Source organism: Collinsella sp. AM23-17 (assembly GCF_003470945.1).
Taxonomy (GTDB): Bacteria; Actinomycetota; Coriobacteriia; order Coriobacteriales; family Coriobacteriaceae; genus Collinsella; species Collinsella aerofaciens_O.
Window position 1 is genome coordinate 1 of record NZ_QRHU01000015.1, and the last position, 57,671, is coordinate 57,671.

General features: G+C 61.3%; 54 protein-coding genes and 2 tRNA genes (1 of these 56 running past the window's edge). 46 read left to right on the top strand and 10 right to left on the bottom strand.

Going from position 1 to position 57,671, the window contains the following annotated elements:
• Positions 1 to 768, top strand: a 768-nt coding sequence (locus DW645_RS06675) for a sugar nucleotide-binding protein (protein WP_118226970.1), incomplete at its 5' end; no start/stop codon positions are given.
• Positions 769 to 870: 102 nt separating this feature from the next.
• On the opposite strand, the gene DW645_RS06680 is transcribed toward DW645_RS06675, so the two are convergent.
• Complete coding sequence (locus DW645_RS06680; RefSeq protein ID WP_118226972.1) at positions 871 to 1,842, bottom strand: glycosyltransferase family 2 protein; 972 nt, start codon at positions 1,840 to 1,842, stop codon at positions 871 to 873.
• A gap of 160 nt (positions 1,843 to 2,002) precedes the next feature.
• Between DW645_RS06680 and DW645_RS06685 the strand changes: the two genes are divergently transcribed.
• The 3 genes from DW645_RS06685 to DW645_RS06695 all read left to right on the top strand — a co-directional run bounded on the left by DW645_RS06685 (position 2,003) and on the right by DW645_RS06695 (position 3,758).
• Complete coding sequence (locus tag DW645_RS06685) at positions 2,003 to 2,848, top strand: ABC transporter permease (protein ID WP_022094778.1); 846 nt, start codon at positions 2,003 to 2,005, stop codon at positions 2,846 to 2,848.
• Positions 2,849 to 2,859: 11 nt separating this feature from the next.
• On the top strand, positions 2,860 to 3,627 hold the full coding sequence (locus tag DW645_RS06690) for an ABC transporter ATP-binding protein (RefSeq protein WP_006236046.1): 768 nt from the start codon (positions 2,860 to 2,862) through the stop codon (positions 3,625 to 3,627).
• A 54-nt stretch (positions 3,628 to 3,681) separates the two neighbouring features.
• Positions 3,682 to 3,758, top strand: a tRNA-Arg gene (locus DW645_RS06695).
• 104 nt (positions 3,759 to 3,862) lie between these two features.
• On the opposite strand, the gene aroQ is transcribed toward DW645_RS06695, so the two are convergent.
• The 8 genes from aroQ to aroF form a co-directional block, all read right to left on the bottom strand.
• Entirely contained in the window at positions 3,863 to 4,300 is a 438-nt protein-coding gene (aroQ, locus tag DW645_RS06700) for a type II 3-dehydroquinate dehydratase (protein WP_099431841.1), read from the bottom strand.
• Between the two features lie 64 nt (positions 4,301 to 4,364).
• The gene (locus tag DW645_RS06705) at positions 4,365 to 5,615 is read right to left on the bottom strand and encodes a shikimate kinase (RefSeq protein ID WP_118226974.1); all 1,251 of its coding nucleotides are present in this window, start codon (positions 5,613 to 5,615) and stop codon (positions 4,365 to 4,367) included.
• A complete protein-coding gene (gene pheA / locus DW645_RS06710; RefSeq protein ID WP_118226976.1) occupies positions 5,616 to 6,761 on the bottom strand; it encodes a prephenate dehydratase in 1,146 nt (381 codons plus the stop codon). It abuts the gene before it with no gap.
• A 136-nt stretch (positions 6,762 to 6,897) separates the two neighbouring features.
• Entirely contained in the window at positions 6,898 to 7,995 is a 1,098-nt protein-coding gene (gene aroC / locus DW645_RS06715; RefSeq protein WP_118226978.1) for a chorismate synthase, read from the bottom strand.
• 1 nt (position 7,996) lies between these two features.
• Positions 7,997 to 9,316, bottom strand: a complete 1,320-nt coding sequence (gene aroA / locus DW645_RS06720) for a 3-phosphoshikimate 1-carboxyvinyltransferase (RefSeq protein ID WP_118226980.1) — start codon at positions 9,314 to 9,316, stop codon at positions 7,997 to 7,999.
• Positions 9,310 to 10,416, bottom strand: coding sequence for a 3-dehydroquinate synthase (gene aroB / locus DW645_RS06725; RefSeq protein ID WP_118226982.1), 1,107 nt, complete (start codon positions 10,414 to 10,416; stop codon positions 9,310 to 9,312). The genes aroA and aroB overlap by 7 nt, the downstream gene beginning before the upstream one ends.
• A 36-nt stretch (positions 10,417 to 10,452) precedes the next feature.
• Entirely contained in the window at positions 10,453 to 11,367 is a 915-nt protein-coding gene (locus tag DW645_RS06730; protein ID WP_117583253.1) for a prephenate dehydrogenase/arogenate dehydrogenase family protein, read from the bottom strand.
• 3 nt (positions 11,368 to 11,370) lie between these two features.
• Positions 11,371 to 12,393: a 3-deoxy-7-phosphoheptulonate synthase gene (aroF, locus tag DW645_RS06735; protein ID WP_118226984.1), complete on the bottom strand. Its 1,023-nt coding sequence runs from the start codon at positions 12,391 to 12,393 to the stop codon at positions 11,371 to 11,373.
• Between the two features lie 203 nt (positions 12,394 to 12,596).
• On the opposite strand from aroF, the gene DW645_RS06740 reads away from it, so the two are divergent.
• The 19 genes from DW645_RS06740 (at position 12,597) to rsfS (ending at position 32,484) form a co-directional block, all read left to right on the top strand.
• Positions 12,597 to 12,673 (top strand) — tRNA-Arg (locus tag DW645_RS06740).
• Positions 12,674 to 12,749: 76 nt separating this feature from the next.
• Positions 12,750 to 15,467, top strand: a complete 2,718-nt coding sequence (locus DW645_RS06745) for an HAD-IC family P-type ATPase (RefSeq protein ID WP_118226986.1) — start codon at positions 12,750 to 12,752, stop codon at positions 15,465 to 15,467.
• A gap of 106 nt (positions 15,468 to 15,573) precedes the next feature.
• Positions 15,574 to 16,728: a zinc ribbon domain-containing protein gene (locus DW645_RS06750; RefSeq protein ID WP_158568698.1), complete on the top strand. Its 1,155-nt coding sequence runs from the start codon at positions 15,574 to 15,576 to the stop codon at positions 16,726 to 16,728.
• Positions 16,729 to 16,833: 105 nt separating this feature from the next.
• Positions 16,834 to 17,376: a peptidylprolyl isomerase gene (locus DW645_RS06755; RefSeq protein WP_118226990.1), complete on the top strand. Its 543-nt coding sequence runs from the start codon at positions 16,834 to 16,836 to the stop codon at positions 17,374 to 17,376.
• Positions 17,377 to 17,387: 11 nt separating this feature from the next.
• The gene (locus DW645_RS06760) at positions 17,388 to 18,692 is read left to right on the top strand and encodes a tetratricopeptide repeat protein (RefSeq protein ID WP_233502548.1); all 1,305 of its coding nucleotides are present in this window, start codon (positions 17,388 to 17,390) and stop codon (positions 18,690 to 18,692) included.
• A 127-nt stretch (positions 18,693 to 18,819) separates the two neighbouring features.
• Positions 18,820 to 19,851: a rod shape-determining protein gene (locus DW645_RS06765; RefSeq protein WP_006236061.1), complete on the top strand. Its 1,032-nt coding sequence runs from the start codon at positions 18,820 to 18,822 to the stop codon at positions 19,849 to 19,851.
• Positions 19,852 to 19,929: 78 nt separating this feature from the next.
• Positions 19,930 to 20,871: a rod shape-determining protein MreC gene (mreC, locus tag DW645_RS06770; protein WP_117635285.1), complete on the top strand. Its 942-nt coding sequence runs from the start codon at positions 19,930 to 19,932 to the stop codon at positions 20,869 to 20,871.
• Between the two features lie 11 nt (positions 20,872 to 20,882).
• On the top strand, positions 20,883 to 21,449 hold the full coding sequence (locus DW645_RS06775; RefSeq protein WP_117635284.1) for a hypothetical protein: 567 nt from the start codon (positions 20,883 to 20,885) through the stop codon (positions 21,447 to 21,449).
• Positions 21,450 to 21,462: 13 nt separating this feature from the next.
• Positions 21,463 to 23,532 (top strand): penicillin-binding protein 2, encoded by a 2,070-nt coding sequence (gene mrdA / locus DW645_RS06780; protein WP_055249986.1) that lies wholly within the window; start codon positions 21,463 to 21,465, stop codon positions 23,530 to 23,532.
• Between the two features lie 9 nt (positions 23,533 to 23,541).
• Positions 23,542 to 24,768: an FtsW/RodA/SpoVE family cell cycle protein gene (locus tag DW645_RS06785; protein WP_055249988.1), complete on the top strand. Its 1,227-nt coding sequence runs from the start codon at positions 23,542 to 23,544 to the stop codon at positions 24,766 to 24,768.
• Positions 24,769 to 24,786: 18 nt separating this feature from the next.
• Complete coding sequence (locus DW645_RS06790) at positions 24,787 to 25,716, top strand: YcjF family protein (protein WP_118226992.1); 930 nt, start codon at positions 24,787 to 24,789, stop codon at positions 25,714 to 25,716.
• A gap of 10 nt (positions 25,717 to 25,726) precedes the next feature.
• Complete coding sequence (locus DW645_RS06795) at positions 25,727 to 27,604, top strand: TIGR03960 family B12-binding radical SAM protein (protein WP_118226994.1); 1,878 nt, start codon at positions 25,727 to 25,729, stop codon at positions 27,602 to 27,604.
• Positions 27,601 to 28,413, top strand: coding sequence for a TIGR03936 family radical SAM-associated protein (locus tag DW645_RS06800; RefSeq protein ID WP_117840312.1), 813 nt, complete (start codon positions 27,601 to 27,603; stop codon positions 28,411 to 28,413). The genes DW645_RS06795 and DW645_RS06800 overlap by 4 nt, the downstream gene beginning before the upstream one ends.
• A gap of 67 nt (positions 28,414 to 28,480) precedes the next feature.
• Positions 28,481 to 28,855: a 50S ribosomal protein L21 gene (gene rplU / locus DW645_RS06805; protein WP_035138585.1), complete on the top strand. Its 375-nt coding sequence runs from the start codon at positions 28,481 to 28,483 to the stop codon at positions 28,853 to 28,855.
• A 33-nt stretch (positions 28,856 to 28,888) separates the two neighbouring features.
• The gene (gene rpmA / locus DW645_RS06810; protein WP_006236075.1) at positions 28,889 to 29,146 is read left to right on the top strand and encodes a 50S ribosomal protein L27; all 258 of its coding nucleotides are present in this window, start codon (positions 28,889 to 28,891) and stop codon (positions 29,144 to 29,146) included.
• Between the two features lie 85 nt (positions 29,147 to 29,231).
• Complete coding sequence (obgE, locus tag DW645_RS06815) at positions 29,232 to 30,698, top strand: GTPase ObgE (RefSeq protein WP_199576451.1); 1,467 nt, start codon at positions 29,232 to 29,234, stop codon at positions 30,696 to 30,698.
• A 3-nt stretch (positions 30,699 to 30,701) separates the two neighbouring features.
• Positions 30,702 to 31,379: a nicotinate-nucleotide adenylyltransferase gene (gene nadD, locus DW645_RS06820; RefSeq protein ID WP_055285119.1), complete on the top strand. Its 678-nt coding sequence runs from the start codon at positions 30,702 to 30,704 to the stop codon at positions 31,377 to 31,379.
• A gap of 87 nt (positions 31,380 to 31,466) precedes the next feature.
• On the top strand, positions 31,467 to 32,000 hold the full coding sequence (gene yqeK / locus DW645_RS06825) for a bis(5'-nucleosyl)-tetraphosphatase (symmetrical) YqeK (protein ID WP_199576452.1): 534 nt from the start codon (positions 31,467 to 31,469) through the stop codon (positions 31,998 to 32,000).
• A gap of 28 nt (positions 32,001 to 32,028) precedes the next feature.
• Positions 32,029 to 32,484, top strand: a complete 456-nt coding sequence (rsfS, locus tag DW645_RS06830; RefSeq protein WP_118227000.1) for a ribosome silencing factor — start codon at positions 32,029 to 32,031, stop codon at positions 32,482 to 32,484.
• 98 nt (positions 32,485 to 32,582) lie between these two features.
• Here rsfS and dinB read toward each other — a convergent pair whose 3' ends face one another.
• The gene (gene dinB, locus DW645_RS06835; protein WP_117840316.1) at positions 32,583 to 33,836 is read right to left on the bottom strand and encodes a DNA polymerase IV; all 1,254 of its coding nucleotides are present in this window, start codon (positions 33,834 to 33,836) and stop codon (positions 32,583 to 32,585) included.
• Between the two features lie 201 nt (positions 33,837 to 34,037).
• On the opposite strand from dinB, the gene rpsP reads away from it, so the two are divergent.
• The 23 genes from rpsP to DW645_RS06950 form a co-directional block, all read left to right on the top strand.
• The gene (rpsP, locus tag DW645_RS06840) at positions 34,038 to 34,379 is read left to right on the top strand and encodes a 30S ribosomal protein S16 (RefSeq protein WP_022094749.1); all 342 of its coding nucleotides are present in this window, start codon (positions 34,038 to 34,040) and stop codon (positions 34,377 to 34,379) included.
• A 42-nt stretch (positions 34,380 to 34,421) separates the two neighbouring features.
• Positions 34,422 to 34,667 carry a KH domain-containing protein gene (locus tag DW645_RS06845; RefSeq protein WP_370448099.1) on the top strand — a complete coding sequence of 82 codons (246 nt, stop codon included), beginning with the start codon at positions 34,422 to 34,424 and terminating at the stop codon, positions 34,665 to 34,667.
• Positions 34,668 to 34,701: 34 nt separating this feature from the next.
• Positions 34,702 to 35,193 (top strand): ribosome maturation factor RimM, encoded by a 492-nt coding sequence (rimM, locus tag DW645_RS06850; protein WP_233540733.1) that lies wholly within the window; start codon positions 34,702 to 34,704, stop codon positions 35,191 to 35,193.
• A 10-nt stretch (positions 35,194 to 35,203) separates the two neighbouring features.
• Positions 35,204 to 35,962, top strand: a complete 759-nt coding sequence (trmD, locus tag DW645_RS06855; RefSeq protein ID WP_118227004.1) for a tRNA (guanosine(37)-N1)-methyltransferase TrmD — start codon at positions 35,204 to 35,206, stop codon at positions 35,960 to 35,962.
• A gap of 2 nt (positions 35,963 to 35,964) precedes the next feature.
• Positions 35,965 to 36,528, top strand: coding sequence for a signal peptidase I (lepB, locus tag DW645_RS06860; protein ID WP_118227006.1), 564 nt, complete (start codon positions 35,965 to 35,967; stop codon positions 36,526 to 36,528).
• 59 nt (positions 36,529 to 36,587) lie between these two features.
• On the top strand, positions 36,588 to 37,499 hold the full coding sequence (locus DW645_RS06865) for a glycine--tRNA ligase subunit alpha (RefSeq protein ID WP_006236091.1): 912 nt from the start codon (positions 36,588 to 36,590) through the stop codon (positions 37,497 to 37,499).
• A 3-nt stretch (positions 37,500 to 37,502) separates the two neighbouring features.
• Positions 37,503 to 39,599, top strand: a complete 2,097-nt coding sequence (gene glyS / locus DW645_RS06870; RefSeq protein WP_118227008.1) for a glycine--tRNA ligase subunit beta — start codon at positions 37,503 to 37,505, stop codon at positions 39,597 to 39,599.
• A gap of 34 nt (positions 39,600 to 39,633) precedes the next feature.
• Positions 39,634 to 40,509, top strand: a complete 876-nt coding sequence (locus tag DW645_RS06875; protein WP_118227010.1) for a pyruvate, water dikinase regulatory protein — start codon at positions 39,634 to 39,636, stop codon at positions 40,507 to 40,509.
• Positions 40,510 to 40,852: 343 nt separating this feature from the next.
• The gene (gene ppdK / locus DW645_RS06880) at positions 40,853 to 43,603 is read left to right on the top strand and encodes a pyruvate, phosphate dikinase (RefSeq protein ID WP_118227012.1); all 2,751 of its coding nucleotides are present in this window, start codon (positions 40,853 to 40,855) and stop codon (positions 43,601 to 43,603) included.
• 163 nt (positions 43,604 to 43,766) lie between these two features.
• Positions 43,767 to 46,526, top strand: a complete 2,760-nt coding sequence (locus tag DW645_RS06885; protein ID WP_118227014.1) for a hypothetical protein — start codon at positions 43,767 to 43,769, stop codon at positions 46,524 to 46,526.
• A gap of 148 nt (positions 46,527 to 46,674) precedes the next feature.
• A complete protein-coding gene (gene rplS, locus DW645_RS06890; RefSeq protein WP_117583231.1) occupies positions 46,675 to 47,016 on the top strand; it encodes a 50S ribosomal protein L19 in 342 nt (113 codons plus the stop codon).
• Positions 47,017 to 47,109: 93 nt separating this feature from the next.
• A complete protein-coding gene (locus DW645_RS06895) occupies positions 47,110 to 47,898 on the top strand; it encodes a ribonuclease HII (RefSeq protein WP_118227015.1) in 789 nt (262 codons plus the stop codon).
• Positions 47,899 to 48,087: 189 nt separating this feature from the next.
• Positions 48,088 to 48,573 (top strand): YraN family protein, encoded by a 486-nt coding sequence (locus tag DW645_RS06900; protein ID WP_118227017.1) that lies wholly within the window; start codon positions 48,088 to 48,090, stop codon positions 48,571 to 48,573.
• Positions 48,573 to 50,096, top strand: coding sequence for a YifB family Mg chelatase-like AAA ATPase (locus DW645_RS06905; protein WP_117766659.1), 1,524 nt, complete (start codon positions 48,573 to 48,575; stop codon positions 50,094 to 50,096). Before DW645_RS06900 ends, DW645_RS06905 begins: the two co-directional genes overlap by 1 nt.
• Positions 50,096 to 51,028, top strand: coding sequence for a DNA-processing protein DprA (locus DW645_RS06910; RefSeq protein WP_117839912.1), 933 nt, complete (start codon positions 50,096 to 50,098; stop codon positions 51,026 to 51,028). The genes DW645_RS06905 and DW645_RS06910 overlap by 1 nt, the downstream gene beginning before the upstream one ends.
• A gap of 14 nt (positions 51,029 to 51,042) precedes the next feature.
• Complete coding sequence (gene trmFO, locus DW645_RS06915) at positions 51,043 to 52,380, top strand: methylenetetrahydrofolate--tRNA-(uracil(54)-C(5))-methyltransferase (FADH(2)-oxidizing) TrmFO (protein WP_118227019.1); 1,338 nt, start codon at positions 51,043 to 51,045, stop codon at positions 52,378 to 52,380.
• Positions 52,381 to 52,388: 8 nt separating this feature from the next.
• Positions 52,389 to 53,297: a tyrosine recombinase gene (locus tag DW645_RS06920; protein WP_370448100.1), complete on the top strand. Its 909-nt coding sequence runs from the start codon at positions 52,389 to 52,391 to the stop codon at positions 53,295 to 53,297.
• 219 nt (positions 53,298 to 53,516) lie between these two features.
• Positions 53,517 to 54,245, top strand: coding sequence for a 30S ribosomal protein S2 (rpsB, locus tag DW645_RS06925; RefSeq protein ID WP_006236109.1), 729 nt, complete (start codon positions 53,517 to 53,519; stop codon positions 54,243 to 54,245).
• A gap of 45 nt (positions 54,246 to 54,290) precedes the next feature.
• The gene (tsf, locus tag DW645_RS06930) at positions 54,291 to 55,160 is read left to right on the top strand and encodes a translation elongation factor Ts (RefSeq protein ID WP_118227023.1); all 870 of its coding nucleotides are present in this window, start codon (positions 54,291 to 54,293) and stop codon (positions 55,158 to 55,160) included.
• Between the two features lie 117 nt (positions 55,161 to 55,277).
• Positions 55,278 to 56,000 carry a UMP kinase gene (pyrH, locus tag DW645_RS06935; protein ID WP_040359955.1) on the top strand — a complete coding sequence of 241 codons (723 nt, stop codon included), beginning with the start codon at positions 55,278 to 55,280 and terminating at the stop codon, positions 55,998 to 56,000.
• A gap of 2 nt (positions 56,001 to 56,002) precedes the next feature.
• Positions 56,003 to 56,539 carry a ribosome recycling factor gene (frr, locus tag DW645_RS06940; protein WP_006236112.1) on the top strand — a complete coding sequence of 179 codons (537 nt, stop codon included), beginning with the start codon at positions 56,003 to 56,005 and terminating at the stop codon, positions 56,537 to 56,539.
• Between the two features lies 1 nt (position 56,540).
• A complete protein-coding gene (locus tag DW645_RS06945; protein ID WP_089573403.1) occupies positions 56,541 to 57,335 on the top strand; it encodes an isoprenyl transferase in 795 nt (264 codons plus the stop codon).
• Positions 57,336 to 57,337: 2 nt separating this feature from the next.
• Positions 57,338 to 57,671: the start of a phosphatidate cytidylyltransferase gene (locus DW645_RS06950; protein WP_233540731.1), read on the top strand. It continues 581 nt past the right edge of the window; only the first 334 of its 915 coding nucleotides appear in the window; the start codon lies at positions 57,338 to 57,340; its stop codon lies beyond the right edge, outside the window.

Here is a 57,671-nt window from a genome sequence, read left to right on the forward strand (position 1 = left end):
ATGTCCGACCCGGACGCCTACGTACAGTACGACTGGTCGCTCTACGGCACCGTCATCAACTGCGGCGCCTACACGGCCGTGGATAGGGCGGAGACCCCCGAGGGCCGCGTTGTCGCCTGGAAGGCCAACGCGACCGGCCCCGCCCTTCTCGCCCGCACCTGCGCCGGGCACGGCATCACGCTCGTCCACGTGTCCTCCGACTACGTCTTCGACGGCACCGCCGAGGTCCACACGGAGGACGAGCCCCTCAGCCCGCTGTCCGTCTACGGCCAGACCAAGGCCGCCGGCGACATCGCCGTGGCGGGGTGCCCGCGCCACTACATCATGCGCTCCAGCTGGGTCATCGGCGAGGGCCGCAACTTCGTCAAGACGATGAAGGCGCTCTCCGACCGCGTCGCCGACCCCGAGGACGGGCTCACGCAGGTCACGGTCGTGGACGACCAGCTGGGCCGCCTGACCTTCACGCGCGACATGGCCGAGGCCATCTTCCACGTGCTGGGGACGCACGCCCCCTACGGCACCTACGACTGCACCGGCTCGGGCGCCGTCAAGTCCTGGGCCGATATCGCCCGCGCCGTCTTCGAGGCCGCCAACGGCAACGGGGACAGGGTCGTGCCGGTATCGACCGCCGACTACTACGCGAGCGCCGAGGGCCCCGTCGCCCCGCGCCCGGTCCACTCCGCGCTCGACCTGTCCAAGCTCGAGGCTGCCGGCTTCCACATGCCCGACTGGGAGGAAGAGCTGGGGGAGTACATCAAGACGCTCTAGCCGCTATTAACTTTTCGAGAGTAAAAGCCGCCGTTCTTTAACGGCGGCTTTTCTTGTTGGTGGCTATCTGCGCAGTGGTGCCAATAGTATTTTGCGGAAGATCTACCTCTCGCTTGGCATGGAAGTAGGGTGGCCGGGCTGGTCGTCGTAGGCGTATTTGCTGTACACGTTGACCTCCCACTGCTTTTTTTCGACCTTTGCTACAGAATCAAGGATGAAGCCGGTCGCAAGGCTCAGGCCGCACAGGAACATAAACGAGGCGGCGAGCACAGCGGTGGGGAAGCGCGGGACGAGGCCGGTCTGGAAATATTCGACAACGATGGGCATGCCCAGGGCGAGGCCGAATACCGCGAACAGAAGCGCAACGAGGCTGAAGAACTTCAGCGGGCGGTAGTCCTTGAACAGCGTGCCGATCATCGCAACGACTTTAATGCCGTCGCTCACGGTGTTGAGTTTGGACTCGGAACCCTCGGGACGGTCGCGGTACTCGATGGGCACATCTTTGATGCGCCAGCGGTGGTCGACGGCGTGGATCGAGAGCTCGGTTTCGATCTGAAAGCCCTCGGAAAGCACTGGGGAGGTTTTAACGAACGGGCGGCTCATGGCGCGGTAGCCTGTCATGACGTCATCGAAGCTGTAGCCATAGATCCACCTGATCATGGCGCGGACCAGATTATTGCCAAAGCCGTGGAAGGCACGCTTGTTCTCCTCGGCGTAGGTGCCGTTGGAAAGGCGATCGCCTACGGTCATGTCGGCCGTGCCGTTAAGGATGGGCTCGCAGAGGGCCTTGGCCGCCTCGGCGGGGTAGGTGTCGTCTCCGTCGACCATCAGGTAGCAATCGGCGTCGATATCGCGAAACATCTGGCGGCACACGTTGCCCTTTCCCTGACGGGGCTCAAAGCGGACTGTGGCGCCGTGCTCGGTGGCAATGCGTGAGGTATCGTCCGACGAGTTGTTGTCATAGACATAGACCGTCGCCTGCGGAAGCTCGCGGTGAAAGTCGTCGATGACTTTGCCGATCGTGAGCGCTTCGTTGTAGCAAGGGATGATGACGGCGATGGATTCAGAATTCACTTAATGCTCCTTATACATTCAATCCTAGAAAGTATAGCCGTTTGGGCCTGGCATCCTAAGATGTGGGTTAGTTCTCCAGTTTTGTTGCGCGAATCGTTTGCATGGCCGTCGGGTCTATACTGTTCGTTTGTCAACGATTACGAGTAAAGGAGTTGCATCCGTGTCGGATCAGACAAAGCAACAAGAAACTCGCAGTCTGCCTGCGACGTTTGCTAAGAACGAATTTGAGAAGGACGCGTTTATCCTTCGTCAGCTGGTTACCAAGGATTTTAAGATCAAGTATCGCCGTAGCGTTCTGGGCGTCGCATGGTCGGTGCTCAACCCGCTGCTGATGATGATCGTCATGGCCATCGTGTTCTCGACGATTTTTGGCCAGGGCCGCAATGGCTCAATGACGCCCGAGATGTACCCGCTGTACTTGATCGTGGGTAACATCACCTTTGCCGTCATGTCTGAGTCTACTAACCAGGCCCTGACGTCGATCGTGGGCGCTGCCCCTCTGCTCAAGAAGGTTAAGGTGCACCGCTGGGTTTTCCCGGTGCAGAAGGTGCTCTTCTCGCTGGTCAACTTTGCCTTCTCGCTGGTCGCCGTCGCCATCGTCATGCTGTGGTTCCGCGTTATGCCTTCTTGGCACCTGATTCTGTTGCCGGTTTGCCTGCTGCTGCTTATGTGCTTCTGCATGGGCCTGGGCATGATGCTCTCTGCCCTTACGGTCTTCTTCCGCGACGTTATGCATCTGTGGAGCGTCGTCATTACGGCGTGGACTTACATTACGCCCATCTTCTGGACGACTGACTATATTGCGCAAATGCCGCATCTCGTGCGTATCTTGATGTATGCGAACCCCATGTTCAACTACCTGCAGTTTATGCGCGATATCTTCCTGTTCCAGACTACGCCCTCGCTTATGACGTTTGGTATGTGCGTCGCTTGGGCGGTTCTTGCGCTTATTATTGGCTATACCGTGTTCCATAAGTCCGAGCGCAAATTTATCCTCTACATCTAAGGAGTGCTGTGATGACTGAATCTGTTGTTGATTACAGCGAGCAGCCTCTGGCTGTCGAGGTCGACGACGTCACCATGATCTTTAATATGGCGTCCGAGTCGCTGACCAACCTCAAGGAGTACTTCATCAAGCTTGCCAAGCACGAGCTGTTCTTTGAGGAGTTTAGGGCGCTCAAGCATATCTCGTTTGATATTCATCGTGGCGAGGTCGTGGGTCTGGTCGGCACCAATGGCTCCGGCAAGTCTACGATGCTCAAGATTATCGCTGGCGTGCTTGAGCCTAGCGAGGGCAGCGTTAAGGTGCACGGTAATATTGCGCCTCTGATTGAGCTTGGTGCCGGCTTTGACCCCGAGCTGACCGCCCGCGAGAACATCTATCTGAACGGTGCCCTGCTCGGCTATACCAAGGAGTTCATCGACGCCAACTTTGACGGCATTATCGAGTTCGCTGAGCTGCAGAACTTTGTCGATATGCCGCTTAAGAACTTCTCTTCGGGCATGGTGGCGCGTATCGCCTTTGCAATCGCGACGATTACCGAGCCCGATATTCTGATCGTTGACGAGACGCTGTCCGTCGGTGATGTGTTCTTCCAGCAGAAGTGCGAGGCCCGCATCCAGCACTTTATCCAGAGCGGTGACGTGACGGTTCTGTTCGTTTCGCACTCCATGGAGCAGGTTGAGCGCATCTGCCAGCGTGCCGTTTGGATCGAGAAGGGTGACCTTCGCATGGACGGCCCTGTCGATGAGGTCTGCAAGGCGTATCGCGAGCAGTTCAACTAGGTTATAATTACTTGCGCCTGACAGGCTTGCGCTTGCTTGGGCGTGCGGTTATTTGCTCCATTAGCTCAGCTGGATAGAGCAGGGGACTTCTAATCCCAAGGTCGACGGTTCGAATCCGCCATGGAGCACCATCGTTTATTAAGCCCAGACCGCTTGGTGGTCTGGGCTTTTTTCATCTTGTGTGTTGCTGGAGCCGAGCGCGAGCAAGCCGCTGCTGTTTGTTGGGGTTGGCATTTTACTTTTCGAGATGCTCTTTCAGCAGCTCCAACGCGTGGGCGTAGCCCTTCAGGCCCTCTCCGGTGATGGTGGCGAAGCAGGCCAGACGGGCGTAGCTCACCTGGCGGAAGTCTTCGCGGGTCTCGACTGCGCTAATGTGGACCTCCACAGCCGGGATGGCGACGGCTTTGAGCGCGTCCAGGATGGCCACGCTTGTGTGCGTGTAGGCGGCCGGGTTGATGACGATGCCGTCGACCTTCCCGTAAGCCTCCTGAATCTTGTCGACGATGCTGCCCTCGTGGTTGGACTGGAAGACCTCGACCTCGTCGAAGCCCTGTGCGGCGCCCGCTTCCTGGCAGATCTGCACTAAACGGTCGTAGTTGTCGCTGCCATAGATGCCCGGCTCGCGAATGCCGAGCATGTTGAGGTTGGGGCCGTTAATGACGAGTGCTTTCATGGTTGCTTCCTTTGCAGTTGAAAAACCACCACAAAGGTGCCTGCCCCCTTTGTGGTGGTTTTGGTTAGAGAGCGGGTGGGAGGGTGTCGAGGAGGGCATGGGCGGTGTTGGCGGCGCAGTCGCGTGAGTCGATGATGTAGTCGGCCCAGGCGCGGTAGCGCGGCATACGCTGCTCGGCCAGCTTGTCGATGCCGTCGCGCGCGGTGATGGGGCGGCCCTTGTGGGCGAGCTCGTCGAGCTTGCGGTTGAGCATCACGATTTGGCTGTTCTGGTGCAGTAGCGGGTAGTTCTCGTCGCGCGTGACCACGCCGCCGCCCGTGGAAAGCACCAGGCCGCTGCACTTGGAGATGCCGGCCAGCACCGCCGTCTCCTGCTCGCGGAAGGCCGCCTCGCCGCGCTCGACGATAAAGTCGGCACAGGGCATGCCCAGACGCTCCTCAAGCGCGCGGTCCAAGTCGATGTGCTCGCGACCCGTGAGTAGGGCGATCTGCTCGCCCACGCGGGTCTTGCCCGAACCCGGCATGCCGATCAGGGCGATGTTCTGCTCGCGGCGGGACAGGCGCTCCGTTACGTCCAGGATGCGCTCGCGCGGAGTGACCTGGCCGGTGTAGCGCTCAACGGCTTGCGCCGCCTGGGCCACGAGCATGAGCAGACCGCCGATGTAGGGGATGCCGCGGCGCTCGGCCTCGAGCATGAGTCCCGTGCGAGCGGGGTTGTAGACAATGTCGATGACGCCCTCGAGCGCATCGAGCCCCTCGAGCGTACAAGGCGCGTCGGGGCAATGGGGGAACATGCCGGCGGGCGTGCAGTTGACGAGCAGGGCGGCATCGGACTGCTGCGCGATGTTGTCGTAGTTGACTTCGCTCGTACGGCCGACCGGCACGACGATGGCGCCCAGGTCGCCGAGCACCATGCTGGCAGTGGTGCCGGCGCCACCGGTGGCACCGAGCACGAGGGCCTTCTTGCCGGCAACCTGGGCGCCCAGCTCTTCAACCAAGCACTGGAAACCGAAGTAGTCGGTGTTGTCGCCGCGCAGGCGGCCGTCGGGCAGGCGCGTGATGGTGTTGACGTTTCCCATGCGCTCGGCGAGTGGGCTCAGCTCGTCCAGGTAGTCCATGACGGCGCGCTTGTAGGGGATGGTCACGTTGGTGCCCTCCCATTCGTCGCCTGTCATAAAGGCCTCAAGATCCTCGGGCTCGCGCTCAAATCGTACGTACTCGAGCCCCGCGAGCTCCTTGTAGATGGTCGGGGTGTAGCTGTGGCCCAGCACGCGGCCCAGCACGCCGTAGGGGCGGGTTGCGGCGGTATCGGTCATCTAGAGCACCTCCGTGTAGCTGCCAAAGTAGGTGAAGCTCTCGCACACGTCATCGATGGAGTCGAGCAAGTCGTCGAGGGCCTTGCTACCAAAGGGGCAGTCCAGGTCAAAGTAGAACATAAACTCAAAGTCATGCCCGGGGATGGGACGGCTCTCGAGCTTGATGAGGTTGATATTGAGCGCGTAGAAACGCTCGAGTACGCGATAGAGCGCGCCCGGCTCGTTGGCCGTGGTAATCATAAGCGAGGTGCGGTTGGCACCGGGGTAGACGCGTGGCTCTCGGCTGATGACGACAAAGCGCGTGTAGTTGTTGTCCGAGTCCTGGATGTTGGGCTCCAGCACCTCCAGGCCATACAGAGCGGCGCAGCTGCGTGAGGCGATGGCGGCAACGTCGCCTCGCTCGGAGTTGGCGACCATCTCGGCCGACATGGCAGTGTTGGGGTACTTGGTGGCGTGCAGGTCGTGAGCCTCGATAAAGCCGGCGCACTGGGCAATGGCTTGGCCGTGGCTATAGACCTCACGCACGTCTGCGAGCTTGGTGCCGGGCTTGACGAGCAGGTTGTGGTCGATCTTGAGGCGCAGCGAGCGCACGATGTGAAAGTCGAACTGGGCGAGCAGGTCGTAGACAGCGTTGACCGAGCCGGCGGTGGAGTTCTCGATGGGTAGCACGCCAAACTCGCAGAAGCCGTCGCGCACAGCGCGCATAACGCCTTCGAAGGTCTCGAAAAACGCGATGTCGGGCACGTCGAAAAGCTTACACGCGGCGATCTGACTGTAGGCGCCTTCGACGCCCTGGCAGGCGACGGTGGCCGTCTGGGGGAAGGGTGTGTCAAAGGCTGCAGCCGTGGCGTGGGCCTTTTGTGAGACGGTGATGCCCTTGAGCTCGTTGATGTAGCGCTGTTGCTCGGCCTTGCTCATGCTCATGAGGAGGCGGAACAGGGTGATGGCTTGGGCCTCGTAGCGCTCGGGCACGCGGCTGGCGAGATTGTTGAGCTTGGAGCGCTCACGGGCGGGGTCGAAGACGGCCTTGCCCATCTCGATTTTTGACTTGGCGACATCGGTGGCAATATCCATGCGCTCGACAAAGCTATTGAGGAGCGTTGTATCGATGCCGTCGATGGCCTGGCGAATATCGGCAAGGTCCATGGAGACCCCTTTCACGTGTCGGTGATTTTTCTGGGACGGGGATTAAAAAATCATTAGGAACACAATGATTTTTTAATCCCCGTCCCAGAAAAATCACTGGGTAGGCGTGGGGGCCGGAGTTGGCCCCCGGAGATTTTTAGCGCTGGGCGGCGTCTTCGAGGAGGGCGTCCCAGATGGCGAGGGCGGCGGCTGCTTCGGCTACGGGGACAGCTCGGGGGACGATGCAGGGATCGTGGCGGCCGTGGACCGAGAGCTCGGCATTTTCCATAGCGTCCATGTCCACCGTCTGCTGCTCGCGGCCAATTGAGGGCGTCGGCTTTACGGCCATGCGCCACATGACGGGAGCGCCGGTCGAAATACCGCCCAGGATGCCGCCGGCGTTATTGGATTCGACCTCGATCTCGCCGGTTTCGGCATCGATTCGATACGGATCGTTGTTCTCGCTGCCGCGCATGGCGGCCACGGCAAAGCCCATGCCGAACTCCACGCCCTTTACGGCGGGAATGCCAAACGCGATTTGCGCGATGCGGTTCTCGATGCCGTCGAACATGGGGTCGCCGATGCCCGCGGGAAGCCCGTAGATGCCGCACTCCACGATGCCGCCGATGCTGTCGAGTTCGTCACGCGTGGCTAGGATTTCCTCGCGCATGCGGCCGGCTGCGGCGGCGTCAATGCACGGCAGATCGTTCGTAAGGATCGCCTTGCGGTCGGCCTCGCGATAGACTATGTCGTCCATCGGCAGATCGGAGATGCCGCCGATCTGCGCCACATGCGCCATCACTTTAATGCCGCGGGCCTCGAGTGCCTGCAGCGCAATGCCGCCGGCGATGCACAGGGGTGCCGTTAGGCGGCCGGAGAAATGCCCGCCACCGGCGACATCGTGCATGTTGTGATACTTCACGCGCGCAGGGAAGTCCGCATGTCCGGGGCGGGGCTTGCGGCGCAGCTCGGAGTAATCCTTGGAGCGCGTGTTGGTGTTCTCGATAATCGCGGCAATGGGCGCGCCGGTGGTGTGCCCATCGACCACGCCGGCGATGATTTGGGCGGCGTCGGCCTCGCGGCGCTTGGTCGCGGTCTCGTCGCGACCGGGGGCGCGACGGTCGAGGAAGGCCTGCAGCTGCTCCTGGTCCACGGCGATACCTGCCGGAATGCCATCGAGGGAGCAGCCGATGGCGGGGGAGTGCGACTGGCCGAAGATGCTTAAGTGCAAGACGTTGCCAAAGGTCGAGGACATGCTATTCCTCCTCGAGCGTGACCTTGCCGCCCAGCAGGCGGTAGTGGTCGAAGAAATCGGGATAGGACTTGTTGACGGCCTCGGCGCCGTGGATCACGACCTCGCCGGTGGCGCGGCTCGCAGCGATAGCGGCCATCATGGCGATGCGATGGTCGTTGTGCGAATCGACCTCGCCGCCGGTGAAGGCGTCGACGCCCTTGATGATGAGATCGTCGCCGGCAATACGCACCTGCGCACCCAGCGCGCAGAGCTCGCGGGTGGTGGTGGCCAGACGGTCGGATTCCTTGATGCGCAGACGGGCGCAATCGCGAATAAAGGTGCGGCCCTGTGCCAACGAGGCCACGGCCGAGATGACGGGCACCAGGTCCGGAATGTCGTGGGCACTCATCTCAAAGCCGGCGAGCTTGTCGGACTGCACGGTGGCGGCGTTGGTGGAGCGCACGATGCGGGCGCCAAAGCGCGAAAGCGCGGCAAGCACGTTACGGTCGCCCTGTGCGGAGCTCAGCGACACGCCCTCGACGGTGATTGGGTCGGTGCCGATGGCGCCGGCGCACAGCCAAAAGGCGGCGTTGGACCAGTCGCCCTCGACGGCTACGCTGCCGGGCGTGCGGTACGAGCCACTGCTCACGCGGAAGTTCGTGACCTCGGGCTGGCCGTCCTTGGCCGGAATGCGCTCGACGTTGACCTCGACGCCAAAGGCCTTCATGGCCTGGATCGTCAGGTTGATGTAGGGGCGGCTCTCGATGAGGCCGGTTACCTGCACGCAGGAGGGCTGGGCCAGCAGCGGGGCTGCCAGCAGCAGGCCCGAGATGTACTGCGAGCTCACGTTGCCCGGAAGCACAAAGGTGCCCGGGCGCATGCGGCCGCTCGTCTTGAGCGGAAAACCGCCCAGACCCTGTAGGTCGCAGCCGGCGGCGATGATCTCGTTCGAGAGCGGGGAGAGCGGGCGGGCGCCCAGGCGGCCCTGGCCTACGAAGGTGGCATCCGCACCCAGCGCGCAGGCGACAGGCAGCATAAAGCGCAGCGTGGAGCCACTTTCACCGCAGTCAAGCGTGCCGCCGGCAAGGGCCTTGAGCAGACCAAACTCAACACTCTTCATGGTGGGGTGGACCTGGAAGCCGTCCTCGACGGTCTCGATGCGAGCACCCAGTGCCGTAAGGCAGCGCACCGTGGCCTCGATGTCGGCGCAGGTGGTGTTGCAGGTGACGTGTGTCTCGCCGTTGGCAAGCGCAGCGCAGATGATCAGGCGATGCGCCATCGACTTGGACGCGATGGCGGGAACGGTGCCCTTGAGCGGGGACGGGGTGATGCGGGCTAGCATGCGGATGCGTCTCCCTTCTGGCCGAGGCCCTCGGCAATGAGTTCGTGGAAAGTGGAAAGCGGCGTGCGGTCGATGCTGCAGCGGCCAATGCCGTGCGGAATCACCAGATCGATGGTGTCGCCCGCGCGCTTCTTGTCGTGGAGCGCCTCGGCAAAGACGGCATCGGCATCTAGGTCGCAGCGGGTCTTGAGGCCATGGCGGGCGCAGAGCTCCTCAATACGACCGGGCAGTGCAGCATCGCAAGCGCCGTGCAGGGCCGCGGCGCGCGTGATGATGCCCATGCCGATCGACACGCAGTTGCCGTGTCCCAGCTCAAAGTGCTCGCAGGCCTCGACGGCATGTCCGGCACTGTGTCCAAAGTTGAGGAGCTTGCGCTGGTTGGTTTCGCGCTCGTCGGCGACGACCACGGCGCGTTTGATGTCGATATTGCGGGCAATGATAAGCGCCACGCGAGCCACGTCCTGGTTGAGCAGCTCCAGCGTGAGCGGGGTCTTCTCCAGCTCGGCGAAAAGCTCCGGGTCGGCGATTACGGCGTGCTTGACGACCTCGCCGCAGCCGTCGGCGAACTGCTCGGGCGTGAGGGTGGCCAGGCACCCCACGTCGGCGATAACCACGCTCGGCTGCCAAAAGGCGCCGGCCAAGTTCTTGCCGGCAGCCAGGTCTATGGCGGTCTTGCCTCCCACCGACGAATCCACCATGGCGAGCAGGCTCGTGGGGATCTGCACAAACTTGCAGCCGCGCATGTAGGTGGCGGCCACAAAGCCCGCCACGTCGCCCACGACGCCGCCGCCGAGTGCCACGATCACGTCGGAGCGCGAAAGCTCGTGCTCGGCCACAAACTCCAAAATGGCAACGTAAGTCTCGGCGCGCTTATGGGCCTCGCCGGCCTCGAAGGTGCAGATGCTCACCTCATAGCCTGACGCCTCCAGGCTCTGCTTAACGGGCATCTGGTAGAGCGGGCCCACGTTGGTGTCCGTCACGATGACGGCCTTGGTGCCGCCGGCGGTGGCGCGCACGAGCGGCCCCGCCTGCTCCAGCAAAAACGTGCCAACATGCACCTGGTAGGGGCGTGCAGTGTCGATATCGATGGTAATCGCCATAAGCTTCGGTCCTTTCGACCTGGCGTGATGGGTTGTCTAGTGGGAGGCCTCGTCGTCGAGTGCGCGCTTAATGCGGTCGCCCTCGGCAAGGAGATTCTCCAGATAGCGCTGGTCGCGGTCCTTGAGCGCGCGGCTGTAGGCGCCAAGCGATTCGATCAGATGGTCGATCTCGAAGGCGAGCGCGTCGGCGTCGTCGATCATGAGCTCGGACCACATTTGCGGGTTGAGGTGCGCCACGCGGGTGAGATCGCGGTAGCTACCGGCCGAAAAGCCGTGGTGGACCTGGGCAGTGGGGCTTTTGACGTAGGCGTTGGATACCACGTGCGCAAGCTGGCTCGTGAAGGCGATGACACGGTCGTGCTCGGCGGCGCTGGTCACGCTGAACTTGCCAAAGCCCAAGGGGCGCACCATCTCGCGCACCTGGCCCAAAAGCTCCAGCTTGAGCGCATCGTCCACCGCGGGCGGTACGAGCACCAGCGGGGCGCCCTGGAACAGGTCGGCGCGGGAGTGTGCATAGCCCGAGTACTGCGTGCCCGCCATGGGGTGCGCGCCCACAAAGTAAAAGCCGTGCTCGCGGGCAAGCTCAAAGGCGCGCTCGCACACGATACCCTTGACGCCCACCGTGTCAATTACCACGGGGCCCATGATGGCCTCGGTATCGGTGGCGTCGGCGAGTGCCTGGGCGTGTGCCTCGAGCCACTCGATGCAGGCTTCGGGGTAGCAAGCCAGGACGATGATGTCGCATTCGCCGAGCGTCTCGTCGTTGAGCTCGCCGGCAACGGTGCCCATGCTGGCAGCCGTCATGACATCGTCATCGGGATCCCAGGCCAGCACGCGGACGCCCGCCTGCGCATAGCCGCGGGCAAAGCTGCCGCCGATGAGGCCAAGGCCGACGATGCCGGCGCACTTGGGGCCGCCCTGGTTAACGCGCGCGTTTCTCACTGTACCCATGGGCTACTCCATGGTCTCTTGGCAGACGACCTCGCGGATGGCTCGGATGCGGCGCATGGTGTCGTCGAACTGATCGGGGGTGAGGGCCTGGGCGCCGTCGGACCAGGCGCGGCTCGGCTCGTCGTGGACCTCGATCTCCAGGCCGTTGGCGCCGCAGGCGGTCGCGGCAAGCGCCATGGGCTCAACGTAGCGGGTGTAGCCGGTGGCGTGGCTGGGGTCGGCGACGACGGGCAGGTGCGACAGGTGGTGCAGCACCGGCACGGCGTTGAGGTCGAAGGTGTTGCGAGTACGGGTCTCGAAGGTGCGGATGCCGCGCTCGCACAGGATGACGTTGTCGTTGCCCTCGCTCATGATGTACTCGGCGGCCATGAGCAGCTCATCGATCGTGCCGGACATGCCGCGCTTAAGCAAGATCGGAGTCTTGGTCTTGCCGACCTCTTTGAGCAGAGGGAAGTTCTGGGCGTTGCGGGCGCCGATCTGCATGACGTCGATTTTCTTGTCCAGGAAGACCTGCACGTCGCGCGGGTCCATGATCTCGGTGACGATCGGCATGTCGAGCTCAGCAGACGCCTCGCACAGCAGGTCCAGACCGGCGGGGCCCATGCCCTGGTAGGCGTACGGGGAAGTGCGGGGCTTGTAGGCACCGCCGCGCAGCATCGTGGCACCGGCGGCCTTCACGCGGCGGGCGATGCGGATGAGGTTCTCGCCCTCGACGGAGCACGGGCCGGCGATGACCTGGAACTGATCGCCGCCTACATGTACGCCGTGGCCGCAGTCGATGACGGAGTCCTCGGGGTGGAACTTGCGGTTGGCGCGCTTGAACGGCTCGGAGACGCGCTGCACGCGCTCGACGACATCCATGGACTCGAGCAGGAACGGGTCGATCTTGGTCGTATCGCCCACCAGGCCGATGATCGTCTCATTCTCGCCGCGCGAGACATCGGTCTTCAGGCCCTTTTTCTCAATCCAGCTGACGATATGGCTGACGGCCTCGTCGCTGGCGCTCTCTTTTAAAATTGCAATCATGGTGTGCCTCTCACCTCGATGGATAACCCTTGCAAAAACGGCCCGCATCGCGAGCCGTGTACATATGGTGCATGAGAGTTTATACTATCTGACTCGCTTTTGCCTTCTAAAGTGGGCCGTTGAGCCGCGTCTTCCTCGGAATTGCAAAGCTTTTCTTTTATTTTGATAGCCCGTGGTGCACTTGGGTATAATGCCAAACGTTGGCCCTATTAGCTCAGGGGATTAGAGCGTCTGCCTCCGGAGCAGAAGGCCGTTGGTTCGAATCCAACATGGGGCACCATCGAACGTGAGACCGTCCGAACCTCGCATGGTCCGGGCGGTTTTTCTTATACCGACGCGACGTGATGGGACGTGGTATGGCAGCAACGGATATCGAGCGCGGACTCTCGACCGCCGAGGTCGAGGAGCGCATCGCCGCCGGTAAGATCAACCGCAACATGGAGCTCAAGACCAAGTCGGTCAAAGAGCTCATCATCGAGAACCTCTGCACGCTGTTCAATTTGATCAACGTGATCTTGGCGTTCCTGGTCATTTTGACCGGTTCGTTTAAGAATTTGACGTTCCTGTTCGTGGTGTTCCTCAATACCGCTATTGGCGTCATTCAGTCCATGCGTTCCAAGAAGATGGTCGATAAGCTCACGCTGCTGACCTCCAAGAAGGCCATCGCGGTGCGTGACGGCTCCGAGGTGGAGCTCGACCTGGACCAGATCGTGCTCGACGACATCATCCGCCTGGGGCGCGGCGACCAGATTCCCGCTGACGCCGTGGTGGTTTCGGGCGAGGCGCTCGTGAACGAGAGTCTGCTGACGGGCGAGAGCGACCTTATTAAGAAACAGCCCGGTTCCGAGCTCATGAGCGGCAGCTTTATCGACTCGGGCCTGCTGCGCGCCCGCGTGATCCATGTCGGCGCCGACAACTACGTGGCCAAAATTAATAACGAGGCCAAGTACGTCAAAAAGGTCAATTCCGAGATCATGAACGCGCTTAACGCCATCGTGCGCTTTGCGAGCATCATCATGATCCCGCTCGGTTTGGCGTTGTTTGCCTCGAGTGTGAGCGAGCTGTGGGATGCCGCGGGAACCCCGGGCGATAGCGCGCTTTCGTGGTGCTTCTCCGAGCTGTTGGCTGGTCATGTGCCTTCGTCGGCGCTGCTGTCCACGGTGGGCGCCCTGCTGGGCATGATCCCGCAAGGCCTGGTGCTTCTGACCTCGTCGGTGCTCGCCATCGCCACGGTGCGCCTGGCCCGCCGCAAGGTGCTGGCGCAGCAGCTTTACTGCATCGAGACGCTCGCTCGCGTCGACGTGCTGTGCCTGGACAAGACGGGTACCATCACGTCGGGTCGCATGGAGGTCGAGGGTACGTATCCGCTGCCGGTCGAGGGTATGGGTGCGGGGGAGGGCGACGCCGCCGTTCCCGTCGAGACCACGGTGCTCGACTTTGCGCTCGCCAACGTGGCGCGTGCGACCTCGGCAGATGCCAACGAGACCTGCCAGGCGCTGCTCAACTACTATGCCGATCGTCCGGTCGAGGTGTCCGAGCCGCTGTCTGTCATTCCGTTCTCGTCGTCCAAAAAGTGGAGCGGCGCGTCGTTTGTGCAGGGCTCCTATGTGATGGGCGCCGCGCAGTTTGTGCTTTCGGACCGTGTGTTCTCGCAGGTCGAGAACCGTGTCGCCGAGCTTGCCGATACCTGCCGCGTGCTCGTGGTGGCGCGCGTGGACGGCTTTACGCCCGATGGCGATATGGTGGGCGAGGCCGAGCCCGTGGGCTTTGTGACCATCCGCGATGAGATTCGCACCTCGGCGGCCGAGACTATCGGCTACTTTAACGAGCAGGGCGTGACCCTCAACGTGATCAGCGGCGACGATCCGCGTACGGTGTCGTCGATTGCGCGCGTGGTGGGCGTGCCGGGGGCCGACGCTTACGTGGACGCCACGACGCTCGATACGCCTTCCAAGCTTGACGCGGCGGTGGACCGCTATCACGTCTTTGGCCGCGTGACTCCGCAACAGAAGCGCGAGCTCGTACAGGCGCTCAAACGTCGCGGGCACACCGTGGCCATGACGGGCGACGGCGTCAACGACGTGCTGGCGCTCAAGGAGGCCGACTGCTCCGTGGCGATGGCCGCCGGCTCCGATGCCGCGCGCAATGTGGCCGAGATCGTGCTCGTCGATAACGACTTTGCCTCGATGCCCGCTGTGGTTGCCGAGGGCCGTCGCTCTATCAATAACCTGCAGCGCTCTGCCGCGCTCTTTCTGACTAAGACGCTGTTCTCGATGGGCCTGGCGGCGCTGTGCATCGCCCTGCCGCCGTATCCCTTCGAGCCCATTCAGATGACGCTCATCAACTTCTTCTGCATCGGCGCGCCGGGCTTTGTGTTGGGCCTGGAGCCCAACAACGCCCGCGTGAAGGGGTCGTTCTTGACCAATGTGCTTAAGCGTGCGCTGCCGGCGTCGATTGCGGTCATTTTGGCCGCGGCGCTCGATATCTTTGTGGCGCGCGTATTTGGCTTTAGCCAGCTTACGCTTTCGACCATGTGCCTGCTCACGTCGTGCGCGGCGAGTGTCAGCCTGATCTGGCGCATCTCGCAGCCGCTCACGCCCTTGCGCGTGGTGCTTTTCGTGTTTGTCATCGCTGGTATTTTGACGGGCGTTATCGGGTTCCCGGAGCTGCTGTCGATTGCCAACCTGTCGATGGGTCAGATTGTCATCTTGGCGGTTATCGTTGTCTTTACCTGCGCGGTGTTCTTTAAGCTTGCCACGATGATGGACTCGCTCAAACCCCGTCGCCGTCATGCGGCCACCGGCTTTGGCCGTGGCGTCCGTGTTCGCCTGGGTCGCGGCGGCGGTAAGGTGAGCTCGACGGGGTCGACCGCCGAGCGTTTTGCCAAGCGCGTTGCCGCCGATATGGCGCAGCGCCGTGAGGCGCGCACTGTCCGCGAGGCCGAGGCCCGTGCACTAGAGGGCGTGGCTCAGACCCAGCCCAAGAAAAAGAAGAGCGCCGGCGCCAAGCGATCGCGGGTGACCAAGTCTGCCCAAGGCATCAAGGTCTCGATGCCAAGCAAGAAGAAAAAGTAACCACACCTCACCTTAGCGATGTTGAATTGGTGCCTTGCGCTTGTGGGGCCGTGTCGATGTTATGCTCTAACCTCGATTGTTTGAATTGCTTCGGAAAGAGGATGCCGTGATCTGCCCGCATTGCCTAAAGACCATCGAGGACGGCGCCTCGTTCTGCCCCTATTGCAACGCATACGTTGGTCCGGGCGATGGCCCCGAGCATACCGAGTTCGTGTTCTGCGACGGCTGCGGTGCCCGTCTGTCCCCGCATGACCGTACCTGCCCCAAGTGTGGACGCCCCGCGCCAGGCATCCTTTCCGAGGACGCGGCCGCATCCGACCTGGCCGCAGGGCGCACGGCCGGCTTTCCGCGCCTGACGCAGGAGCAGATCGATACCGAGGTGCCCCACGCGCCGGCATCTGCTGCCGCGGTGCTCTCCGACGCAGCCGACCCCAACGAGACCTGCGTGCTGCCTGCCTTCGATAAGGACTTTGGTATCCCCAAGGTCGATATCCCCACGCCGATGTCCCTGCGCGATGATGCCCAGCCCAAAAAGCAAAAGTCCAAGCGCAAGGTCCACCCCGACGAGGATGCCTATCACAAGCACAAGCGCCATATCCCCAAACCGCTCATCGTCATCGCGGTGCTCGCCGCCGTGTGCGGTGGTGCCTATTGGTTTGTGACTGCCGATCCCATGGGCGTCATGCCCGGCTTCTACGACCAGTTTGGCCAGGCCGCCAAGACCACCTTCCCGTCGCGCCAAAAGGGCGAGGCCACCGACAAAGAGCCCAAGCAAGAGGATACGTCCGAGGTCGTTCAGGAGGAGACCGTCTTAACCGACGACCAGCTCTACACCAGGCTCGACGGCCTGTACCAGACCATCGTGTCGTACAGCGACGAGAATCAGATTGGCGAGGTCATCGATTCGTTTAATAACGGCTATCTGCGTACACCGCTTTCCACCCGTCAGGAGCTGTCGCAGAGCGCCTATGCCCTGCGCGATCAGATTAAAAAGACCCAGGATGAGCTCAACAGCCTCAAGGTTCAGGACGACACGGTCTATGCGGAGGACATCGATCATCTAAAGCAGCTTGCCCAGTGGATGTACGAGCGTGTCGACGTGATCTGCCAGAGCTGGGATATCTCGCTGTCCATTCCCGACGGCGAGTCGCTCAGCGCCCGTCAAAGCGAGATCCTGGCGCCCATCGCACAAGGCGGCAACAGCGCGCTTAACCAGTACGACGCCAACGTGAGCGCGTGGAGGCCGCAACAGCGTTCGTAATTTGTTGCCCTCCGGCGGCATAACCTGCGTGCGCAATTGATGGAAGCCCGTGCTTATTGCTACAATTCGTACAAATATGCTTTAAACGCACGAGGAAGGAACCACATGTTTGGTTTTAAGAAAGAGCTCTATACGCCCGAGTATCAGCTTGTCGGCGACGAGTGCGCCGTAATCGTGACGTCGAAGGGTACCATCAAGGTCAAGTTTGACGGCGAGGGCGCTCCCATTCATGTCGCGAACTTCTGCGAGCTTTCCACGATGGGCTTCTATGATGGCCTTAAGTTCCATCGCTATGTGCCCGGTTTTGTTATCCAGGGCGGCGACCCCAATACCCGCGACATGTCCGGCGCCGACGTCGCTGCCGGTCTTGAGGGCCCCGACGGTATGCCCGGTACCGGTGGCCCCGGCTACTGCATCAAGGGCGAGTTTGCCACCAATCCGCGCAACAGCCATGTCGATGGCGCCCTTGCCATGGCACGCTCCATGGACCCCGATTCCGCGGGTTCGCAGTTCTACTTCTGCCTGGGTGCCCAGCATAACCTTGATTCCGGTTACACCGTCTTTGGTACCACGGTCGAGGGTCTCGATGTGATTTCGCAGCTGCGTGCCGGCGACGAGATCGTCCATGTCGAGATCGTTCACGAGTAAAGGGGGCTTCCTTGAATAGCCAGCTGATCCAACAGGGCCGCGCCGCTTACCGCGCGGGTGATTTTTCTGCTGCAGCCCAGATGCTTGGGGCGGCAAAGACTCCCGATGAGATTATGGGCGAGGCCGATCACCTTCGTGGCAACGCCTTGATGCACCTGGGCATGTATGCCGAGGCCGCCGAGGCCTATGCCGCCGCCCTCAACGACGGTACCTACGGCAAGCGCGGCGCGCTGCTCACCAACCGCGGCAAGGCGCTCGCCGCCGTGGGCGACTACACGACGGCCGCTCAGGCTTTCTCTGCCGCTACGCAGGATGCTTCCTATGCCACGCCGTTCAAGGCCTATCTGGGCCTGGGCAATGCGCTGTTCCAGTCGGGCGACTATGCCAACGCGGGAACCGCCTTCCGTCAGGCTGCCATCGACGGCGCCAATCCGGCTCCTGCCGCCGCACTCGGCGAGCTCGGTCGTTGCTTCATTAAGCTCGGCCGTCCGGCGGATGCCGTGGAGACTTACCGCACGGCTATCGACTTTGCCGGCCCCCGCGACGACACGCGTGCGCTCAACGCCGGCATGGGTCAGGCGCTTTCTGCCGCCGGCCGTCCCTCCGACGCACTCGACGCCTTTAATGCCGCTACTGCCGATGGCATCTACCAGCTCACCTCCGAGCAGGCCGATGAGCTTGCCCGCGTGCAGGATTCGCTTGCCGCGCTGTCTGCCCAGACGGCTATGGCCACGGCTCCGGCGCCCGCGATGGACGCTCCTGCCGTCGATCCGCTCGATCCTACGGGCGCGACCGGTCAGTTTATGCCTGATCCCTCGGACACCGGCTTCTTTACGCTGTCCGAGTCCGAGATGGTCCAGCAGGACCGTCAGGATCGTAAGCAGGCCAAGGTCCGTCGTCGCCATCGCCATACGGGTCTCAAAGTCTTTATCGTGCTGCTTCTGCTTATTTTGATCGCCGCGGGCGGTCTGGGCTTTGCCTACACGCGCGGCTTTGGCTTCCCGTCTCAGGAGTCTGTCGTTACCGATCTGTTCCAGGCTGCCGGCGACGGTGACGCCGCAAAGGCCGAGTCTTGCCTGGCCTCGAGCCTGTCCGAGGACGCTAAGTCGATGATCATCTCCTCGATTCCGCAGGGTGCCACCGTGTCCGTCGAGGGCATGGATCAGTCCATGACCGAGACGACCGCCAAGGTGAAGGCATCGCTGTCCAAGGGCGGCGAGCAGGAGTACACCGTCAAATTCGTGCGCTCCGACAACCATATCGGCTGGGCCGTTTCTTCGCTCGATATGGATTTCTCGGCTGCTGACAACCAGTAGTGACCTTATGGGATTTAGCTTTGCCCGGCGCTTCACCGCAAGTGAGGTGCCGGGCTTGCGCTAGTATGATGGGCTAGTAGTTTTCCAGCAATCATCCAACACATCAGGAGTTGCGTTGTTTTCTTTGATGGATATGTTCTTCGGTAGCTATGCGGGCGATCTTGCCATCGACCTCGGCACCGCAAATACGCTTGTCTCCGTGCGCGGCAAGGGCATCGTCATTCGTGAGCCCTCTGTTGTCGCCATCGACAAGAACGACGAGCGCATCTTGGCGGTCGGTATCGAGGCAAAGCGCATGCTCGGCCGTACGCCCGGCAACATCGTGGCTGTTCGTCCCCTGAAGGACGGCGTCATCGCCGACTTCGATGTTACCGAGGCCATGCTTCGCTACTTTATCGATAAGGCGTCCGAGAAGCGCTATCCGTGGACTCCGCGTCCGCGTGTTGTCGTCTGCGTTCCCTCCGGTGTCACGTCGGTTGAGAAGCGCGCTGTCTTTGAGGCCACGATCCAGGCCGGTGCCCGCCAGGCCTATCTGATCGAAGAGCCTATGGCAGCCGCTATCGGCGCCGACCTGCCCGTCGAGGAACCCACCGGCTCCATGGTCATCGACATCGGCGGCGGTACCACCGAGGTCGCCGTTATCGCTATGGGCGGCATCGTCGTCTCGCAGTCCATTCGTATTGCCGGCGACGAGTTCGATCAGGCCATCCTCACGCACGTTCGTGATGCCTACAACCTGGCCATCGGCGAGCGTACGGCAGAGGACATCAAGATCAAGGTCGGTTCCGCCGTGCCGCTCAAGGACGAGCTCGACGTTGAGGTCAACGGCCGCGACGTGATCACCGGTCTGCCCAAGACCGTGCGCATCGAGAGCGAGGAGATTCGTCGCGCGCTCAACAAGCCGCTCGACGAGATGGCCAAGGCCGTCAAGGACGCACTCGACGCTACGCCTCCCGATCTTGCCTCGGACCTTATGTACTACGGCATTTTGCTGACCGGTGGCGGCGCGCTGCTGCGCGGTCTCGACGTGCGCCTGCGCGATGAGACCGGTGTTTCGGTCAACGTCAGCCCCACGGCGCTCGATAACGTCGTTAACGGCTGTGCCCGCGTGCTCGAGGCCAATGCGTTTGATGGCGGCTTCGTCCAGACCAATGCTTAATTTCCAAAAGGTGGATTCCATTTGGCACGATCTTCGGGTTTCTCCACAAATCTGAATACCAAGCGACAATCAACGGGTATGCGCCCGTTGATTGTTTTCAGCCTGATTTCGGTGTTGCTGCTCACGTTTTACATCCGCGAGGGCGAGGCAGGACCGATTCATGCCGTGCGCTCGGGCGTGACGACGATTACCTCGCCGGTGCGCTTTGTGGGCTCGGCTGTGGCGGCTCCCTTCAATGCGATCGGTAACGTGTTCTCTAACCTTACGGCGTCGCAGGACACGCTTGACGAGCTTAAGAAGCAAAACGAGGAACTGACCTCTAAGGTTGCTGAGCTCTCCGAGGCTCAAAAGACCGCCGAGCGTCTGGAGGGGCTGGTCGGCCTGCAGTCGACCTATAACCTCAAATCGACCGCTGCTCGTATCGTTGGTGCCTCCGGCGATGCCTGGACCTCGACCGTTACCATCGACAAGGGCTCTGCCGACGGGCTTACCATCAACATGCCCGTGACGAGTTCTGCCGGTGTTATCGGCCAGATTATCGAGGTATCGGCCAAGACCTCTACCGTGCGCCTGATTGGCGACGAGAACTCCGGCGTATCCGCCATGGTGCAGGACACGCGCGCCCAGGGTATGCTGCAGGGTCAGGCTGACGGCACGCTGCGTCTTGAGTACGTGAGCGTCGACTCCGATGTTAAGGTTGGCGACATCATCGTGACCTCGGGCATTGGCGGTGTGTTCCCCAAGGGTCTACCGCTCGGCACCGTCTCGTCGGTTGAAAAATCCGCAAACGACGTGTACTACACCATTGTGGTGCGCGCCCAGACGACGGCCGAGAACAACGAGGAAGTGCTGGTCATCACCTCGCTGACCGACGAACAGTCGGCCTCGGATGAGGACGTGAGCACCGCTAATAGCACGCCGCAGGGAACGTCGCGCGATGCTGCGACCAAGACGAAGGACGAGAGCTCGGATGACGGTTCCGACACGTCCGAGACGACCGATTCCGGCTCGAGCGAGTAGGGGGCATGTCCATGGATCTACACGAGCAGGGGATGAGCTCCCGTACGTTTGTAATCGCCGCCATCGTGTGCGTGCTGCTGCAGGCAGGCCTGGCACCGCAGATCTCCATTGCGGGCGGTCGCGTCAACTTTATGATTATCCTGGTGTGCATAAGCGTGTTCTCGGGCGACCCGACCCGTGCCGTCGTGTGCGGTTTTTGCAGCGGCTTGTTCTATGACCTTTCCGCTGCCGTGCCGGTGGGCGTTATGTCGCTCCTGCTGACCGTGGGTTCTTTTGCCCTGGTGCATAGCGCCGCCGGTCAGACGGGCGGTACCCCGAGTGCGCGCGGCATCACTGTGGGTGCCTTCGCGCTCGTCATTAATGTGATCTACAGCATCATCTTGCTGTTTATGGGTTTGGAGACGAGCTTTGTCGTGGCGATCTTCGGCCATGCGCTGCCGTCTTCGATCCTGACGGGTCTGGTTGCCATTCCGTTTTTGATGTCCGGCGTCGTGCCGCAGTCCGGTTATGGATTCTCGGCACGTGGCGGACGCCAGACGGGCATGCGCTTTAAGCCCAAGACCCGTAAGCTCAAATAGGGGAGGCCTGTAGATGTCTTCCCAGATGACGGTTATTATCGCCGGTATCGTGCTGGTCGTGGCCATCGTGGTCGCGCTGGTCATCATGCGTCGCGGCGATTCCCGTTTTACCTACGATACGCAGCATGGAACGGCCCCGCGCGCCACCGAGGGCGAGGGCAATACCGCGGCGACCGCCTTTAAGGGCCGCTTCTCCATCCTCACCACGGGTGTGGGCGCGATGTTCGCGGCGCTTGCCGTCAAGCTGTGGGGTATGCAGATGGTCTCGTCGGACTATTACGAAAAGCAGGCTAATAGCAATCAGACGCGCACCGTTACCACACCCGCTGTGCGCGGCCGCATCCTCGACCGCAATGGCGTGGCGCTTGTCCAGAACCGTCCCTCACTTGCTGTCGTGGCCTACCGCGACCTTGCCGAGGATGAGGTTCTGGTTCGCCATCTTGCCAACGTGCTCGGTATGCCCTACGTGGCGGTTCTGCGCAATATTCAGGACAATTCCGAGGGCGCCCAGAGCCTGCATACCATCGCGACGGACGTCCGTCGCTCTACGGTTGCCTATATTCAGGAGCACGCCGGCGAGTTTCCGGGCGTCAAGATTGCCGAGCGTACCGAGCGTCAGTACCCGTACGGCGAGACGGCCTGTCACATTTTGGGCTATACCGGCACCATTACCTCCGAGCAGCTCGAGGCCCAGAATAAGAAAACCTCTGGCGATGATGATGCTTCTGCTGGCCGGATTACGTACCAGTCGGGCGATATCGTGGGCCAGGCGGGTGTTGAGAGCTACTACGAAAACCTGCTGCAGGGTATTCGTGGCGAGCAGACCGTCAAGGTCGATGCCTCGGGCAATGTGACCGGTCAGGCCGGCGCCGTGCCCGCCAAGGCCGGCTCCGACATTAAGCTCACGCTCGACCTTAAGATCCAACAGGCCTGTGAGACGGCGCTGGCGAGCGCCATCGAGCTTGCCAAGACCACTGGCTACAGCAATGCCGGCAACGGCGCTGTGGTGTGTCTCGATCCCAACAATGGCGAGATCCTGGGTATGGCGAGCGAGCCCAAGTTCGATCCGTCCGTCTTTATCGGCGGCGTCTCAAATGACGTGTGGACCGAGCTCAATGACGACAAGGGTTCGCACCCGCTGCTCAACCGCGCCATTAGCGGACAGTACATGTCGGCCTCGACCATCAAGCCGCTCTCGGCACTGGCTGGTCTTGAGTTTGGAACCTACACTTCAACGCAGACAACCAACTGCACGGGCTATTGGACGGGCTTGGGCAAGGCTTGGGGCAAGCGCTGCTGGCTGACGTCTGGCCACGGCACCATGACGCTGCAGTCGGGTATCGCCAACTCGTGCGACCCCGTCTTCTACGACATGGGCAAGGCGTTCTTTTATGACGAGCAACATTCCGAGGGGCTGCAGGAGGTCTTTCGTCGCTGGGGCCTAGGCAAGACCTGCGGTATCGATCTGCCGAGTGAGGGCGCGGGCCGTATTCCCGATGCCGAGTGGAAGGAGTCGTATTTCACCGACGCCTCTGCCGAGGACCGCAAGTGGAATGCCGGCGATATGACCAACATTGCCATCGGCCAGGGCGACATCCTGGTGACGCCCCTGCAGATGGCGTGCGCCTACATGGGCCTTGCCAACGGCGGCAAACAGTACGTGCCTCACGTGTTTTTGTCTGCCGTGTCGCGCGATGGCGACGGCGATGCCTATAAGTACAACGGCAAGGGCAAGAAGAAGCGCCTGGAGGCCAAGATCAACAGCGATTCGGATTTGACTCTTGTTCGCAACGGCATGCACGACGTGATTTACACGGCATCGACGTCCCTGGCGGCTCACTTTGGCACCCTGACGCCGCAGGTATACGGCAAGTCGGGCACGGGCGAGAAAAGCGGCGAGGACGAATACGCGTGGTTCTGCGCCTATGCACCGGCCGATGATCCCAAGTATGTCATCGCTACTGTCCTGGAGCAGGGCGGCGGTGGCTCAGATACCGCGATGCATGTCGTGCGCGACGTGCTCGGCGTGATTTATGACGAGCCCGATACCTCTTCGGCCTCGGGCGATTCTTCGGTTCGATAGGAGGTTGCGATGGATTTTTCTCCGGCGGATCTGTTCCGTTCAACCAAGACCGGCTCTCGCAGCAGCCTGGACCGCGTCAACAAGCAACTTTCGGCCTCGCGCGGCACGTTTCGCCAAAAGGTGCATATCGGAGTTCTGCTTGCCACCGTGGCACTTGTTGCCTACGGCGCCATCATCATCTGGTCGGCTTCGCAGTTTAAGGCCGATGCCTCGTTCTCACGTCATCTGCTGGGCATTGGCATCGGGGCGGTGCTGGCGGTGCTGGTCTGGCGTACCGATCTGCGCGGCATCTCTAACTTCTCGACGGCGCTGCTCGTCATTGACCTTATTGTGATCTTCTCGCCCAAGATTCCGGGCCTGTCCTATACGGGCGGTCTGGGCATGACGGGCTGGATCAAGATTCCCGGTATCGGCTTGACATTCCAGCCGGTTGAGCTTGCCAAGCTCATCACCATCTTCTTTATTGCTACGCTTGGCTCGCAGTATAACGGTCGCATCGATACCGTTCGCGACTACGTCAAGCTCTGCGGCATGCTGTCCATTCCGTTTTTGGCCGTCGTTGCCATGGGCGACCTGGGATCGGGCCTGGTCGTGCTGGTTTCTGGCGCTATCGTCATTTGTATGAGCGGTGCACGTCGCGAATGGGTGCTGTCGACCCTGGCCCTGCTTGTGGGCCTGGTGGCCCTCGTCCTAGCGCTCGATTCGGTCTTTGATTCGTTGCTCGGCCACGATGTGCTCATCAAGCAGTATCAGATGAACCGTCTGACGGTCTTTATCGACCCCGATAATGCCGATTCGGACGATGCGTACAATCTGCAGCAGTCGCTTATCGCCGTTGGCTCGGGCGGCTTCTTTGGTAAGGGTTTGGGCCATGCGACGCAGTCGGCCGGCGGCTTTCTGCCTGAGTTCCACACCGACTTCGTCTTCGCCTTCCTGTCTGAGACCTTTGGCTTTTGCGGTTCCTTTTTGCTCCTGTGCCTCTACGTGCTGCTGATCTTTTCGACGATTCGCGTCGCCTTTAAGTGTGAGTCGCTGTTTTTGCGTCTTTCGTGTGTGGGCATCGTTGGCATGTGGGCGTTCCAGACCTTCGAAAACATCGGCATGTGCATCGGCATGATGCCGATTACCGGTATTCCGTTACCGTTTATTAGCTTTGGTTCGTCTTCGATGATGATTCAGCTGCTGACGGTGGGTATCGTACAATCCATATGGCGGCATCGTTCGGGCGCCGCGTAACCGCTGGAGGGGTTTGCTATGAAAATTCCCGTAGATAAGCTGACCCGCGCTTTTAAGATGGGCGCGTCCGTTAAGAAGGATTCCGATACGCCGGTGCGCGTCTCGGTCTATCTGGATTCGTCCGCCTCGCGCTTTCTGGCCGAGACGGTGCGTGACGCCTTTGTGCCGCTGACGACCTCGGGCATTGTGCGCGTCGAGCGTCTGGGGGAGGAGCGAATTGCTCCAAAGACCGATACCGATGTGGTGCTGGTGCTCTCGTGTGGTTCCGACCGCTTGGAGAGTGCCGTGCAGGAGCTCGTGATCGCCGGCGCGCCCGTGTGCGTGCTTGCCGAGTCTGCTGTGGAGGTGCCGTTTATCGAGGAGTCCACGCCCATGCTCGGCGTGGTAGCGGCAACCGATAAGACGTATCTGCTCGAGACGCTTGCCCGCTGGATTCTCGATCGCACCGACAAGGAAACAGCTTTTGCGGCGAATTTTGCCTTCATGCGCATCGCGGCTGCTAATCGCATCATCACCTCGTGCGCGCTCACCAATATGGCGACCGGTGCGCTGGTGTTTTTGCCGGGCGCCGATTATCCCGTTATGGCGCTGGCGCAGGTGGGCATGCTCTTTGAGCTCGCTGCCGTCTTTGGACGCGGCATTAAGCCCGAGCGCGGCTACGAGGTCGCGGGCGTGCTTGCCGGCGGTCTTGTGATCCGCGCGGTCACCCGCGCACTCGTCAAGCAGACGCCGCATATTGGGTTTGCCGTCAAGGCGCTCACTGCTGCCGCGGGCACCTATGGCATGGGCCGTGCGCTCGTTTCGCTCTACGAGCGCGATGTCGACTACAGCCGTGCCAACGAGGTGGTCACTTCCACGTTCTCCCGTGTTCGCGATCTGGTGACCACCGTCGCGGGCGCTACCCGTCCTATGGCGTCCTACCAGGACGCATCCGATCTCGCAGCTTAGGGGTTTTCCGTTGCGCGTTGCATACCAAGACTGTTTTCATTTAATTGAGCCGCTGCTCGCCAAGGTCGAGAAGCCGAGCCGCTATATCGATCACGAGTGGGGCACGCTTTCCAAGGCCGATGCCGACTACCGTTGCTGCCTGATCTACCCGGACGTATACGAGGTCGGTCTGCCCAACCAGGGTATCGCCATCCTCTACAACATCCTTAACCAGGCCGAGGGCATCTCCTGCGAGCGCGGCTATGTGCCGTGGCCCGATATGGGTGACGCCATGCGCGAGGCGGGCATTCCGCTGCTGTCGCTCGAGGGCGCAGCGCCGGTCGCTTCGTTTGATATCGTCGGCCTGCATGTGCCGCACGAGATGGCGGTGACGAACTTCCTCGAGGCACTCGACCTCGCTGGCATTCCGCTGTTAGCGGCCGACCGTACCGAGGACGACCCCATTATCATCGCCGGCGGCCCCTCGGTGTACAACCCCGAGCCGTACGCGGCCTTCTTCGATGCCATCCTCATCGGCGAGGGCGAGGAGTCGCTGCTCGAGACCTGCCAGCTGCATCGTCGCCTGCGCGACGAAGGAGTCCCGCGCGCACAGATTGTTGAGCAGCTTGCATCCATTGCCGGCAACTACGTGCCGTCGCTCTATGAGGTTCGTCACGACGAGCCCTGTTCGCCGCATGGCTACACCGTGCCGCGTGAAGGCAAGAATGCGCCGACCGTGGTCTACAAGCGCGTCGTCGAGGATTTCGGCGCCACGAATCCGCTGTCGCAGTCGTGTGTACCCTATGCGCAGCTGGTCCACGACCGCCTGTCTATCGAGATCCTGCGCGGCTGCGCCCGCGGCTGTCGTTTTTGCCAGGCCGGCATGACGTATCGCCCAGTGCGCGAGCGCTCGGCCGACCAGATCGTCTCGTCGGTGATTCAGGGTCTGGAAAAGACCGGCTATGACGAGGTGTCGCTGACCTCGCTCTCCACGACTGACCACTCCTGCATTCGCGACGTGCTCGGCAGGCTCAACCGTCGCCTGGAGGATACGGGTATTCGCGTATCTATTCCGTCGCAGCGCCTGGATTCGTTTGGCGTGGATATGGCCGAGTCGGTCGCCGGCGAAAAGAAGGGCGGCCTGACGTTCGCGCCCGAGGCCGGCAGTCAGCGCATGCGTGACATCATTAACAAGAACGTGACCGAGGAGGACCTGGACCGTGCGGCCAAGGCGGCCTTCGAGGCCGGCTGGAACCGCATGAAGCTCTACTTTATGATGGGCCTTCCCGGTGAGCGCGACGAGGACATCGTAGCCATTGCCAATCTGGCCGATCACGTGCTGGAGCTCGGTCGTTCCGTGGTGCCCAAGGCTCGTCGCGGCTCGATTTCGGTATCCATCTCGGTTTCGGTCTTTATCCCCAAGGCTGCCACGCCGTTCCAGTGGTGCCCGCAGCTCGACTACGACGACGTCAAGCGTCGCCAGAAGCTGCTTATCACGAGCGTTCGCAACCGTGCCGTCCGCGTGCATTACCACGATGCCGAGACCTCGCTCATCGAGGCCGCGCTGTCCCGCGCCGGTCGTGACATGACGCCCGTCATCATCGATGCTTGGCGCTCGGGCTCTCGCTTTGACGCCTGGGTAGAGCATTTCTCGCTCGATAACTGGAAGGAAGCTGCTGCCAAAAACGGCATCGACCTCAATGAGCTCGTGCACCTGCCCTACGAGTTGGACTGGCGCCTGCCGTGGGAGCACGTGAGTCCCGGCTGCACGCGCGGCTTCCTCGAGCGCGAGTACCGTCGCTCGCTCGAGGGCGTCACGACTCCCGACTGCACCCGCACGTCGTGCACCGGCTGCGGGATCTGCCCCACGCTCCACGCCAATAATGTATTGATGGGTGATCGCGCATGAGTGAGCGCCTGACCGACAACCCCTCGCTCTTTAGGCTTCGTGTTCGCTATGGCAAGCGCGACCGCCTTAAGTACCTGGGCCATCTCGAAGTAATCCATACCATTGAGCGCATCGTGCGCCGTGCGGGACTTCCCTATGCCGTCACGCAGGGCTTCTCTCCGCACATGCGCGTGGGCTTCTCTTCGGCGCTACCGGTTGGTACGTCGTCGACCTGCGAGTGGTATGACCTGTTTATGACCGAGTTCGTGGCGCTCGACGAGGCGTTTGGGCGCCTGGCTGCGGCGTCTCCGGCCGATCTGGCGCCCATCGAGGCGGCGTACATCGACGTGCGCACGCCGGCGTTGACGGCGCAGCTCACGCGCCTGTCGTATCGCATCGACCTGCACTTGGATCCCGAGGCGCCCGTAAGCCCCGACGAGGTGCGTCGTGCGATCGACACGCTGCGCGCGGACCATGGCATCGACTACGCGCGCGGCAAAAAGAGCAAGCGCTTGGATTTGGATCACACACTCGTGGGCTATGAGCTCACGGCGGGGGAGCGCCCGGACCATCTGGTGCTCATGCTCGACACCCATGCCGACAACGAGGGCTCCATGCGTCCGGAAATTTTGCTTTCCGCTGCTGATGTTTTGTTGCAGGGCTTGACCCCGGGCGTGGATGCACCTATTGTTTCCACCGGTATGCAAGACCTCGTGACCATCTGCTCCTACGATGTCGAGCGTCAGAATCAAGCATGCGAGGACGACGAGGGCCGACTCGTCAGCCCCATACCTGTGCGAACTTGTGGATTTGCTCCACATACTCGTTGACGGGGGTATTTTCGCCTGCTACTATATTCGGCTGTTGCACTAACTGATGCATGAAGGGCAAGTAAACATGTACGCAATCGTTAACACGGGCGGCAAGCAGTACAAGGTCGCCACCGACGATGTCATCACCGTCGAGAAGATCGAGGGCAATGAGGGCGACAAGGTCACCCTGCCGGTTATCTTCCTCAACGATGGTAAGAAGATCGTCACCGATCCCGACAAGCTGGCCAAGGCCAAGGTTACCGCTCAGATCGTTGAGCAGTTCAAGGGCGAGAAGCAGCTGGTCTTCAAGTTCCACAAGCGTAAGCGCTATCGTCGTCTGAAGGGTCACCGTCAGCAGCTCACCAAGCTGAAGATCGTGAAGGTCCAGGCTACGTCCCGCGCCAAGAAGGCTGTCAAGGCAGAGGCCGAGGCTGTTGCCGAGGCTCCCGTCGCCGAGTAGATTACACTCGTAACGAAAGAGTAGGTATACACAATGGCACACAAAAAAGGACTCGGTTCCTCCCGTAATGGCCGTGACTCCCGCGGTCAGCGCCTTGGCACGAAGCGCTATGCCGGCCAGACGGTAACCACGGGCACGATTCTCGTCCGTCAGCACGGCACTCACATCCACCCGGGTGAGAACGTTGGCCGTGGCAAGGACGACACGCTGTTCGCGCTGGTCGACGGTACCGTTGAGTTCCACAAGGGTATCAAGCACAGGGTCAGCGTACGCCCGCTCGCGAACGCGTAATTCACCCTTCATAGAGCACATATGTGGGAGGCACTTGAGTTTTAGGATTCAAGGGTCTCCCTCTTTTTTGTAGGAGGCGATTCTGTTGTCACAGTTCACCGATATCAGCCGCATTAACGTGTGCGGCGGCGACGGCGGAGCCGGATGCATGTCGTTTAGGCGTGAGGCATTTGTCCCCAAGGGCGGCCCCGATGGCGGCGACGGCGGTCGTGGCGGCAATGTCGTCATCCAGGCCGATGCTCAGCTGTCTTCGCTGATCGATTACCGCTTTAAGCATCACTTCCGCGCCGAGCGCGGCACGCACGGGCAGGGTGCCCGTCGTAACGGTAAGAGCGGCGAGGACCTGATTCTCAAGGTCCCTATGGGTACCGTGGTGCGCGAGCTCGACCCCGAGACGCAGACCCCGATGTTCGAGATTGCCGATCTGGTGCACGATGGCGAGCGCGTTGTCGTGGCCCCTGGTGGCGCCGGCGGCTTGGGCAACACGCACTTTGTGACGTCGGTGCGCCGCGCGCCCGCGTTTGCTCAGCTGGGCGAACCGGCAGAGGAGCACTGGATTGAGCTCGAGATGAAGCTTATGGCCGATGCCGCACTCGTGGGCTTTCCCTCGGTGGGTAAGTCATCGCTCATTGCACGCATGAGTGCCGCCCGCCCCAAGATTGCTGACTACCCGTTTACCACGCTCGTGCCCAATCTGGGCATGGTGCGTGCCGGCGAATATTCTTATGTCGTTGCCGACGTCCCCGGTCTTATCGAGGGCGCGAGCGAAGGCAAGGGCCTGGGTCACCAGTTCTTGCGCCACATTGAGCGTACGGCCCTGATCATGCATGTCGTCGACATGACGGGCGGTTTTGAGGATCGCGATCCGGTTGAGGACTATCGCATCATCAACCGCGAGCTCGAGCAGTATGGCGCTGAGCTTTCGGAGCGTCCGCAGATCGTTGTCGCCAACAAGTGCGACGCGCCGGGCACGGCCGACAAGATTGCCGACCTCAAGCGCGCAGCGCTCGACGATGGACATATGTTCTTTGCCGTGTCTGCCGTGACGGGCGCCGGTCTCAATACGTTGATGCTTGCCGTAGGTGAGCAGGTGGCCAAGCTCCGCGCCGAGCTGGCGGTCTCCGATGAACCGGTCGACCTGCGCGACGATGAGTGGGAGCGCCGCCGCCTGCAGCGTGAGAAGCGTTTCCGCATTGTCCAGGAAGAGCCCGGTGCCTTCCGCGTGGTCGGTCGTGCCATCGAGCGCATGGTCATCCAGACCGACTGGGAAAACGAGGAAGCCGTTATTTACCTGCAGCATAAGTTTGCGCGTATGGGTGTTGACGACGCGCTCGAGAAGGCCGGTTGCCGTGCGGGCGACGAGGTCCGCATTTGCCAGCGCGCCTTTGACTTTGAGGGCGCCGAGAACTTCTCGGAGTACGAGGAGCTCGAGGATGCTGGCGAGGACGTTGCCGTTGAGGCCATTGACGTGGCCGATGCTGCGGATGAGGGCGTCGAGGTTGTTGATGCGGCGGATGCCACGGACGATGCCGAGACCTCGGAGAGCGAGTAAGCCATGTCGCTGCGCGGTGGAATCGGTTTGCCCGAGCTTCCTCTAGAGGACGGGCAGGAGTTTAGGCTTGGCATTATGGGTGGCACCTTTGATCCCATCCATTACGGGCACCTGGTGACCGCCGAGCAGGCGCGCGAGTCGCTCGACTTGGACGCTGTGCTCTTTATGCCGGCGGGCTCTCCTGCCTTTAAGCTTGACAAGCCGGTGACGCCTGCCGAGGACCGTTACGCCATGACGGTCCTCGCCACCGCCGCGAACCCGGCCTTTTTGGCGAGCCGGTTCGAGATCGACCGTCCGGGCGTAACCTATACGGCCGATACGCTTCATGCCCTTCGCGACTTTTACCCGCCGCAGGTAAAGCTCTACTTTATTACGGGCGCCGACGCGATTATCGATATTGTGACCTGGCATGATGCCGAACGAATCGCTGAGCTTGCTACCTTTATTGCGGCGACACGACCGGGCTTTGATATCGATACGGCGCGTGCCCGAATCAAAGAGTCGGGGCTGCCGTTCGACGTGCGCTATATTCAGATTCCGGCGCTGGCGATCAGCTCGACGAACATTCGCAAGCGAGTTGCCCGCGGTATGAGCGTGCGCTATCTTACGAGCGAGTCCGTGCTCGGCTACATTCGCAAACGCAGGCTATATGCCGATTTGGGCCAAGAAGATTTTGAGTGATGGGGGTCTACGTTGTCGGTAGAGGATCAGTTTGAGGGCGATGAGCACGCGCTGCTCAAGCGCATTCAAGAGCTGCTCGATGTTCGAATGAAGGATAAGCGCAAGCGCTATGTGCATTCGCTGGGTGTTGCCGAGACCGCACTTCATCTGGCCGAGGTCTACGGCGTTGACCGCTTTGATGCCGCTGCTGCCGGTCTGATCCACGACTGGGACAAAGTGCTCTCCGACGACGAGCTGGTTACGCGCGCTCTGCATTACGGCATTAAGATTGCCGGCTCTCCTTCCGCCGCGACGCCGCTTTTGCATGGTCCTGTTGCCGCCTATGAGCTTCCGCAGCTTTTCCCCGAGTTGTCGCCTGCTGTTTTCCAGGCTGTCGACCGTCACACCGTTGGCGCCTGCGACATGACGCCGCTCGATATGGTGGTCTTTGTGGCCGATGCCATCGAGCCCAACCGTCACGGCGACTATGCCCATGCGCTGCGCAAGATGGTGAGGAAGTCCTCGCTCGATGAGTTGTTCTTCTCCTGTTTTGCGCAGGGTCTGGTCTATGTGATCCAGTCCGGGCGCTATCTTTATCCCACGGCTATTACGATTTACAACCATTACGCCCAGCTGCGCTAGCTCGGGTGTGTCTAGAAAGAGGTATTCCATGGCCGATGAGACCATGACCGACGAGCAGATTCTTGAAGGTGTGGAGCACAAGAGCTTCGTTGCCACGTCCGACCGCACCGCTGCCTCGCTGTCCACGAGCGGTGTCGCCGCCGAGGATGTCGCCCGCGCCGCCGCGCAGGCCGCCTACGACAAGAAAGGCGAGGACGTGCAGGTGCTCGATCTGACCGAGCTCTCCGACGTGTGCGATTACTTTGTGCTCGCCACCGGTACCAATAACCGTCAGGTCGATTCGATCGTCGACGAGATCGAGGAGAAGGTCGTCGAGGCTTGCGGCGAGCATCCGTTCTCCATCGAGGGCCGTGAGCAGAAGACCTGGATGCTCATGGACTACGGTTCGGTTGTCGTCCACGTCTTCACTCCCGAAGCCCGCGACTTCTACCGCCTCGAGAAACTCTGGGGAGACGCTCCGCAGCTCCCCCTCAATCTCCTCTAGTAGCTCATTTGAGACGGGGGTTTTAGCTACCCTCACGCATATCGCCGGGCAGTTGCGGTTTTCCGCACCTGCCCGGCTCTCTTTTTGCCCAAAGGCGGTTAATCGTTGAAGCGGGATTGGCGGCCGAAGGATAGGGCGGTGTCGCCGAACTTGTCGCGGACGGCGTCAATTGCGACGGAGAGGTCGCGTCGGTCGCTGGATTGGGCCCCGCGGTCATCGACTTCGCAGAACAGGTCGGTTTGGATACCGCCCTGATGGTCAAAGTCGCTCATCCCGATACCCGCCAGACGCACATGCATGCCTTCCTGCCAGATGTTGTCGAGCAGTTCGAGCGCAACCGCCACAAAGATGTTCTCATCGTCGGTCGGATGAGGCAGCCGGCGCTGTGCCGAGCGACCGCTTCCATACGAATACTTGAGCTTGAGCGTCACCGTGGCGCCCGTCAGTCCCTGACGGCGCAGGCGGCGTCCCACTGACTCGCCCAACAGCGCAATCGCCGCTTCGATGTCCCCGCGCTCAGTCAAATCTTTCGCAAAGGTGCGCTCATTGCTCACCGATTTAACCTCACGCTCTTCATCGAGACTTGTGACTTCGGAGATTTCGAGTCCCAGCGCACGCTGGCGCATGCGTTCGCCGTTGACGCCAAAAATAGAGGCCAAGGTGGATTCCGGTGCACGTGATAGCTCGCCGAGCGTGTAGATGCGCATACGGCGCAGTCGCTCCTCGGCCGAGCGCCCGATGCCGCTCATGGCAGACACTGGTAGCGCGGCCAAAAAGCGCTGTTCCGTCCCGGGGCGCACAATCGTCAATCCAAACGGCTTGTCACGCTCGCTTGCGATCTTTGCGACCGTCTTGTTGCAGCCCACGCCAATGGAGCAGGTCACTCCCAGCGCTGCCACGCGGTCGCTTATACGCCGCGCAACCAGTCGCGGGTCTTCGGGCGCAAAGCGACCCGGTGTGATATCGATAAAGGCTTCGTCGATGGATACGCGCTCTACGCGCGGCGTTTCCTCGGCAAGAATCGCCATGACCTGCGCGCTCACCTCGCGGTAGCGATCAAAGTGCCCGTGCGTCCAAATGGCTTGCGGGCACAAGCGCCGCGCCTCGGCCGAGGCCATGGCAGAGTGCACGCCAAAGCGACGCGCCTCATACGAACACGTGGACACGACGCCACGCGAATCGGCGTCTCCGCCCACGATGAGCGGCTTTCCGCGCCATTCGGGATGATCGAGCATCTCCACGCTCGCAAAAAACGCATCGAGGTCCATGAGGCCCACCGCCGGACCCGTCCAGGGAGGCGGCGTGACGCCCATGGCATCCTCATAACCGTATGTATGTTCGCGTATTTCCATGTCATGAGTATACCGCGCAGCTCATGTGGGGTGCGTGTATGTGCTTGCAAATCCCGAATTCTTGTCTAAGATATGGATTTGCCCTCGACTACACCGAAGAAGTTGGTCTCACGGACTTCACCTGCCCGCGTCGATGGCGTATTATGTTCAACTGTTTGTTTGTAGTTGCAGCCTAAAGCTGCTTGGTTGGAGGAGTTTCCTTTGGCAGTCAAGATTCGCCTTGCTCGTCACGGCGCTAAGAAGCGTCCGTACTACCGTGTCGTCGTCGCCGATTCCCGCGCCCCGCGTGACGGTCGTATCATCGAGGAGGTTGGCCGCTACAACCCGATGACCGCCCCCAAGACCATCAACCTCGACCTCGAGAAGATCGCCGACTGGCAGTCCAAGGGCGCTCAGCTCACCGACGCCGTCGCCGCTTTGGTCAAGGCTGCCAACGAGGGCGAGAAGACCGAGACCGTCGTCAAGAAGTCCAAGAAGCAGCTCGCCAAAGAGGCTGAGGCCGCTAAGGCTGCCGCTGAGGCCGCTGAGGGCGCCGAGGAGTAAATCGTGCCTGAGGTTGACGCTGCACAGCTCGAGGGTGAGGCAATGCTCTCAGATCGCATCGCCGATCTCGTCGAATATCTCGTTGTTCAGATCGTCGACGACCCGGATTCCGTGAGCCTTGAGGTCATCGATGGTGACGACGCCTCTACGATTGAGGTTTCTGTCACCGAGGATGACGTCGCTAAGGTCATCGGCCGTCGTGGCCGTACCATCAAGGCCATTCGCACGCTCGCCCGTGCACTGGCCGCTCGCCTCGACACTGCTGTCGAGGTAGAGGTTCTGGGCTAGGACCTTGAGGTCCCAGTACAAAAACATCGCCCGTGTGGTCAAGCCGCACGGAAGGAAGGGGGAGGTCCTCGCGCAGCCGCTGCGGGGGCTTCCTTCTGTATTAGAGCCGGGTATGCGCGTCGCCCTGACGCCGCCGGCGCTCAAGCGCGACCGCTTTTGCACGGTCGTGTCCGTCACCGATACGGGCGATGGCGATCTGGTCTCGTTTGAGGGCATTGACGACTTGACGGCCGCCGAGGGCATCACGGGATGCTATGTGTTGACAAATCGTGACGATTTTGAGCTCGATTCACTCGACGCCGCCTATACCGACCTGATGGGTCGCGAGGTGGTCGACGAGCGCTTCGGTTCACTCGGCACGATCGTCGAGATCATGTCGACGCCCGCTAACGATGTTTGGGTTGTCGAGGGTGATCGGTACGGCGAGGTACTGATTCCCGTGATCGAGCAGGTTGTGCTCGATCTTCCCGACACAGGAACAATTTCCGTCCACGTTATGGACGGCCTGATCGATATGGACAAGTAGGGAGGACAACATGCTGATTGAGACCCTTTCGGTCTTTCCCGAGATGTTTGAGCCCGTCATGTCCACATCGATTTTGGGCCGCGCCCGCAAGGCCGGCCTTTTTGATTTTAAGGCGTATAACCTGCGCGACTGGACGCACGACCGCCATCGTACCGTCGATGACGAGCCGTACGGCGGCGGGCAGGGCATGCTCATGAAGGTCGAGCCTATTGCCGAGGCCATCGAGGCTATTAGCTCCGAGGGTCCTAAGCCCACCGTGGTGTTTTTTACCCCCTGTGGCGAGCCCTTTACACAGCATGTGGCCGAGCGCCTGCTCAAAAGCGAGCGCTTGCTGTTTGTGTGCAGCCGTTACGAGGGTGTCGACGAGCGTGCCTATGCGTATGCCGACGAGCGCCTGTCGATCGGCGATTACGTGCTCACGGGCGGCGAGCTTCCCGCTATGGTCGTTGCCGATGCCGTCGTACGCCTGATTCCCGGCGCCCTTGGTGACGAGATGAGCAACGTGGACGAGTCGTTCTCGACCGCCGAGGACGGAGGCCTGCTCGAGTATGCGCAGTACACTCGCCCTGCTGAATTCAACGGCGAGGGCGTGCCGCCGGTGCTCGTGAGCGGTGACCATGCCAAGGTTGACGCCTGGCGCCGTAAGAATGCCATCGAGCGCACCTGTCACTGGCGTCCCGACCTGATCGAGACGGCGCGGCTCACGCCCCAGGAGCGTGCATATGCGCAGGAGATCCTTGACGCTTCGTATTCGCAGAGCAAGGAGTGAGTATGGTTCCTACGCAACATTCCGCGTTGAGGGGCGCTTTTGAGTGGATCGCGGTCATCGCGATCGCGCTTGTGGCCACCTTCCTGATCCGCACCTTTGTGGTCGAGCCCTTTGTGGTGCCCACCGGCTCTATGGAGGACACAATCGAGATTGGCGACCAGATCCTGGCGCAAAAGGTGAGCCTCGAGCTCGGTCAGCCCGTCAAGCAGGGCGATATCGTGGTGTTTCACAACCCCGATGGCACCTCCGAGCATGATGTTCTTGTCAAGCGCGTTATTGCCACGGCCGGCCAGACGGTCGACCTGCAGGACGGCAAGGTGGTCGTTGACGGCCAAGCGCTCGACGAGGACTATACGGCGGGCATGAGCTGGCCACTTTCGGTCCAAGCGCCCGGCGCCCAGGTGAGCTATCCCTACACCGTCCCCGACGGGTGTGTGTGGGTGATGGGCGACAACCGAGAGAACTCAGCCGACTCCCGCTATTTTGGGCCGGTCGACCGCTCCGATTTAATGGCCGTGGCACTCGTTCGCTACTGGCCGCTCAACCGCATCGGCGCTATCGACTAAAAACCGCTATAGTACAGTACCTAACCGTGTAATCGTTTCGACGAGGGGATATTAGAGGCATGAACGCTTCATCGCTTTCCTTCCAAGACATCATCCTGCGCCTCCAGCAGTACTGGGGCGAGCAGGGCTGCGTCATTATGCAGCCCTATGACTCCGAGGTCGGTGCCGGTACCTTCCATACCGCGACCACGCTGCGCTCGCTCGGTCCCGCCGAGTGGCGCACCTGCTATGCGCAGCCCTGCCGCCGTCCCGCCGACGGCCGCTACGGCGAGAACCCCAACCGCATGCAGCACTACTATCAGTTCCAGGTGCTCATCAAGCCCTCGCCGGTTAACGCCCAGGAGCTCTACCTGGGTTCGCTGGCCGCCATTGGCCTGGACCCCAACGACCATGACGTCCGCTTTGTCGAGGACGACTGGGAGAGCCCGACGCTGGGCGCCTGGGGCCTTGGCTGGGAGGTCTGGCTCAACGGCATGGAGGTCACGCAGTTTACGTACTTCCAGCAGGTGGGCGGTATCGAGGTCGACCCCGTGCCCGTCGAGATCACCTATGGCCTGGAGCGTATCGCCATGTACGCCCAGGGCGTCAACTCGGTCTACGACCTGGTGTGGAGCTACCTGCCCGACGGAACGCCCATGACCTATGGCGACGTGTTCCTCGAGAACGAGCGCGAGTTCAGTGCCTATAACTTTGAGGTCGCCAACGTCGAGATGATGCGTCAGAAGTTTGACGACTACGAGGCCGAGTGCCATTCCTGCCTGGAGCGCAAACTGCCGCTGCCCGCATACGACTGTGTCATGAAGTGCAGCCACGCTTTCAATCTGCTCGATGCCCGCGGCGCGCTGTCCGCGGTCGAGCGTGCTAACTACATCCTGCGCGTCCGCGCCGTCGCTAAGGCGTGCTGCGAGGCCTACATGGCCGAGGTCGCCGGAGTCAACGAGAATGCCGACCAGGAAGGCGAGGTGGCGTAAGCCATGGCAGACGCTAAGGATTTCCTGTTTGAAATTGGTACGGAGGAAATGCCCTCCGCACCGTTGAACAATGCCGTCAAGCAGCTTGGCACCATGATCGCCAAGGGTCTCGACGAGGCCGGTCTGGCCCACGGCGAGGTCCGTGTGATCTCGAGCCCGCGTCGCCTGGCTGCGCTCGTTGCCGACGTCGCCACCGCGACTGATGAGGTTCACGAGGTCAAGCGCGGCCCCGCGGCCAACATCGCCTTCGACGCTGACGGTAACGCCACCAAGGCCGCCCAGGGCTTCGCCCGCAAGTGCGGTGTGGCTGCCGAGAATCTGGTTCGTCGCGAGGACACCGACGGCCGAGAGTACGTCTTTGCCGAGAAGAACATTCCTTCCGCTCCGGCCACCCCGATCCTGACGGCCCTGTGCGAGAAGACCATCGCCGGCCTGCAGTGGCCCAACTACCGTTCTCAGCGCTGGGGCCACGAGCACGCCACGTTCGTGCGTCCGGTCCGCTGGATCTGCTGCCTTTTGGGCGAGGACGTCGTGCCCGTGTCGTTTGCCGACGTGACGAGTGGCAACACCACGCGCGGCCATCGCGTCCTGGGCCCCGGTGACCATGTGGTCGCCAGCCCCGCTGTTTACGAGCAGGTGCTCGAGGACGCCGGCGTGCTTTCTGCCGAGCGCCGTCGTGAGGCCATCCTTGCCGGTATCGCCGAGGTCGAGGCCGCCCGTCCTGGCTGCCACGTCGATACGCCCAAGAAGGTCTTCGAGGAGGTCATCAACCTCTGCGAATGGCCGACGGTGCTCGTCGGTACCTTCGATGAGGAGTTCCTCAAGGTCCCGCACGAGATCATCTGCGAGTCTATGCTCACCAACCAGCGCTACTTCCCGATTTATGACGGCGAGGGCAAGCTGACGCGTGAGTTCGTGGTCGTCTCCAACAGCAAGCCCGAGAATGCCGAGCGCGTGATTGACGGCAACGAGCGCGTCGTGCGCGCCCGTCTGGACGACGCCAAGTTCTTCTACGAGGAGGATCTGAAGATCTCCCTCGACGAGTTCCGTGAGCGCCTGGCCAAGGTCGCCTTCCAGGAGAAGCTCGGCAGCGTGCTTGCCAAGTCCGAGCGTATTGAGCAGCTCGCGCTCGCTATTGCCCGCGAGGCTCACCTGGGTGCCCATCTGGCCGCTGATGCCGGCCGCGCCGCACATCTGTGCAAGGCCGACCTGGTGTCCAACGCCGTCGTCGAGTTCACGAGCCAGCAGGGCGTGATGGGCGGTTATTATGCCTCCGCGATGGGGGAGAACGACGAGGTCGCCCACGCCATTCGCGATCACTATCGTCCCCGCTTTGCCGGCGACGAGCTGCCCGAGGGCACCGCTGGCTGCATCGTGGCCTGCGCCGACAAACTCGATACCATTGCCGGTATTTTTTCCATCGGCGAGCCCCCGACCGGCTCTTCCGACCCGTACGCGCTGCGTCGCGCCGCTATCGGCATCATCAACATCCTGCGCGATCGTCTGCCGATCGACCCCACGTCGCTCATCGACTTTGCCCTCGAGCTCTACAGCGAGCAGGGCATTGAGTTTGACGCCGCCGCGGTCTCCCAGCAGGTTCGCGACTTCTTCCACGGCCGTCTGGTGAGCATGGCCCGTGACGAGAAGATCCCGGCCGATACCGTCGCCGCCGTATCCGCGGTGCACATCATTGCCCCGTCGGTCTTCTTCGCCCGCTGCGCCGCCCTCGACGAGGCCCGCAAGAACGACGCCGAGACCTTCGACAACCTGGCGACTGCCTACGCCCGCGCCGCGCATATCTCCAAGCCCGAGCTGGGTGTGGAGTACGACCGCAGCCTGATGGGCGAGGTCGAGCTTGCACTTGCCGACGCCTCCGAGTTCGCTCAGACCGCTGTCGATGCCGCCCTTGCTGCCGAGGATTACCCTGCCGCGTTTGCCGCTCTGGCCGCCCTGCGTGCCCCCATCGACCGTTTCTTTGATGAGGTTATGGTCATGGACAAGGACGAACAGCTTCGCGATAATCGCCTTAAGCTGCTCAACCGCTTCGAGGCCGTTTTCTCCGGCATCGCCAACATTGGTGAGCTTGCCCGCAAAAAGTAAGCTAGCCTGCGCATAAGCGTAAAAGGAGCCCCGCATGGATTGCCCGGTCACCGCTCGTCCCACCGTTATCGTTATCTCCGACTCGCTCGGTGATACCGCTTGTGAGGTGGTGCTTGCGGCGTCCGGGCAATTTGATGAAGGGGCTTTTCGTGTTTTACGTCTGCCTAAGGTGACCTCGGTGGAGCAGGTCAAGTCGTTTGTGGGCCCGCGAGTCGATGCCGACCATCGCGATATCGCCGTGTTCCATACCATCGTCGACCCGGGGCTTCGTGCTCGCGTGCTCGACTACTTGGGCATGCTGCATATTCGCTCGGTTGACCTGATCGGGCCGTCGCTCGCGGTGCTGTCGTCCCTCATCGGTATGCCGCCCAAGGGCGTTGCGGGCGTGATTCACAAGACCGACGATCGCTATTTCCACCGTATCGAGGCCATGGAGTACTTTGTCGAGCACGATGACGGACGTGGCTGCGATGATCTGTCGGGTGCCGATATTGTGCTGCTGGGCGTGTCACGCACATCCAAGACGCCGCTGTCGATGTATTTGGCCTATCAGGGCTATAAGGTCGCCAATGTTCCGCTGGCGCACGGTATGGAGCCGCCCAAGTCGATTTACGAGGTCGATCCGATGCGTCTTTTCGGTCTGATTTCGACCGTCGATGTGATTTCCGAGATTCGCGATAGCCGCCTGGGCGACGACTATGCCCGTGCCGTTGCGGGCTCCTATGCCGAGCCTGAGAGTGTACGCAGTGAGCTCGAGGAGGCTCGCGCCCTCATGAAACGTCTGGGTTGCTTTGTGGTTCGCACCGACGGCAAGGCGATCGAGGAAAGCGCCTCCGAGATCATCGCTCACCTCGAAGAGATTCAAGAGGCAAGAGCCCACCGTGCCGCCCTCCGCGCTCAACAAAAGTAGCTAATTTGGGACGGGGCTTTTTTAGCTACCCTGGCTGAGGTTACGAGCTCTTTGGCCGATTGCCTGCGGGGGCAGCTAAAAAAGCCCCATCCCAAATTAGCTACTTATGATAAACCGATTTAGCAGTATTTCTTACATCTGACCTGCGAGTTCCTTTGTTGGTATCTTCATAAGGTAACCACCTTTACCTACCGTTTACCGCAGGTTTTAGCACGTTTACCAAACCGCGCATCCTCTGCTCAAGCCCGTTCAAATCCCGCCGTATAGTTCCCTCACGGCCCGCATCCGGCGGGTCGATTCGTTACCACGGTCGTGCGCGAGAGCGCATGGAAGGGGAAGTATCGTGAGCGATTGCAAGAGGGTTTACCGTTTTGGAACCGATGCCCAGGGCACTTGTGTCACCGAGGGCGACAAGTCCATGAACTTCGTGCTTGGCGGCAAAGGCGCGAACCTTGCCGAGATGAGCCGTATCGGCCTGCCGGTTCCCGGTGGCTTTACCATTACCTGCCAGACCTGCGTTGAGTACTCTGGTGCCGGCAACGTGTGGCCGGAGGGCGCGCTCGACGAAATCGTTGCCGCCGAGGTCGACCTCGAGGCCCGCTGCGGCAAGAAGCTCGGCGATGCCTCCGATCCGCTGCTCGTGTCGGTTCGCTCGGGCGCTCCGTTTTCCATGCCCGGCATGATGGATACGGTTCTCAACCTGGGCCTCAACGACGATTCCGTCCAGGGCCTTATCGCCCAGACGCAGAACCCGCGCTTTGCCTGGGATAGCTATCGTCGCTTTATCCAGATGTTCTCCAACGTCGTCATGGGTGTCGATGCCGACTTGTTCGAAAACGCCCTGACCCAGGCCCGCCTGGTCGCCGGCGTTCGCGTCGACTCCGAGCTATCGGCCGAGGACCTGCAGGAGCTCGTCGAGACCTTTAAGAGCATTTTCTCTGAGAACGTCGAGGCCGCCCTGTACCCCGAGCTCGAAGACGCCGACGGCAAGCCCGTCTTCCCACATGATCCGGAGCTCCAGCTGCGCCTTGCCATTCAGGCCGTCTTTGGCAGCTGGATGAACGAGCGTGCCTGCATCTACCGCAAGCAGCACGGCATTTCCGACGACCTTGGCACCGCTGTCAACGTCCAGGCTATGGCCTTTGGCAATAAGGGCGAGACCTCGGCGACCGGCGTCGCCTTTACGCGCAATCCGGCCGACGGCACCAAGGAGTTCTACGGTGACTTTCTGGTCAACGCTCAGGGCGAGGACGTCGTCGCCGGCATCCGTAACACCGAGCCCATCGCCGACCTCAAGACCACCCCGGGCCTCGAGTCCGCGGGTGAGGAGCTTGAGCGTGTCTTCCTGACGCTCGAGGATCACTACCGCGACATGTGCGATATCGAGTTCACTATCGAACAGGGTAAGCTCTGGATGCTCCAGACCCGCGTGGGCAAGCGTACCGCAACCGCCGCCCTGCGCATCGCTATCGAGATGGTCGGAGAAGGCCTCATCACCCGTGAGGAGGCCGTGAGCCGCATCGACCCCGCGCAGCTCGACCAGCTCCTGCACCCGCAGTTCGACTCCTCCAAGAAGTACGAGGCGCTCGCATGTGGCCTTAACGCCAGTCCCGGTGCCGCTGTGGGCGAGGTCGTGTTCTCGAGTGACGACGCCGTCGCACGTTCCTCCGAGGGTCAAAAGGTCATTCTGGTCCGCTGGGAGACCAACCCCGACGACCTGAAGGGTATGGTCGCCGCCGAGGGCATCTTGACGAGCCACGGTGGTAAGACGAGCCATGCCGCCGTTATCGCCCGTGGCATGGGTACCCCCTGCGTCTGCGGTGTCGAGCGTTTCCATATCGACGCGGCCGAGAAGGTCGTGCGTATCGAGGGCAGCGATCGCGTGCTGCACGAGGGCGACATCATCTCCATCGACGGAACCCAAGGCATTGTCGTTGATGGCGCTGTCGATTTGGTTTCCGCTGAGCTCACCGGCGACCTGGACACCATCCTGTCCTGGGCCGACGAGATCCGCCTGGACGAGACCGCAGGCCACGCCAACCACGTGCGCGTCAACGCCGACAACCCCGAGGATGCCGAGCTCGCGCTCGAGTTTGGCGCCGAGGCCATCGGCCTGTGCCGCACCGAGCACATGTTCCTGGGCGATCGCAAGAACATCATCCAGAGCTTTATCCTTTCTGGCGATGAGGCCGTGAAGCAGCAGGCCCTGGCCGATCTGCTCAAGGTTCAGACCGAGGACTTCTTGGCGATGTTCAAGACCATGTCCGGTCGCGATGTGGTCGTTCGCCTGCTCGATCCGCCGCTTCATGAGTTCCTGGATGATCCTCGCGAGCTTGAGGTCGCCATCACCAAGAAGGAGGCCGCCGGCGCCAGCGAGGAAGAGCTCGCCGCCCTGCGTGCCCGCCTGCGTCGTATCGACGGCATGGTTGAGTCCAACCCGATGCTCGGCCTGCGCGGCGTACGCCTGTCCGTCGTCTTCGGTGACCTGCCGCTCATGCAGGTTCGTGCCGTGGCAACGGCTGCCGCCCGCCTTATCAAGGAAGGCGTCGACCCGCGTCCCGAGATTATGGTCCCGCTCGTTTCCATTACGGCCGAGCACGTTCAGACTCGCGAGGTCATCGAGCGCGTGATTGCCGAGGTTTCCTCCGAGGAAGGTGTCGAGCTCAACATTCCCGTGGGCACGATGCTCGAGCTGCCGCGCGCCTGCATGGTCGCCGACGAGATTGCGCAGCACGCCGACTTCTTCTGCTTTGGCACCAACGACCTTACGCAGACGACTTTTGGTTTCTCGCGTGACGACGCCGAGGCCAAGTTCATCCCGCTGTACATGCATAAGAAGATCTTGAAGGACAACCCCTTCGAGACCATCGACTCGGCGGTGCTGGAGCTCGTGCGCATGGCCGTCGAGAAGGGCCGCGCTACCAACCCCGGCATGCACTTTGGCGTGTGCGGTGAGCACGGCGGCGACCCTAAGTCCATCAAGGGCCTGTTCAACGTTGCCGATGTGGACTATGTGTCCTGCTCGCCTTACCGCGTGCCCCTGGCGCGCCTGGCTGCCGCTCAGGCCAAGCTCGAGGCCAAGCGTTCCGCTTAACCGAGTCGCGTTCCATTTGCGCCTTTTATGCCCCCCTTCGCGCCGTCGCGCCCCCTGTGGACGCGGCGGCGTTTTACGTTGGTCCAATACATTGGCAACTGACGGGAGGACTGCGATGAAAAACCTCACCAGGTATTTGCAACGAGCGCGTCGTGGAGCACGGATGACCCTGTGCTGGGTGGTCGTTGCGGTCACGGCGCTTTGCGGGATGCCGACAGCCGGTTTTGCCCTTCAGGATGAATCACGCGACGAGCTCTATGGCGACGTGGTCAACCCGCTCACCATTACGGTCAACGATCGCGACTGCACGTTTGTAGATATCGATGACGGCAAGCTCGAGGGCCGTACCTCGATGTACGACAACGTCTCGTTCTACACGGCCGCCGTCAAAAAGGTGCTGCCTAACTGGGCATCGCTTGCCTATAACATCCTTGGCTATGGCGGAGGCGACGACTCCAAGGACTTTTTGTACTGGGACCACGCCGGTAAGGGCTTTGAGAAGGACTTCGGTAAGGGTCACTACATCTATCTGTATGATGCGCTTTCGGGCGGCAACGGTGAACATTCCGACGGCGCCGACAAGTCCATTCAAAGTGGCCTGACGTCGGCGAAAGGTCTGAACGCGGTCTATGAGCGCCTGACCGAAGATATCGCCGACTGCATCGGCCACAAGCTGACCGGCGAGGATTTTCGTAAATACGTGCCACTCGACGGCCTGTCGCAAGACACGAGCGAGCAAGACGTGATCTATGCCACCATCGCGTGCGTGGATAAGCTCGGCGGCACCTATCAGTACGATTTCAATGGCTTTGGCATCGCGTTCTATAACTTTAGAGTTCAGCAGCTCAACAGCGTGAACAAGCTCAACTGTGCGCCCGAGGACGCGCCGGGCTATTCCTTTGTCGATTCTAAGACCGAGCAGGAGCTCGTAACCTCGGCACTTAACGTCGGCTATGAGGACGCCTCGCAGAGTATCACGCTCGCCCGCGGTACCGAGGAGACGGTCGGCACGACCACTTCTGAATCCGCATCGTATTCCAAAGGCGGCTCGTGGGGCGCATCGGTGAGCCTCAAGGAGTCGCTTGGCGTGCCCGGAACGGTGAGCGAGGAGATCGAGACCTCGTTTTCGGCCGAAACCACGATGTCCCAGTTGTGGGAGGCGAGCAAGACCGAGGAAAAGTCGATCACCACGACGGACAATCAATCGGTCACCGTCAATATGACGATCCCGGCGCACACGCAGGTCAATAGCAAGCAGACGAGTTCTACCACAACGCTTTCCGAGGACTATGACCAGCCGGTGGGCGTGACGTTCGACGTGATCATCTTTAACATGAACGGCGAGTGCTACGACGACAACGCCGCCGTGCAGGAGTTCCATACCGCCGGTTATGACCAGCGCTCGTTCTACACCACCTTTGGCGATCAGTCGACCGACGCCGTGCAGAACCTGTTCCTGCGCTCAATCGCCCATCGTGGCGACGACGGCTACGATACCACCGCCGGAAACGTCACGAGCTGGTCGTATCGCACCAACAACCACATGGTGCGCGCCATCGATTGGAATTCGGTCCTGGCCGATCGCGAGGTGCCTTCGCGCAACGGTGGCGCCCCGCGCACGTGCAACGTGCTCAACGACATGGCCGCGACCTATCCCATGTCCATTACGGGTTCCAATCTGTCGTTTGAGTCGGTGACGGTCGATACGCAGCTGGGTACGCCGCAGCCTATTAAGCCCATCTCCAAGATTCTCGTGTCGCTGCAGACCGATAAGACCCGAAGGCTTACGGTTGGAGACGAAGACTCCATCTCTTCCTATCGCGTGCGTGCAAGGGATGAGGACGATGTTGACTACTACGGCTTTGTGAAGTCGTCGGGCGACTGGCGCGTGGTCGATAAAAAGGGCAAGGAATGCAAGTCCGACGTCATCGAGATCCAGACCGACCCTGTCACCCACGAGCAAGTCGTGGTGGGTAAAAAGGCCGGCACCGCCTACGTAAAGTACTTTATCCCCGAGGACACCTATGTGGACGTGAACGGGCATGTCTCGACCAATGACGAGATCGACGCCGCGGCCTATAAATATAAGATAAGTGACGTGGCGCCCGAGCCGTTTAACGGCAGTATCAAACTCGAGGGCTCGGCGCAGACCGTCGTCGGCGTCGAGGAAAATCTCAACGGTATCGAAGGCCTGACGGCTACGGTCTATGACACGACGGGCAAGGAAGTCGATAGAGTCTGCTGCTGGGAGGCCCAGGAGCTCGAGAGCAAGGGCATTTCGGTCGCGACAGACGGCACGATGACCGTCTCGCAACCGGGCACCTTCCATGTTCGCGCCTTTATTGACGGCGTGTATTCCGATTGGGCCGAGGTCATCGCCGCACCTGCACCGGTCGACCCAATGACGACCGTGGTCGAGACACCGGTGAGTGTTACGTCCGTATCTTCGGGGGATTCTTCGGCAACGACGGATAGCACGGCTCCTGCGCAGGGAGAGCATGCCGCTTCCGAAGCGAACGCGGCCGAGTCTGCTCCGGCGAGCGACGATGCCACCGCATTGGCTGATGACACCGTGCCCGCTGCCGCGAAGGATGCCTCGCCGATTCCTACGGGCCTCGTTACCGTTTTGACCGATATCTGCCGTTACGGCATCGATCACGGCCTCATCAGCACATCAAACAAGGAAGAGATGACCAAGCAGGACTTCGACATCTTGGGCATCCTGTACCTGATGGCGGACAGCCAGGACCTGGTGCCCCAAGACGCCGAGGACGCGATGAGCGAATGGGCCCATGACAACTATAATGACGAAGAGCTTGCCACCTGGAAGCAGCATGCGCTTTCGGTGCTGCTCGAATACGGCTATATCGCGCCCGGAACGACCGTGACGACGCCGACGACTGATGCTGCGGACGGCGCATAAGTGCAGAAAGAGTGCGTGTTTTTGTCTTTTTGCGCACGGGCAAAATAGTTCTTGCAGCCAAGGTCGTGGCGTGTATACTCGAATACGTTTGTTCAACTACGTGCCGGCCAAGGTGGTACGGCACCTCTAGAAGAGTAAGGAATTGCACATGGATTACATCCGCGCAATCGAGCGTCAGCAGATCCGCGAGGACATCCCGCAGGTCCGCGTTGCCGACAACGTCAAGGTTCACTACCGCATTAAGGAAGGCGACCGCGAGCGCATCCAGGTTTTCCAGGGTGACGTCATCCGCATGGCCGGCGCCGGTGCCCGTGAGACCTTCACCGTCCGCAAGATTTCCTTCGGTGTCGGTGTTGAGCGTACCTTCCCGCTTCACAGCCCCAAGATCGCCAAGCTCGAGGTCGTCCGTCATGGTCGCGTCCGTCGCGCCAAGCTGTACTACCTCCGCGACAAGGTGGGCAAGGCTGCTCGCATCCCCGAGAAGCGCTAAGAAGATCGCAGCGTCTGTCCACTCGTTTGGACAAAAGGGTCACCTTCGGGTGGCCCTTCTTTTTATCTGATTTGCATGCAAGGAGGCCCCGATATGGCCAACATGACGAGCTCGGTTTCGGCATCGCAGGTTGCCGGCGAGCTGGCGAGCGCCACGTTTGAGGAGATTCCCGCCCTCGTGGAGCATTATCGCGAGGATCCGCGCCAGCAAGTGATCAAGGCTTGCGAGCGCGCCCTTAAGCGCCATGCCAAGGAACTTGCCGAGCGCGAGCGCGTCAACGGTATGTACGAGCTGATGCACGAGCTCGGTGGGGATGGCGTGGTCGTGGGTGTCGACGAGGTGGGTCGCGGCTCGGTGGCCGGTCCTTTGACGGTGTGCGCCGTGTGCCTTCCCATGGAGCCGCGCGTCTGGGGCATCAACGATTCCAAAAAGCTCACGCCGGCGCGCCGCGAGCTGCTCTCGGTGAAGATTGCCGAGGTCGCGACGGCGATTGGTTTTTGCCATATCGCGCCTGCCGATATCGACGATATGGGCATGGCCCGCGCCATCCGCGCTGCCGTCGCGGGCGCCGTGGCCGATACGGGGCTCGACCCCGATTGCGTGCTTATGGACGGTAACCCCTTGGGCGCCGTTCCCAACGAGCGCGACGTGGTGAAGGGCGATGCCAAAATCGCCTGTATCGCCGCGGCGTCCATCATGGCCAAGGTCACGCGTGACGAGATGATGGTCGAGTACGACGCCGAGTACCCCGAGTATCATTTGGCCGAGTCGAAGGGCTACGCAAGTCCCGAGCACATCGAGGCGATTCGCAAACATGGACTTTGTCCGCTGCATCGTGTGAGCTTTTGCGGAAACTTTCTGCAGACTGAGCGCCTTTTCTAGGCCAATTGTGGAGACAGGGACCTCTGGCGTTTTATAAACCTGCTGGTAGCGGGCCGTGTGCAACGTGATAGTTGCGTACGGCCCGTTTTTTGTCGGTATTTGGTCAGCTTTTGGTTTGTTTCCGGTACTTACCCGCATGAAAGGCGCCCTCATCATCGGGGCAATGCAGTGTGCGGGAAAGGAGACCCCATGTGTGCCGCAAGCAAAAAGAGCAAGACGCAGCAACTCAAGGAGCGCTGGGAAGACGGCGAGCTCGACTGCGGGGCGATTACGCCCGAGTTTATCAAGGGGCTCAGTCCCCGCGAGCTCGGCATGCTGGGCGAGCTGATCACCATCGATTACTTTAACGAGCGTGGATACACCTTGTTGGAGCAGGGCTATCGTTGCATTGAGGGCGAAGCCGATCTGGTGCTGCTCGATGAGCTCGATGATGTCGTGGTGATGGCCGAGGTCAAGACGAGACGCGTCGCCCTGGATTGCACCACGCGGGTCTTTCCCGAGGAGGCCGTGGACGCCCAAAAGCAGCGTCGGTATCGCCGTATCGCAAGTTGCTATCTCATGGAGCATTATCCGCTCAAGGCGATTCGCTTCGATGCCGTGGGCGTCACCATTCGTGGCGGGCATATCGCCGAGATCGAGCATCAGTACAACGCGTTCGATTGGCAGGTGTCGTGATGGCGTTCGAGACGTTTGCCGTTCACGCGGCCTGCATCCGCGGCGTCGAGGCGATTCACGTCACGGTCGAGGTCTCGCTTGCCGGTGGCGTTCCGGGCATCCAGATGCTCGGCATTCCGAGCATGGAGGTGATGGAGTCACGCGGTCGTATTCGCTGCGCGATGCGCTCCGCCGGGTTCGAGATCCCGCGCTCGGGCATTACGGTCAATCTGGCGCCTGGCGATATTCGCAAGACCGGTAGCGGCTTTGATCTGCCCATCGCCATCGCGGTATTGGCGGCCGATGGTCAGATTCCCCGCGACAACCTCGATCGTTGTCTTATCGCTGGTGAGCTTGGCTTGGACGGTACGGTGCTTCCTGTCAAGGGCGAGGTGGCGTTTCAGCTATTGGCGCGTGATATGGGGCTGTCCTTTATCGCCGGCAGGTCCGATCAGCATGTGCCGCTTGCGGGCGTGGATTGTGGATTCATCGATCATTTGTCTCAGCTTGCCCATGGCATGGGCGATGCCGCGCGGCACTACTTGGATTCTGAAGTGCTCGAGGCGACCTTTGAGCCCGAGCTCGACTATGCCGACGTACTGGGGCAGGAGGTCGCCAAGCGCGGCATGGCGCTTGCGGCGGCAGGAGAACTCGGCTTGCTCATGATCGGGTCCCCGGGATCGGGCAAGACGATGCTCGCGCGTCGTATGACCGGCATCCTGCCCGAGCTTTCCGTTGAGGATCAACAGGAGGCGTTGTGCATCCATTCGGTTTTGGGTGAGAACATTGATGGCTTGTTGGCGGGGCACCGGCCCTTCCGCAGTCCCCATCACAGTATTTCGACCGCAGGTCTTATCGGCGGTGGGCGCCCGGTGCACCCGGGTGAGATCAGCCTTGCTCATGGCGGCGTGCTATTTTTGGACGAGCTTGCTGAGTTTCCCACGGGTGTGCTGCAGACGCTGCGTCAGCCCATCGAACGCGGCTACGTCAGGATCGTACGCGTCGACGGGGCTTTTACCTTCCCGTCGCGCTTTCAGCTGCTGGCTGCGAGCAATCCCTGCCCCTGCGGCTTTTTGGGCGATCGTGAGGTACCGTGTCGCTGCTCGGCGGCGATGGTCGAGCGCTATCGGTCTAAACTGCGCGGTCCTTTGGCCGACCGTATCGACATGATGATCGATGTGACCCGTCCCGACCCTCAGGTGATTATCGAGGGCGCGGAGGGTATGTCGTCAGCTGAGTTACGTGACTACGTTGTGCGCGGTCGCGCTTTTCGCGCTTGGCGCGAATCCCGTATGGACGATGCTGATGCCGAGGCCGAGGATGACGAGACACGGTCCATTGACGGCGTCGTTTCGACCTTTGAGCTCGATGATGCGGCGGAGAAGTGTGTGCTCGGCCTGTCGAAGCGCACGCATCTCACGGGCCGCGGCATCGTGCGCCTGGTGCGTATCGCGCGTACCATCGCCGACGTCGCCGAGAGCGAGCAAGTGACGCAGGACCACGTGCTCGAGGCGGCGATGTACCAGGGAAGGAGGGACCAATGATGGCCGAGGGGACCTTCGAGCTGCATCCAGGTGACGCGTTGTATCCCGAGACCGTTTTGGAGCTTTCTGATGTGCCCCAGACACTCTATGTGCGCGGCAACCCCGAGGTGCTTTCGACGCCCGCGCTCTCCATCATCGGCGCGCGCAAGGCCTCTCCGTATGGTCTTGCCGTGGCAGAGCTTGCGGCAAAGGTTGCGGTCGAGGCGGGCGTGACGGTAGTTTCGGGCGGCGCGGTCGGTTGTGACCAGGCCTCGGGTTGGGCTGCGGTCAATGCCGGCGGCAAACACGTCGTGGTGCTGGGGACGGGCGCCGACGTGGTCTACCCGCGTTCGAGCGCGGGGCTTATTACGCGCACGCTCGATACGGGTGGCGCGGTCGTGTCGATCTCTCCGTGGGGCATGGGTCCGCGCAAGTTTGCCTTTCCGCGCCGCAATCGCGTAATCGCGGCCCTGTCGCAAGCCCTCTTTGTATCCGAGGCGGGTATGCCTTCCGGGACGTTTTCTACAGCCGAGGCTGCTATGGATTTGGGGCGAGAACTTCTTGCCGTGCCAGGGTCGATCCTATCGCCCGAGTCGCGTGGCACGAATTACCTCATTGCGAACGGTGCCTGCTGCATCATCGACGAGGAATCTATCGAGATGGCTATTTCACGCATCTACGGCACCCTGCGCTACTCGCGCCCCGATGCTCCCGGCATTGCCGACCTGGATCAAACACAGCAGACCGTGATGCATGCGCTCATCGCCTCTCCGCTCAAGGTCGACGACATCGCGGCGCTTGTCTCGCTCGATGCCGTCGGAGTGCTCAAGCTCTTGGGCTCGCTTGAGCTCGAGGGCCTTATCGAGCGCATGATGGATGGAAGGTATGCGCCCTCCAAGTTTGCCCTTCACGCCCAGACACCCTTCGGTCACAATGGAAAACGTGTCAATTAGAAAGGTGTTTGCAGATGCTGTTTGATCAGGTGACGGTTATCGGTGGCGGTCTGGCGGGTTCGGAATGCGCGATCCAGCTGGCAGACCGCGGGTTTGCCGTAAAGCTGTGCGAGATGCGCCCCCAGGTGAGCTCCCCGGCCCACCATACCGATCACCTGGCAGAGCTCGTCTGCTCCAATTCGTTTAAGTCGACCCGTCCGGATTCTGCGGCTGGTTTGCTGAAGGCCGAGCTTGAGCGCATGGGCTCGGCCCTGTTCGATTGCGCCCATCGTGCGGCCGTTCCCGCCGGCGGGGCCCTGGCGGTCGACCGTGTCAAGTTTTCCGAGCTTGTCGAGGCCGAGGTTGCCGCCCGTCCCAATATCGAGATCATTCATGGCGAGGTCACGCAGATTCCCGAGGGCCATGTGGTCATTGCCGCTGGCCCCTTGTGCTCGCCGGCACTGAGCGAAGAGGTCATGAAGCTCGTCGGTGGCGACGCCCTTGCGTTCTTCGATGCCGCGGCGCCGATCGTCGATGCCTCCACGCTCGATATGGACGTGCTGTTCTCGCAGTCGCGCTACGAGGAACAGGGGAGCGGCGACTATCTCAACGCTCCACTCAATAAGGAGGAGTACGAGGCCTTTATCGAGGCGCTTACCACGGCCGACCGCGTGGTGCTCAAGGACTTTGAGGGCGGCGATCTGTTCCAGGCATGCCAGCCTGCCGAGGAGGTTGCGCGCACCGGCAAGGACGCCATTCGCTTTGGCGCCATGAAGCCCGTCGGCCTCACCGACCCGCGTACCGGACGTCGCCCCTGGGCGGCGATTCAACTGCGTGCCGAGAACAAGGAGAAGACCGCCTATAACCTGGTGGGCTTCCAGACCAACCTGACCTTTGGCGAGCAGAAGCGCGTCTTCCATATGGTGCCGGGTCTGGAGAACGCCGAGTTCTTCCGCTACGGTGTCATGCACCGCAATACCTTTGTCGACGCCCCGCACGTGCTCGATGGCACCTTTGCCGTGCCCGGTACCGGCGTGCGCCTTGCCGGCCAGATCACCGGCACCGAAGGCTATATGGAGGCCGTGGCGACCGGTCTGCTCGCCGCGCTCAACACCTATGCCGAGGCAATCGAGGCGGAGCCTGTTGAGCTGCCGCGCGCGGGCGCCCTGGGCGCGCTCGTGGGCTATGCGACCGATCCTGCCACCGTGGGCTACCAGCCCATGCACGTCAACTTTGGCTTGGTGCCGCCGCTCGAGGACGGCAAGCGCCGCAGTAAGCGCGACCGCTACCAGGCCTATGCGGACCGTGCGCTCGAGGTCCTTGATGCCTATCTGGCAACTCGCCCCGATCTGTTTGGAGGCGACCGGTCATAGCCTTTGACCTGTACGACACCGTCGACTCGTTTATCGCCTATATCGCACGTGTCGAGGGACTTTCTCCCAACACGGTGACGGCCTATGGCTCGAGGCTGGAGCGCTTTGCTGCCTGGTGCGAGCGCGAGGATATCGATGCTTTCGCTGCCGACGTGCGCACCATTCGTCGCTATCTTGCCGAGCTTTCGCGTGAGCAGGTGGCTCCCCGAACGCTTGCGGCGCATCTGTCGGCTATCCGATCGCTCTATCGATGGATGGCTGCCGAGGGGGTCGTGGAGGGCGATGTGGTCTCGGCAATTTCCTCGCCCAAGCTCCCGCGCGATCTACCCGGTGTGCTGACGACCCAACAGGTGGAGGCGCTGCTCAAGACGCCTGATACCTCAACACCCGCAGGACTGCGCGATGCGGCGATGCTCGAGCTGCTCTATGCCTCGGGCGCCCGTATCTCTGAGCTCGCAGCACTCAATGTGGAGTCCATCTCTTGGTCCGAATGCACGCTGCGCCTGTGGGGCAAGGGGAGCAAAGAACGTATCGTCCCTCTGTATCGTCGTGCGCTCGAGGCGACGCGCCTCTATATTGAGGAGGGGAGGCCGGAGTTGCTCGCTCAGGCAAAGCGTCGTGACCCCGCTACCGGGCCGCATCCGCTGCTTATATCGGCGCGCGGTAATCGCATGAGTGCCGCCATGCTCAGGCGGCGGTTTCATATGCTGGCGACGCTCGCCGGCATTCCGGCCGACATCGCCCCGCATGCGATGCGCCATACCTTTGCGACCGACTTGCTCGAGGGCGGCGCGGACCTGCGCTCGGTTCAAGAGCTGCTAGGTCATGCGAGCCTGTCCACGACGCAGATCTACACGCATCTCACACCCGATCGGCTCAAACGTGCCGTGGCTCAAGCCCATCCCCGCGGCGAATAGTGGCTGGGACGTCCCGCGCCGCACTCAGGTGTGTGGTTTTGATTGCGGGTTGGCAGGAAGATGCATTCCTGCTATCATTCATCGGGTTGCTTCACGGCAACAGGTTTTTATCACGCACGCGCGGCTACTTCATACCGTGGTGCCCGGGCTTTGGTAGCACATGTCCGGGTTGGTTTTGGAGGATGACCCCGCGCGGAGGCAAACCACAGGAGGTTTAACATGGCTACCAAGATTAATATCCGCACCCTGCTCGAGGCCGGCTGCCACTTCGGCCACCAGACCCGTCGCTGGAACCCCAAGATGAAGCCGTTCATCTTCGGTGAGCGCAACGGCATCTACATCCTCGACCTCAAGCAGACCATCCTCGACGCCGACCAGGCCTACACCTTCGTCAAGAACGTCGCCAAGGGTGGCAACGTGCTGTTCGTCGGCACCAAGAAGCAGGCTCAGGAGGCCGTCAAGAACGCTGCTGAGCGCGCCAACATGCCCTACATCAACCAGCGTTGGCTCGGCGGTATGCTGACCAACTTCGTCACCATCCGCTCCCGCATCAACCGCATGGAGGAGCTCGAGGCCATGGTCGAGGACGGCCGCATGGCAGTGCTCCCCAAGAAGGAGCAGGCTGTGCTCGGCAAGGAGCTCACCAAGCTCCAGACCAACCTCGGTGGCGCCCGCGACATGAAGGGTCTGCCCCAGGCTCTCTTCGTCATCGACACCAAGCGCGAGGAGAACGCCATCAAGGAGGCCCAGCGCCTGAACATCCCCGTCGTCGCTCTGATCGACACCAACTCCGATCCCGACGAGGTCGAGTACGGCATCCCCTGCAACGATGACGCTATCTCTGCTGTCACCCTTATGTGCGAGCTCATGGCTGACGCCTGCCTCGCTGGCTCCGGCAAGGAGCAGGTCTCCGAGGCCGAGATGGCCGCTGAGCCCAAGGCCGAGTAAATCAGTCTTAGTTAATTCTTTTTCATCTCTTTGAAAGGAACCACAATGGCCCAGATTACCGCCGCTATGGTCAAGCAGCTCCGCGAGATGACCGACTCCCCGATGATGGAGTGCAAGAAGGCTCTCGTCGAGGCTGACGGCGACATGGACGCCGCTGTCGACGTTCTTCGTAAGAACGGCCTCGCCAAGGCTGCCAAGAAGGCTGGCCGCGAGACCAACGAGGGCGCTGTAGCCGCGTTCGTCTCCGAGGATGGCAAGACCGGCGCTCTGCTCGAGCTCTCCTGCGAGACCGACTTCGTTGGCTCCAACGCCAAGTTCACCGGCTTTGCTTCCAAGGTCGCCGAGGTTGTCGCCACCACCGAGCCGGCCGATGTCGATGCTCTGCTCGAGAAGCCGATGGGCGAGGAGACCGTTTCCTCCGAGCTCACCGAGATGATTCACATCATGGGCGAGAACATGAAGATCTCCCGCTTCGCTGCCCGCAAGGCCGAGAACGGCGCGCTCGCTTCTTACATCCACATGGGTGGTAAGATCGGCGTCCTCGTCGAGTTCGCCTTCGAGAAGGCCGAGACCGCTCAGACTGAGTCCTTCAAGACTTTCGCTCACGACGTTGCCCTTCAGGTTGCCGCCGTCGCCCCGATCTGCGCTACCCGCGATCAGGTTCCGACCGAGACCGTCGAGCACGAGAAGCAGATCTACATGGCTCAGGCTGCCGAGTCCGGCAAGCCCGAGGCCATCCAGGAGAAGATGGCTGTCGGCCGTCTGGAGAAGTTCTACAAGCAGTCCGTGCTCACCGAGCAGGAGTTCATCAAGGACAGCTCCCTCACCATCAAGAAGTACGCTGAGCAGGTCTCCAAGGAGCTCGGCGACACCATTACCGTCGTTGCCTTTGACCGTCTGGTCCGTGGCGAGTAAATAAGCTCTTGTAGCTGGTAATGAGCAGGCTGTGGGTTTTACTCACAGCCTGCTTTTTCATGGCTCTTATCAGAGCCTTTGATATCATATTGAGAGTCTAATTAAAGGAGGATCGCTTTGTCCGACATCCGATATAAACGCGTGCTTCTTAAGCTTTCCGGCGAAGCACTGATGGGCGACGGCCAATATGGCATTGACCCCAAGGTTACCGACCATCTTGCCAAGCAGGTCAAGGAGCTGCTCGCCGTTGGCCATGAGGTCGGCGTCGTTGTCGGCGGCGGCAATATTTTCCGCGGCATGGCAGGCGCTGCCGGTGGCATGGAGCGTGCTCAGGCCGACTACATGGGCATGCTGGCAACCGTTATGAACGCGCTCGCCCTGCAGGATGCCTTCGAGCATAACGATGTTCCCTGCCGCGTGATGAGCGCTATCCAGATGAACGAGATCTGCGAGCCCTATATTCGCCGTCGCGCTATCAACCACCTTTCCAAGGGCAACGTTGTTATTTTTGCCGCCGGTTCGGGTAATCCGTACTTTACGACCGACACCGCCGCGGCTCTTCGTGCGTGCGAGATCGGCGCCGAGATTCTGATTAAAGCCACCAAGGTTGACGGCATCTACGACAAGGATCCCGTCAAGTGCGCCGATGCCGTCCGTTTTGACAAGATTACTTATCACGAGGTTCTCGTTCGCGGCCTGCAGGTTATGGATTCCACAGCTACGGCCCTGTGCCAGGATAACCGTATGCCTATTTTGGTCCTCAACATCGATGGCGAGGACACCGTCAAACGCGCGCTCGCGGGTGAGCCCGTCGGCACGCTCGTCTATCAGGAGGATTAAGCATGGCAGAGAACATCACCGCCCATATGGACAAGTCGCTCGAGTCCCTCAAGCATAACTTCTCCAAGGTCCGTACCGGTCGCGCCAACGCCAACATTCTGTCCGACATCACCGTCGATTATTACGGTGTCCCCACGCCGGTCACGCAGGTTGCCGCCGTCAAGACCCCCGAGGCTCACATGCTGCTCATCGAGCCGTGGGACAAGGCCCTCATCAATGCTATCGTCAAGGCCATCGGCGCTTCCGATCTGGGTATTACCCCCAACTCCGATGGCACCGTCGTTCGTCTTCCGTTCCCGGCTCCCACTGAGGAGCGCCGTCGCGAGCTCGTCAAGGAGTGCCGCGAGTACGCCGAGCAGGCCAAGGTGTCTATCCGTAACATCCGTCGCGACTTCAACAACAAGCTCGAGCGCGATGAGGAGCTCACCGAGGACGATGTCCGTCGCGAGCAGGCCAAGGTCCAGAAGCACACCGATGAGTATGTCGCCAAGGTCGAGGAGCTTCTGAAGGAAAAAGAAGCCGAGGTCATGGAGATCTAAGGTGCAATACGACGAGCATAAACTGGTCGAGTACTTTGCCGACGCCCCTGCGGGCGTCGGTTTTTCCGACCTTGACCTCAATAACATTCCGCACCATATCTCGTGCATCATGGACGGCAACGGTCGTTGGGCCACGTCGCGCGGTCTTGCACGCACCGAGGGTCATAAGGCAGGTATCCTCTCGCTGCGCGAGATCATTACCGCCTGCGTGCGCCTGGGCGTCGACGTGCTTTCTGCCTATGCGTTTTCTACCGAAAACTGGAACCGTCCGCAGCATGAGGTCAACGTCTTGATGCATCTGTTTGCCAAGACGTTTATCGACGAGCTGCCGCTTCTGAAGCGCGAAAACGTGCGTGTTGTCTTTTTGGGCGACATTTCCGCGCTGCCCAAGAAGACCCGCGACGTTTTTGAACGCGGTCTTGCCGAGTGCGCCGATCACACCGGTATGACGCTGGCGCTTGCCGTCAACTACGGCGCGCGTGCCGAGATTACCCGCGCTGTCCGTCAGATTGCACTCGACGCTGCCGCCGGTAAGATCGATCCTGCCGCAATTGATGACGACATGGTGGCTTCCCACCTCTATACTGCCGGCCTTCCCGATCCCGAACTTGTGATTCGCACCTCTGGTGAGCTGCGCCTTTCGAACTATCTGCTGTGGCAGGTGGCTTATTCCGAATTCTACGTCACCGATACCTATTGGCCCGACTTTGATCGTTGGGGCCTTGTCGACGCCATTTTGGCCTATCAGGGCCGTGACCGTAGGTTTGGTGGACTGAGCAAGACCGAGGAGGCTTAATCGTGTCCGATCGTCCCAAGGCATCTGCTCCCAAGACGCCAGTTTCCGCGGCGCCTGCGCGCAAGGCTGCCGCTGCGGGAGCACCTGCAGTAAAGAGCGGCACCGGTTCGTGGCTGGCGGGCTTTATTACCCGTGCCGCCGCCGGTATCGTCTACGCCGTTGTCTTTATCCTGTGCCTGGTTTTGGGTATCGTGCCCACGGCCATCTTTGTTTCTGTCATGAGCGGTCTGTGCTGCTATGAGTTTTTCCGTATGACAAGGCTCGATGGCAAGATGGCTAACGAGCGCATGGGTATCGCTGCCGCCGTACTCTTTCCGCTGTCGGCGTTGGGCGATT

What these genes read in the sequence shown, in the direction of transcription:
- nadD (WP_055285119.1), top strand. Translation starts at nt 30,702, where the DNA reads ATGTCGCTGCGCGGTGGAATCGGTTTGCCCGAGCTTCCTCTAGAGGAC.
- DW645_RS06800 (WP_117840312.1), top strand. Translation starts at nt 27,601, where the DNA reads ATGAGTGAGCGCCTGACCGACAACCCCTCGCTCTTTAGGCTTCGTGTT.
- DW645_RS06755 (WP_118226990.1), top strand. Translation starts at nt 16,834, where the DNA reads ATGTTTGGTTTTAAGAAAGAGCTCTATACGCCCGAGTATCAGCTTGTC.
- rpsB (WP_006236109.1), top strand. Translation starts at nt 53,517, where the DNA reads ATGGCTACCAAGATTAATATCCGCACCCTGCTCGAGGCCGGCTGCCAC.
- frr (WP_006236112.1), top strand. Translation starts at nt 56,003, where the DNA reads ATGGCAGAGAACATCACCGCCCATATGGACAAGTCGCTCGAGTCCCTC.
- DW645_RS06885 (WP_118227014.1), top strand. Translation starts at nt 43,767, where the DNA reads ATGACCCTGTGCTGGGTGGTCGTTGCGGTCACGGCGCTTTGCGGGATG.
- DW645_RS06895 (WP_118227015.1), top strand. Translation starts at nt 47,110, where the DNA reads ATGGCCAACATGACGAGCTCGGTTTCGGCATCGCAGGTTGCCGGCGAG.
- trmFO (WP_118227019.1), top strand. Translation starts at nt 51,043, where the DNA reads ATGCTGTTTGATCAGGTGACGGTTATCGGTGGCGGTCTGGCGGGTTCG.
- aroF (WP_118226984.1), bottom strand. Translation starts at nt 12,393, where the DNA reads ATGATTGCAATTTTAAAAGAGAGCGCCAGCGACGAGGCCGTCAGCCAT.
- aroA (WP_118226980.1), bottom strand. Translation starts at nt 9,316, where the DNA reads ATGCTAGCCCGCATCACCCCGTCCCCGCTCAAGGGCACCGTTCCCGCC.
- DW645_RS06900 (WP_118227017.1), top strand. Translation starts at nt 48,088, where the DNA reads ATGTGTGCCGCAAGCAAAAAGAGCAAGACGCAGCAACTCAAGGAGCGC.
- DW645_RS06745 (WP_118226986.1), top strand. Translation starts at nt 12,750, where the DNA reads ATGGCAGCAACGGATATCGAGCGCGGACTCTCGACCGCCGAGGTCGAG.
- aroB (WP_118226982.1), bottom strand. Translation starts at nt 10,416, where the DNA reads ATGGCGATTACCATCGATATCGACACTGCACGCCCCTACCAGGTGCAT.
- pheA (WP_118226976.1), bottom strand. Translation starts at nt 6,761, where the DNA reads ATGGACCTTGCCGATATTCGCCAGGCCATCGACGGCATCGATACAACG.
- DW645_RS06845 (WP_370448099.1), top strand. Translation starts at nt 34,422, where the DNA reads ATGCTCTCAGATCGCATCGCCGATCTCGTCGAATATCTCGTTGTTCAG.
- rplU (WP_035138585.1), top strand. Translation starts at nt 28,481, where the DNA reads ATGTACGCAATCGTTAACACGGGCGGCAAGCAGTACAAGGTCGCCACC.
- rpmA (WP_006236075.1), top strand. Translation starts at nt 28,889, where the DNA reads ATGGCACACAAAAAAGGACTCGGTTCCTCCCGTAATGGCCGTGACTCC.
- DW645_RS06765 (WP_006236061.1), top strand. Translation starts at nt 18,820, where the DNA reads ATGGATATGTTCTTCGGTAGCTATGCGGGCGATCTTGCCATCGACCTC.
- DW645_RS06875 (WP_118227010.1), top strand. Translation starts at nt 39,634, where the DNA reads ATGGATTGCCCGGTCACCGCTCGTCCCACCGTTATCGTTATCTCCGAC.
- DW645_RS06705 (WP_118226974.1), bottom strand. Translation starts at nt 5,615, where the DNA reads ATGACCGATACCGCCGCAACCCGCCCCTACGGCGTGCTGGGCCGCGTG.
- yqeK (WP_199576452.1), top strand. Translation starts at nt 31,467, where the DNA reads ATGAAGGATAAGCGCAAGCGCTATGTGCATTCGCTGGGTGTTGCCGAG.
- aroQ (WP_099431841.1), bottom strand. Translation starts at nt 4,300, where the DNA reads ATGAAAGCACTCGTCATTAACGGCCCCAACCTCAACATGCTCGGCATT.
- dinB (WP_117840316.1), bottom strand. Translation starts at nt 33,836, where the DNA reads ATGGAAATACGCGAACATACATACGGTTATGAGGATGCCATGGGCGTC.
- aroC (WP_118226978.1), bottom strand. Translation starts at nt 7,995, where the DNA reads ATGTCCTCGACCTTTGGCAACGTCTTGCACTTAAGCATCTTCGGCCAG.
- rsfS (WP_118227000.1), top strand. Translation starts at nt 32,029, where the DNA reads ATGGCCGATGAGACCATGACCGACGAGCAGATTCTTGAAGGTGTGGAG.
- DW645_RS06865 (WP_006236091.1), top strand. Translation starts at nt 36,588, where the DNA reads ATGAACGCTTCATCGCTTTCCTTCCAAGACATCATCCTGCGCCTCCAG.
- rplS (WP_117583231.1), top strand. Translation starts at nt 46,675, where the DNA reads ATGGATTACATCCGCGCAATCGAGCGTCAGCAGATCCGCGAGGACATC.
- DW645_RS06690 (WP_006236046.1), top strand. Translation starts at nt 2,860, where the DNA reads ATGACTGAATCTGTTGTTGATTACAGCGAGCAGCCTCTGGCTGTCGAG.
- DW645_RS06905 (WP_117766659.1), top strand. Translation starts at nt 48,573, where the DNA reads ATGGCGTTCGAGACGTTTGCCGTTCACGCGGCCTGCATCCGCGGCGTC.
- tsf (WP_118227023.1), top strand. Translation starts at nt 54,291, where the DNA reads ATGGCCCAGATTACCGCCGCTATGGTCAAGCAGCTCCGCGAGATGACC.
- DW645_RS06730 (WP_117583253.1), bottom strand. Translation starts at nt 11,367, where the DNA reads ATGGGTACAGTGAGAAACGCGCGCGTTAACCAGGGCGGCCCCAAGTGC.
- DW645_RS06790 (WP_118226992.1), top strand. Translation starts at nt 24,787, where the DNA reads ATGAAAATTCCCGTAGATAAGCTGACCCGCGCTTTTAAGATGGGCGCG.
- DW645_RS06785 (WP_055249988.1), top strand. Translation starts at nt 23,542, where the DNA reads ATGGATTTTTCTCCGGCGGATCTGTTCCGTTCAACCAAGACCGGCTCT.
- trmD (WP_118227004.1), top strand. Translation starts at nt 35,204, where the DNA reads ATGCTGATTGAGACCCTTTCGGTCTTTCCCGAGATGTTTGAGCCCGTC.
- DW645_RS06775 (WP_117635284.1), top strand. Translation starts at nt 20,883, where the DNA reads ATGGATCTACACGAGCAGGGGATGAGCTCCCGTACGTTTGTAATCGCC.
- glyS (WP_118227008.1), top strand. Translation starts at nt 37,503, where the DNA reads ATGGCAGACGCTAAGGATTTCCTGTTTGAAATTGGTACGGAGGAAATG.
- mrdA (WP_055249986.1), top strand. Translation starts at nt 21,463, where the DNA reads ATGTCTTCCCAGATGACGGTTATTATCGCCGGTATCGTGCTGGTCGTG.
- lepB (WP_118227006.1), top strand. Translation starts at nt 35,965, where the DNA reads ATGGTTCCTACGCAACATTCCGCGTTGAGGGGCGCTTTTGAGTGGATC.
- DW645_RS06910 (WP_117839912.1), top strand. Translation starts at nt 50,096, where the DNA reads ATGGCCGAGGGGACCTTCGAGCTGCATCCAGGTGACGCGTTGTATCCC.
- mreC (WP_117635285.1), top strand. Translation starts at nt 19,930, where the DNA reads ATGCGCCCGTTGATTGTTTTCAGCCTGATTTCGGTGTTGCTGCTCACG.